The organism is Myxococcota bacterium (assembly GCA_040387835.1).
Taxonomy (GTDB): Bacteria; Myxococcota; UBA727; order UBA727; family JABDBI01; genus JAZKCZ01.
Genome location: JAZKCZ010000001.1, coordinates 263,444 through 320,079 on the forward strand (window position 1 = coordinate 263,444; position 56,636 = coordinate 320,079).

The 56,636-nt window shown below is 48.2% G+C and carries 58 protein-coding genes and 2 tRNA genes (1 of these 60 cut by a window edge); 29 read left to right on the plus strand and 31 right to left on the minus strand.

Translation table 11 applies throughout. The annotated features are described in order from the left end of the window. Nucleotides 1-88: 88 nt before the first annotated feature. On the plus strand, nt 89-265 hold the full coding sequence (locus V4534_01290; GenBank protein ID MES2503490.1) for a hypothetical protein: 177 nt from the start codon (nt 89-91) through the stop codon (nt 263-265). On the opposite strand, the gene V4534_01295 is transcribed toward V4534_01290, so the two are convergent. Further along, complete coding sequence (locus V4534_01295) at nt 262-1,827, minus strand: NAD(P)/FAD-dependent oxidoreductase (GenBank protein ID MES2503491.1); 1,566 nt, start codon at nt 1,825-1,827, stop codon at nt 262-264. The two genes, V4534_01290 and V4534_01295, sit on opposite strands and share 4 nt — an antisense overlap. A 28-nt stretch (nt 1,828-1,855) precedes the next feature. Here V4534_01295 and V4534_01300 point away from each other — a divergent pair, with 28 nt between their 5' ends. Further along, nucleotides 1,856-2,164, plus strand: a complete 309-nt coding sequence (locus V4534_01300; protein ID MES2503492.1) for a phosphoribosylpyrophosphate synthetase — start codon at nt 1,856-1,858, stop codon at nt 2,162-2,164. A 35-nt stretch (nt 2,165-2,199) separates the two neighbouring features. Further along, on the plus strand, nt 2,200-2,601 hold the full coding sequence (locus V4534_01305; protein MES2503493.1) for a hypothetical protein: 402 nt from the start codon (nt 2,200-2,202) through the stop codon (nt 2,599-2,601). On the opposite strand, the gene V4534_01310 is transcribed toward V4534_01305, so the two are convergent. Continuing rightward, nucleotides 2,560-3,960 (minus strand): lipase maturation factor family protein, encoded by a 1,401-nt coding sequence (locus tag V4534_01310; GenBank protein ID MES2503494.1) that lies wholly within the window; start codon nt 3,958-3,960, stop codon nt 2,560-2,562. The genes V4534_01305 and V4534_01310 overlap by 42 nt on opposite strands. 24 nt (nt 3,961-3,984) lie before the next feature. On the opposite strand from V4534_01310, the gene V4534_01315 reads away from it, so the two are divergent. The 3 genes from V4534_01315 to V4534_01325 all read left to right on the plus strand — a co-directional run bounded on the left by V4534_01315 (nt 3,985) and on the right by V4534_01325 (nt 6,126). Continuing rightward, nucleotides 3,985-4,356 (plus strand): DUF393 domain-containing protein, encoded by a 372-nt coding sequence (locus V4534_01315; protein MES2503495.1) that lies wholly within the window; start codon nt 3,985-3,987, stop codon nt 4,354-4,356. A 42-nt stretch (nt 4,357-4,398) separates the two neighbouring features. Next, nucleotides 4,399-5,715 (plus strand): magnesium transporter, encoded by a 1,317-nt coding sequence (gene mgtE, locus V4534_01320; protein MES2503496.1) that lies wholly within the window; start codon nt 4,399-4,401, stop codon nt 5,713-5,715. A gap of 63 nt (nt 5,716-5,778) precedes the next feature. After that, complete coding sequence (locus V4534_01325; GenBank protein ID MES2503497.1) at nt 5,779-6,126, plus strand: hypothetical protein; 348 nt, start codon at nt 5,779-5,781, stop codon at nt 6,124-6,126. Here the strand turns inward: V4534_01325 and V4534_01330 are convergent. The 3 genes from V4534_01330 to V4534_01340 are packed head-to-tail and all read right to left on the minus strand — an operon-like array spanning nt 6,103 to nt 8,119. Then, entirely contained in the window at nt 6,103-7,263 is a 1,161-nt protein-coding gene (locus V4534_01330; protein MES2503498.1) for a dicarboxylate/amino acid:cation symporter, read from the minus strand. The two genes, V4534_01325 and V4534_01330, sit on opposite strands and share 24 nt — an antisense overlap. Nucleotides 7,264-7,306: 43 nt before the next feature. After that, on the minus strand, nt 7,307-7,612 hold the full coding sequence (locus V4534_01335) for a hypothetical protein (protein MES2503499.1): 306 nt from the start codon (nt 7,610-7,612) through the stop codon (nt 7,307-7,309). Further along, entirely contained in the window at nt 7,613-8,119 is a 507-nt protein-coding gene (locus tag V4534_01340; protein MES2503500.1) for a lipocalin family protein, read from the minus strand. It lies immediately after the preceding gene. Between the two features lie 116 nt (nt 8,120-8,235). On the opposite strand from V4534_01340, the gene V4534_01345 reads away from it, so the two are divergent. After that, complete coding sequence (locus V4534_01345) at nt 8,236-8,670, plus strand: hypothetical protein (protein ID MES2503501.1); 435 nt, start codon at nt 8,236-8,238, stop codon at nt 8,668-8,670. On the opposite strand, the gene V4534_01350 is transcribed toward V4534_01345, so the two are convergent. The 5 genes from V4534_01350 to V4534_01370 all read right to left on the minus strand — a co-directional run bounded on the left by V4534_01350 (nt 8,620) and on the right by V4534_01370 (nt 12,578). Beyond that, the gene (locus tag V4534_01350; protein ID MES2503502.1) at nt 8,620-8,844 is read right to left on the minus strand and encodes a hypothetical protein; all 225 of its coding nucleotides are present in this window, start codon (nt 8,842-8,844) and stop codon (nt 8,620-8,622) included. The two genes, V4534_01345 and V4534_01350, sit on opposite strands and share 51 nt — an antisense overlap. A gap of 8 nt (nt 8,845-8,852) precedes the next feature. Then, nucleotides 8,853-10,298: an SDR family oxidoreductase gene (locus V4534_01355; GenBank protein ID MES2503503.1), complete on the minus strand. Its 1,446-nt coding sequence runs from the start codon at nt 10,296-10,298 to the stop codon at nt 8,853-8,855. Nucleotides 10,299-10,303: 5 nt separating this feature from the next. Then, nucleotides 10,304-10,825 (minus strand): hypothetical protein, encoded by a 522-nt coding sequence (locus V4534_01360; GenBank protein ID MES2503504.1) that lies wholly within the window; start codon nt 10,823-10,825, stop codon nt 10,304-10,306. 826 nt (nt 10,826-11,651) lie between these two features. Continuing rightward, the gene (locus tag V4534_01365) at nt 11,652-12,152 is read right to left on the minus strand and encodes a hypothetical protein (protein MES2503505.1); all 501 of its coding nucleotides are present in this window, start codon (nt 12,150-12,152) and stop codon (nt 11,652-11,654) included. Nucleotides 12,153-12,227: 75 nt separating this feature from the next. After that, a complete protein-coding gene (locus tag V4534_01370) occupies nt 12,228-12,578 on the minus strand; it encodes a hypothetical protein (GenBank protein ID MES2503506.1) in 351 nt (116 codons plus the stop codon). A gap of 461 nt (nt 12,579-13,039) precedes the next feature. On the opposite strand from V4534_01370, the gene V4534_01375 reads away from it, so the two are divergent. Together V4534_01375 and V4534_01380 are read left to right on the plus strand one after the other, a co-directional pair. Further along, nucleotides 13,040-13,393: a hypothetical protein gene (locus V4534_01375; protein ID MES2503507.1), complete on the plus strand. Its 354-nt coding sequence runs from the start codon at nt 13,040-13,042 to the stop codon at nt 13,391-13,393. Nucleotides 13,394-13,470: 77 nt separating this feature from the next. Further along, nucleotides 13,471-14,652, plus strand: a complete 1,182-nt coding sequence (locus V4534_01380; GenBank protein ID MES2503508.1) for an AAA family ATPase — start codon at nt 13,471-13,473, stop codon at nt 14,650-14,652. 1 nt (nt 14,653) lies between these two features. On the opposite strand, the gene V4534_01385 is transcribed toward V4534_01380, so the two are convergent. The 8 genes from V4534_01385 to V4534_01420 form a co-directional block, all read right to left on the minus strand. Further along, a tRNA-Arg gene (locus V4534_01385) sits at nt 14,654-14,730 on the minus strand. A 219-nt stretch (nt 14,731-14,949) separates the two neighbouring features. Next, nucleotides 14,950-15,684: a DUF2608 domain-containing protein gene (locus V4534_01390; GenBank protein ID MES2503509.1), complete on the minus strand. Its 735-nt coding sequence runs from the start codon at nt 15,682-15,684 to the stop codon at nt 14,950-14,952. 18 nt (nt 15,685-15,702) lie between these two features. After that, a tRNA-Pro gene (locus V4534_01395) sits at nt 15,703-15,779 on the minus strand. An 8-nt stretch (nt 15,780-15,787) separates the two neighbouring features. Next, nucleotides 15,788-16,861, minus strand: a complete 1,074-nt coding sequence (gene meaB, locus V4534_01400; GenBank protein ID MES2503510.1) for a methylmalonyl Co-A mutase-associated GTPase MeaB — start codon at nt 16,859-16,861, stop codon at nt 15,788-15,790. Then, entirely contained in the window at nt 16,854-17,456 is a 603-nt protein-coding gene (locus V4534_01405) for an RNA polymerase sigma factor (GenBank protein MES2503511.1), read from the minus strand. Before V4534_01405 ends, meaB begins: the two co-directional genes overlap by 8 nt. Nucleotides 17,457-17,491: 35 nt before the next feature. Beyond that, nucleotides 17,492-18,319, minus strand: a complete 828-nt coding sequence (locus V4534_01410) for an ATP-binding cassette domain-containing protein (GenBank protein ID MES2503512.1) — start codon at nt 18,317-18,319, stop codon at nt 17,492-17,494. Beyond that, nucleotides 18,316-20,073 carry a choline ABC transporter substrate-binding protein gene (gene choX, locus V4534_01415; GenBank protein MES2503513.1) on the minus strand — a complete coding sequence of 586 codons (1,758 nt, stop codon included), beginning with the start codon at nt 20,071-20,073 and terminating at the stop codon, nt 18,316-18,318. Before choX ends, V4534_01410 begins: the two co-directional genes overlap by 4 nt. A 1-nt stretch (nt 20,074) precedes the next feature. Continuing rightward, nucleotides 20,075-21,247 carry an alkaline phosphatase gene (locus V4534_01420; GenBank protein MES2503514.1) on the minus strand — a complete coding sequence of 391 codons (1,173 nt, stop codon included), beginning with the start codon at nt 21,245-21,247 and terminating at the stop codon, nt 20,075-20,077. 42 nt (nt 21,248-21,289) lie between these two features. On the opposite strand from V4534_01420, the gene V4534_01425 reads away from it, so the two are divergent. From V4534_01425 to V4534_01435, 3 genes are all read left to right on the plus strand, one after another. Next, a complete protein-coding gene (locus tag V4534_01425; protein ID MES2503515.1) occupies nt 21,290-22,042 on the plus strand; it encodes a TSUP family transporter in 753 nt (250 codons plus the stop codon). Between the two features lie 53 nt (nt 22,043-22,095). Then, nucleotides 22,096-22,401: a 30S ribosomal protein S14 gene (gene rpsN, locus V4534_01430; GenBank protein MES2503516.1), complete on the plus strand. Its 306-nt coding sequence runs from the start codon at nt 22,096-22,098 to the stop codon at nt 22,399-22,401. Nucleotides 22,402-22,469: 68 nt separating this feature from the next. Continuing rightward, nucleotides 22,470-23,099 carry a hypothetical protein gene (locus V4534_01435; GenBank protein MES2503517.1) on the plus strand — a complete coding sequence of 210 codons (630 nt, stop codon included), beginning with the start codon at nt 22,470-22,472 and terminating at the stop codon, nt 23,097-23,099. Here the strand turns inward: V4534_01435 and hutH are convergent. Continuing rightward, nucleotides 23,076-24,515, minus strand: a complete 1,440-nt coding sequence (gene hutH / locus V4534_01440) for a histidine ammonia-lyase (GenBank protein ID MES2503518.1) — start codon at nt 24,513-24,515, stop codon at nt 23,076-23,078. The genes V4534_01435 and hutH overlap by 24 nt on opposite strands. A gap of 78 nt (nt 24,516-24,593) precedes the next feature. Here hutH and V4534_01445 point away from each other — a divergent pair, with 78 nt between their 5' ends. From V4534_01445 to V4534_01460, 4 genes are read left to right on the plus strand one after another with little or no spacing between them, the layout of a single operon-like run. Continuing rightward, entirely contained in the window at nt 24,594-24,824 is a 231-nt protein-coding gene (locus V4534_01445) for a helix-hairpin-helix domain-containing protein (GenBank protein MES2503519.1), read from the plus strand. 22 nt (nt 24,825-24,846) lie between these two features. Then, nucleotides 24,847-25,875, plus strand: a complete 1,029-nt coding sequence (locus tag V4534_01450) for a hypothetical protein (protein ID MES2503520.1) — start codon at nt 24,847-24,849, stop codon at nt 25,873-25,875. Beyond that, on the plus strand, nt 25,872-27,119 hold the full coding sequence (gene eno / locus V4534_01455; GenBank protein MES2503521.1) for a phosphopyruvate hydratase: 1,248 nt from the start codon (nt 25,872-25,874) through the stop codon (nt 27,117-27,119). Before V4534_01450 ends, eno begins: the two co-directional genes overlap by 4 nt. After that, a complete protein-coding gene (locus tag V4534_01460) occupies nt 27,116-27,643 on the plus strand; it encodes a hypothetical protein (GenBank protein MES2503522.1) in 528 nt (175 codons plus the stop codon). The genes eno and V4534_01460 overlap by 4 nt, the downstream gene beginning before the upstream one ends. On the opposite strand, the gene rsmI is transcribed toward V4534_01460, so the two are convergent. Beyond that, entirely contained in the window at nt 27,627-28,439 is an 813-nt protein-coding gene (gene rsmI, locus V4534_01465) for a 16S rRNA (cytidine(1402)-2'-O)-methyltransferase (GenBank protein MES2503523.1), read from the minus strand. The two genes, V4534_01460 and rsmI, sit on opposite strands and share 17 nt — an antisense overlap. Before the next feature lie 20 nt (nt 28,440-28,459). Then, entirely contained in the window at nt 28,460-28,894 is a 435-nt protein-coding gene (locus tag V4534_01470; protein ID MES2503524.1) for a YraN family protein, read from the minus strand. Between V4534_01470 and V4534_01475 the strand changes: the two genes are divergently transcribed. From V4534_01475 to rnc, 4 genes are read left to right on the plus strand one after another with little or no spacing between them, the layout of a single operon-like run. Further along, on the plus strand, nt 28,859-29,608 hold the full coding sequence (locus V4534_01475) for a hypothetical protein (protein MES2503525.1): 750 nt from the start codon (nt 28,859-28,861) through the stop codon (nt 29,606-29,608). The two genes, V4534_01470 and V4534_01475, sit on opposite strands and share 36 nt — an antisense overlap. An 11-nt stretch (nt 29,609-29,619) precedes the next feature. After that, a complete protein-coding gene (gene ftsH, locus V4534_01480) occupies nt 29,620-31,503 on the plus strand; it encodes an ATP-dependent zinc metalloprotease FtsH (GenBank protein ID MES2503526.1) in 1,884 nt (627 codons plus the stop codon). After that, the gene (der, locus tag V4534_01485) at nt 31,500-32,825 is read left to right on the plus strand and encodes a ribosome biogenesis GTPase Der (GenBank protein ID MES2503527.1); all 1,326 of its coding nucleotides are present in this window, start codon (nt 31,500-31,502) and stop codon (nt 32,823-32,825) included. Before ftsH ends, der begins: the two co-directional genes overlap by 4 nt. Further along, entirely contained in the window at nt 32,812-33,453 is a 642-nt protein-coding gene (gene rnc / locus V4534_01490) for a ribonuclease III (protein ID MES2503528.1), read from the plus strand. Before der ends, rnc begins: the two co-directional genes overlap by 14 nt. On the opposite strand, the gene V4534_01495 is transcribed toward rnc, so the two are convergent. Then, nucleotides 33,446-34,597, minus strand: coding sequence for a phospholipase (locus tag V4534_01495; GenBank protein MES2503529.1), 1,152 nt, complete (start codon nt 34,595-34,597; stop codon nt 33,446-33,448). The genes rnc and V4534_01495 overlap by 8 nt on opposite strands. 28 nt (nt 34,598-34,625) lie before the next feature. Here V4534_01495 and V4534_01500 point away from each other — a divergent pair, with 28 nt between their 5' ends. Continuing rightward, a complete protein-coding gene (locus V4534_01500; GenBank protein MES2503530.1) occupies nt 34,626-36,605 on the plus strand; it encodes a hypothetical protein in 1,980 nt (659 codons plus the stop codon). A 64-nt stretch (nt 36,606-36,669) separates the two neighbouring features. Here the strand turns inward: V4534_01500 and lon are convergent, their stop codons facing one another. Continuing rightward, on the minus strand, nt 36,670-39,087 hold the full coding sequence (lon, locus tag V4534_01505; protein MES2503531.1) for an endopeptidase La: 2,418 nt from the start codon (nt 39,085-39,087) through the stop codon (nt 36,670-36,672). A gap of 129 nt (nt 39,088-39,216) precedes the next feature. On the opposite strand from lon, the gene V4534_01510 reads away from it, so the two are divergent. Beyond that, nucleotides 39,217-39,837: a matrixin family metalloprotease gene (locus tag V4534_01510; protein MES2503532.1), complete on the plus strand. Its 621-nt coding sequence runs from the start codon at nt 39,217-39,219 to the stop codon at nt 39,835-39,837. Here the strand turns inward: V4534_01510 and V4534_01515 are convergent. Then, nucleotides 39,776-40,225, minus strand: coding sequence for a peroxiredoxin (locus V4534_01515; protein MES2503533.1), 450 nt, complete (start codon nt 40,223-40,225; stop codon nt 39,776-39,778). The two genes, V4534_01510 and V4534_01515, sit on opposite strands and share 62 nt — an antisense overlap. Nucleotides 40,226-40,237: 12 nt before the next feature. Here V4534_01515 and uppP point away from each other — a divergent pair, with 12 nt between their 5' ends. Next, nucleotides 40,238-41,047 carry an undecaprenyl-diphosphatase UppP gene (uppP, locus tag V4534_01520; protein MES2503534.1) on the plus strand — a complete coding sequence of 270 codons (810 nt, stop codon included), beginning with the start codon at nt 40,238-40,240 and terminating at the stop codon, nt 41,045-41,047. 84 nt (nt 41,048-41,131) lie between these two features. Next, nucleotides 41,132-41,482, plus strand: a complete 351-nt coding sequence (locus tag V4534_01525) for a cell division protein ZapA (GenBank protein MES2503535.1) — start codon at nt 41,132-41,134, stop codon at nt 41,480-41,482. Here V4534_01525 and V4534_01530 read toward each other — a convergent pair. Both V4534_01530 and V4534_01535 read right to left on the minus strand, forming a co-directional pair. Next, nucleotides 41,479-42,660, minus strand: a complete 1,182-nt coding sequence (locus tag V4534_01530) for a hypothetical protein (protein MES2503536.1) — start codon at nt 42,658-42,660, stop codon at nt 41,479-41,481. The genes V4534_01525 and V4534_01530 overlap by 4 nt on opposite strands. 8 nt (nt 42,661-42,668) lie before the next feature. Beyond that, nucleotides 42,669-44,399 (minus strand): hypothetical protein, encoded by a 1,731-nt coding sequence (locus tag V4534_01535; protein MES2503537.1) that lies wholly within the window; start codon nt 44,397-44,399, stop codon nt 42,669-42,671. A 2,683-nt stretch (nt 44,400-47,082) separates the two neighbouring features. On the opposite strand from V4534_01535, the gene V4534_01540 reads away from it, so the two are divergent. The 5 genes from V4534_01540 (at nt 47,083) to V4534_01560 (ending at nt 50,076) form a co-directional block, all read left to right on the plus strand. Next, on the plus strand, nt 47,083-47,535 hold the full coding sequence (locus V4534_01540) for a 5-formyltetrahydrofolate cyclo-ligase (GenBank protein ID MES2503538.1): 453 nt from the start codon (nt 47,083-47,085) through the stop codon (nt 47,533-47,535). A gap of 14 nt (nt 47,536-47,549) precedes the next feature. After that, complete coding sequence (locus tag V4534_01545; GenBank protein ID MES2503539.1) at nt 47,550-48,050, plus strand: hypothetical protein; 501 nt, start codon at nt 47,550-47,552, stop codon at nt 48,048-48,050. A 131-nt stretch (nt 48,051-48,181) separates the two neighbouring features. Further along, the gene (locus tag V4534_01550; GenBank protein ID MES2503540.1) at nt 48,182-48,484 is read left to right on the plus strand and encodes a hypothetical protein; all 303 of its coding nucleotides are present in this window, start codon (nt 48,182-48,184) and stop codon (nt 48,482-48,484) included. A 33-nt stretch (nt 48,485-48,517) separates the two neighbouring features. Beyond that, nucleotides 48,518-49,666: a tyrosine--tRNA ligase gene (gene tyrS, locus V4534_01555; GenBank protein MES2503541.1), complete on the plus strand. Its 1,149-nt coding sequence runs from the start codon at nt 48,518-48,520 to the stop codon at nt 49,664-49,666. Beyond that, entirely contained in the window at nt 49,663-50,076 is a 414-nt protein-coding gene (locus V4534_01560; protein MES2503542.1) for a hotdog fold thioesterase, read from the plus strand. The genes tyrS and V4534_01560 overlap by 4 nt, the downstream gene beginning before the upstream one ends. A gap of 14 nt (nt 50,077-50,090) precedes the next feature. Here V4534_01560 and V4534_01565 read toward each other — a convergent pair whose 3' ends face one another. The 5 genes from V4534_01565 to rpoB form a co-directional block, all read right to left on the minus strand. Next, nucleotides 50,091-51,299, minus strand: a complete 1,209-nt coding sequence (locus V4534_01565; protein ID MES2503543.1) for an inorganic phosphate transporter — start codon at nt 51,297-51,299, stop codon at nt 50,091-50,093. A gap of 11 nt (nt 51,300-51,310) precedes the next feature. Continuing rightward, nucleotides 51,311-51,979, minus strand: coding sequence for a TIGR00153 family protein (locus V4534_01570; GenBank protein ID MES2503544.1), 669 nt, complete (start codon nt 51,977-51,979; stop codon nt 51,311-51,313). Nucleotides 51,980-51,981: 2 nt separating this feature from the next. After that, complete coding sequence (locus V4534_01575) at nt 51,982-52,167, minus strand: hypothetical protein (GenBank protein MES2503545.1); 186 nt, start codon at nt 52,165-52,167, stop codon at nt 51,982-51,984. A 137-nt stretch (nt 52,168-52,304) separates the two neighbouring features. Continuing rightward, a complete protein-coding gene (gene rpoC, locus V4534_01580) occupies nt 52,305-56,474 on the minus strand; it encodes a DNA-directed RNA polymerase subunit beta' (GenBank protein MES2503546.1) in 4,170 nt (1,389 codons plus the stop codon). Further along, a protein-coding gene (rpoB, locus tag V4534_01585; GenBank protein MES2503547.1) for a DNA-directed RNA polymerase subunit beta crosses the window boundary here: on the minus strand, nt 56,471-56,636 show its 3' end. It continues 3,959 nt past the right edge of the window; the window shows 166 of its 4,125 coding nt (coding positions 3,960-4,125); the start codon falls outside the window, past its right edge; it ends in the stop codon at nt 56,471-56,473. The genes rpoC and rpoB overlap by 4 nt, the downstream gene beginning before the upstream one ends.

Consider the following 56,636-nt stretch of genomic DNA (forward strand, 5'->3'; position numbering starts at 1 on the left):
AGAAATTTGACTTGTTATTTTTCCGTCGCTATCCTCTCGATTACCTAAGTCGAATTACGGAGATTTAACGTCGTCAAAGGAGTACGGTATGCCGTTTATTTTCTTGCTGATTGCTATCCTATTTGCGCCGGTTGAGATTAGAGCTCATTTGGAACATGAAATATTTCATTTGGCTGGATGCGAGAGCCTGGAAGAAGAGGAAGCTGAGGAGAAGTCGTCTAAAGGTAGGGATCGAGACTTCTTTTGGTGGGGACTTCCCGTTTAAACTTTTCCGATGGCTCTGGCCACAATCGCCCCATCCATCGCAGCGCTGACGATTCCACCCGCATAGCCGGCTCCTTCACCACATGGGTAAAGATTTCGAATGCTCGGAGACATGAAAGAGACCGCATCTCGCAAAACTCTAACTGGGCTTGAGGTTCTGGTTTCAACGCCTACCAAAACCGCTTCTTCGCAAAGATAACCTGGCATTTTCTTGCTGAAAGCGAGCAGTGCTTCACGCAGTCTCGTGGCAATCGGCAGGCCGCAGCTGTCTAAAATCGCTTCCATATCGGCAGATTTTAGGCCCGGCTCATAACTGGTCGCGGGTAGGGTGGATGAAGTGCGTCTTTTAACGAAATCGGTAGCCCTGACCGCAGGCGCACAAAGCTCGCCCCCGCCGGCGTTCCAGGCTGCTCGCTCAATGCGTCGTTGAAGCTCGATGCCTCCCAATGGCTGGCTTAGGCCCGCACGAACGGAATCTTCCACGGTGATTGCTACAACTAAGCCGGAGTTGGCGTAAGGTGAGTCTCTACGAGACAAGCTCATGCCATTAACAACCAACTCACCCGCTTCGGTAGACGCTGGTACAATCCAACCCCCTGGGCACATACAAAAAGAGAAGGCTCCCCGTCCGTCTTCAGGCGTATAGGCCAAGCGATAGGGTGCTGCAGCAAGTTTTGGGTGATCTGCGAAGCGCCCATACTGAATTTTGTTAATTATCGGCTGTGGGTGTTCAATTCTGACGCCCATCGCGAAAGGCTTAGCTTCTAGATCCGCACCAATGCGAGCCAAGATATCAATCATATCGCGTGCTGAATGACCGGTCGCAACGACTACTGATCTCCCGGAGACTTCAGTGCCATCATGCAGGCGCACACCAACCGCCAATTCCCCATCAACGCAGATATCAACAACCCGCCGCTCGAACTCAAAACGAACGCCCAATGATTCAAGATGCTCCCGAAGGGCAGTGATCACTTTAGGCAGGCGATTGGAGCCGATATGCGGACGAGCGTCCGTCAGAATATTCTCCGGTGCGCCATGCGCGACCAGAATCTCCAAGACATCTCGTACGTCACCGCGCTTGTGAGAACGTGTATAGAGCTTGCCGTCTGAGTAAGTCCCTGCGCCACCTTCGCCAAAGCAATAATTGCTATCGGAATCCACCACGCCATGCTGCGTGAGACCTTTCAAATCTCTACGCCTTGCTTGAACCATCTTGCCACGGTCAAAAATAATCGAAGCGATGCCTTGGCGTGCGAGTTCATAAGCACAAAAAAGACCTGCCGGTCCTGCGCCGATGATCAACACCGGCGCGCCTTGTACAGCCCGTGGCTTAGGCTCAGCAAGCACGACTTCACCGGTGGGCACGGTGCCGACAGTAAGCAAGAATCGTACTTTGCCGTGTCTGGCGTCGATGGCTCTTCGCTTGATTTCAAAAGGCGGCAAAATCTCTGGAGCAACGCCTAATTTCTGAGAAATATATTGGGCGATGGCCAGATTTTCGTCAGGCTCATCGAGCTCAATCAGTAAATCTATTTCGAAATCTTCGGGTAGTTGCATCATGGGTGTTTAAATATGGTATTTTGAGAAAATGTTAGAACCAGAAACCCTGTCACAAGCGATAAAACGTTTCAATGCCCGAGGATATACCGAGGATTTCAGAGCCCACGCAGGTAAGCTGAAGGCAACACCCGCTGACAAGCTGTTCCAACCAACGGAACTGAGCGTTGATGAAACTTTCCGATTGGAAGGTGACACCAATCTGGAAGACGAATTGATTTTGTTTGCTTTGTCTGATCCCAGCTCCGGCCTTAAAGGGACTTACGTCAGCGCCTATAGTACCAACATGGATCCGCTTGATGTCGATATCATGCAAAAGCTGAGCACGCCCAAAGCCTAAGGAATCTGGCTAAAGCCATCTTGGTTTATGCCTTGATGCGCATTTTCGTTTTCCTGCTGATGGTCTGTTTAACTGCCGGGGCTTATCCGGACCCCGGCAAGTGCGTATGGCTGTCCAGCAATGGCACTGAGCTTGGCTGCGTGCCGCTTGGCGCGATCGCTGATTTGGTTTTAAAAAATATCTCTCAGATGCAATCTCAAAATGGCCAACACGATGTGCCCACCTTTTGGGAATTGGTGAGTTCCTGGGGAATGTCGGTATCTGCCCTAATTCTGGTGGTTTTAGCATTTGTCATGGCGGATAAAGAGGAGCAGGTATCGACTTTTATGAAAAAGCTCACCTTCGGTTTTGGCCTTATTGGCGGCATCGCCTATGTCATTCCATCCGTCTGCGGTCTATGCCTGTACTCCGCCTGGGATTGTTGGGGATGTCAGTAAGAAGTCTTCGATAAACTCCCGATGCCAATAATTTCCACTCGATGCGCGCTCGGCAGGCGTTGTGAAGCGGTACACATATCGTTGCACCCGAATCTGGACCGGCGGCCGGTTTTTAAATGGATTGGTGCGAAATAAGCGCAAAAGCGCACGGTCATTGTGCATTAATTTGCCGATCAAATTAAAAAGCCATGGATGTTGATAAGGCGATGACATGGCCGCGAACCACATCAACCAATCTAATCTCAAATGATACGGTGCAATTTGTATGCCTGCGCGCTTTAAATCGCCCGGCTTGCCCCAGAATTCATAAGCCTGCCAATGGACACCATCCCAGCTTCCCTCAATAATCAGCTCATAACGCGGCCTGGTGATAGACCCAAAAGCACCGTAAGTTCCAACAAGGTGGAATGGATCAAAACTGGCGTTCATGATTTGGCGGCGAGAAAACATATTTCGAATGGGCTTAATGCTTAAGGCTGCGACCAGCGCCGCAACGCCATATGTCAAAGTGCTTAACACCTCGCTATGGTGCAGCATACCCCAGGAATCCCCAAATAGCCAAATCAGCTGAGCGTCACTAAAGGTGCTGATGCACAAAATCATGGTCAAAAAGCCCAAGAAAGCAAAGTTGCCGCTCATAAAAAGCCAGCCATGAAACAAGATGGTTGCTGCCCCAGCAATGCCCGCAATTGGCTGCGGCATAAAATAGAGAAAGGGCACCGCCAGCTCGACAAGATGGTTCACTAAAACGCCAAATCGATGCACCGGCTTAGGCAGATGATGGAAATACCAACTGAGTGGATTAGGAATGGGCTGCGATTCATAGTGATAATAAAGGCAGGTCAAATCCCGCCAACACTTGTCCCCTCGGATCTTAATCATGCCCGCCCCGAACATCACCCGGAACAAAAACCATCGATAAAGCCAAATAGTGACATTGCCCCCATCCAAAAAGATGGCCAAAAATCCGGCTTCCAAAAGCATGGATTCCCATCCAAATGAATAGAAAATCTGCCCAACATTAACGAATGATAAATAAAGCAGCCATAAAAGCACCCAAACGCTGAAGGACACCCAAATGCCAAATCGCTCTGGCAGTCCGAACAACACCATCAATGAAAGAGCAACGCCAAGCCACCCAAAAATTAAAATAGCCGAGTCCTGTGGCATCAAGAAGAACAGGCTGGGTCGTTCTTTGAAGTTAGATCGTTTGATATACCTATCAATTGGTAATAAACCGTTCTTTCCCAGCAGGGGCAAGTATTGATGAATCACAGCGATAAAAGCTAAAAGATACACAAGTCCGAGGCTGCGTTTAAGCAATAGACCGGTTAGGTAATAAGTTGTTTCAAACGCCATTTCAGTAGGATATTATAGCTCGTGATGAAAAAACTAACAATTTATTATGATGGCGCTTGTGGAATTTGTAGAAATGAAATGGCTAAATTAAAGGCTAGAGATCGCCTGAATTTAATGCAGCTGGTGGACGCCAGCAGACCTGACTTTAATGCTCAGGCAGAAGGCCTGGACCCAGTGGCTTTGAGGCGTTGGTTGCATTTGAAAGATGAGCGAGGCCGAGTGCTGGTTGGCGTTGATGCCTTTGCCTTGATTTGGTCAGTCACTGGCCATCCGATTTTGTCTAAGCTTTGCCAGCTGCCGGTTAGCAAACAAATCGCGCAAGTGATTTACAGGCTTATCTCTAGATATCGCTATTTACTCAGCAATGATAAAGCCTGCAAATGGACAAGCGCTTGATTACGTTTGAACGGTAGCTGCGTGCCGCCTCCCTAATCTGGCATGGCAGAGTCCGTCGAACAAATTTCTGGCGAATGGAAAACACGCTGGCGCGAGCTTGACCTGCCAGGCCGCCGGCAACACTTTTTCGCCCTGCCGCCGCCTCAAGCGGAAAATTTGTTCGAAAAGCTTTCTAAAAAAGAGCAGATGGAGCTAATTGGTGAGCTGTCGCTAGCCGATTGGGGAGTATGGATTCGGCTGCTACGCTTGGATGACGCTGCAGATTTGATTCAAAAGCTTCCGGCGGAATTAAGAAGTGATACGCTGGCGCATTTCGATGAGAATGCCAGGCGAGAAATTATCGGTCTGATGGCCTATGCGGAAGATGCTGCCGGTGGCTTGATGAACCCTCGTTATATTAGAATCCGGCCCGACATGACGGTAGGCGAAGCGGCCAGATATCTGAGCGCGCAAGCCAAAAAGAACGTTGAAATTGTCTACTACTCCTACGTGTTAGAGCGAGATCAACGTTTGATAGGCGTCTTATCTTTTCGAAACTTGTTGCTGGCCAAAGAAGACGAAGTGATTAGCGACATTATGCACCGGGATGTCGTTTCCGTTCCCGAACAAATGGATCGGGAAGAGGTTTTAAGACTTTTCTCTAAATACCACTTTATTGCCTTGCCCGTGGTGGATGCAGACGGCCATATGAAGGGCATTGTCACTCATGACGATTTGGCCAAAGCCGCTCAGCAAGTGGCCACCGAAGACATGCAAAAAGTCGGGGGTATGGAAGCGCTGGATGCACCGTATTTTCAAGTCTCGCTTTTTGACATGCTTAAAAAACGTGGCGGTTGGCTAATGGCACTATTCATCGGCGAGATGGCCACTGCCACAGCGATGGCGCATTACGAGCAAGAGATAGCGCAAGCGTTGGTGCTGGTGCTTTTTATCCCCCTCATTATTAGCTCTGGTGGAAACTCGGGTTCACAGGCAACGACACTCATTATCCGGTCGTTGGCGTTAAAAGAAATCCGCCTCAAGGATTGGTGGCGGGTAATGCATCGAGAACTCGTTGCAGGCTTGATGCTTGGTATATTGCTCGCCTCTATTGGTTTTTTGCGCGTGATTATTTGGCAATACTGGAAGCCAAGCTATGGCGAGCACTATTGGCTTGTGGCAGTTACTGTAGCCTGTAGCTTGGTAGGCGTGGTCCTATGGGGCACCCTAACCGGCTCCATGTTGCCATTTTTGCTGAGAAAATTAGGTTTCGATCCTGCGAGCGCGTCTGCACCATTTGTGGCGACGTTGGTCGATGTGACTGGTCTAATCATCTACTTCTCGGTGGCCAGCATGATTTTAAGCGGCACGCTTTTATAGCCGTAGGCCCAAAACTCGACAGATTGATTTGTGTCAGTTACAAAATCTAATGGAGGCCTGATTATGGCAAATAGATTTAATTATGCATTGTTAACTTCAATGTTATTGGTGATTTCAGCTTGTGGCGCGGATGTGTTGCCTCACGGCGGTATTGCCAATTTTACCGCGCATCCTAATTCCGTATGCAATGTCACCGGCAGTACTGACAGCTTTCAAATCGAATGCGCCAAAGACGTTGATTGGGTTCTAATGACCTCCATGGACGGTAAAGCGAGGATAACCAGAGCAGATGTCAGAAAGTTCATTGGCGCTTCCGCAAGCTCAAATCCTATTACTTTAACACTCGTTCATACAGACGGTAGCGAGTCGGGTGTCTCAATCGGCAGCTTAGCGAGCCAATCGCCCAATTAGATAGGTGGCAGCGGTATTGCCAGTCACGTTCAGTAAAGTTGCCATCGGATCAATAATGATGCTGATGGCAGCGATAATCATCAGCGCTTCAGGCGGAAAACCATAAGCGCTGATAATCAAAAGCTCCCCAAGCATCCCGCCGCTAGGAATCGCGCCCATCACGGTGCCCACTAAAAATGCAATACCGATCGCCGTCAGCCAGATGCTCAGCCCCGAAAAATCCATCTGATAAACGCCAAACAAAAATGCGATCTTAAAAACCCCTCCCATGACCGAGCCGTGCTTATGAAGCAGCGAGCCTAAGGGCAGGGTGGTCTCATATATTTCAGGTTCAACACCCATAGCACCAGCGGCCTTCAAGTTCGCTGGTATGCTGGCCGCACTGCTACAAGTAGCCAGCGAAGTACTAGCTGGCAAAAAGATATTTGCCCAAAATATTCGAAGGCCTAACGCGGAGGAAGTCAAATAGGCATAAGCCGAGTACACCACCACAAAATAAGCCGCCGCAAACAGATAATAAATAATCGTCACCCGCCCATAATTAACCGCAACCTGCGGCCCAAGCGTCATGACCAAATGCGCAAAATAAGCAAAAAAGCCGATGGGTGCGTAATACATGACGTAAGAAAACATCCGCATCATCACTTCTTCACCAGCTTCCAAAAACGAAGACAGTACCCTGCTGGAGGCAGAGGCCACCCCAAATAAGATGGCAAAAAGCATGAGCGCCAGCATATTTTTATGAGACCAAAGCTCAGAAAAATTTGAAACCGTAAGCATGGCCACCAATTGCTCGGACAAATGTGGTGCAGCAACGGATTCAGCCGCGGGCAGGCTTAAATGCACGCCTAAAGCTGGTGGGAAAATCTGCACGATAATTAAACCAAGAGTGGCCGCAACCAAACTTCCGACCGTGAACACCACCACCATCGTTCCAAATATCTTGCCAATCCGTCCGACTTGCGCAGCGCGCGAAGTTGCAGCGGAGATACTAAAAAATATCAGCGGCACCACAATCGTCAGCACCAAATTGAGAAAGATATCTCCCAGCGGCTTAATATAAGTCGCGGCGTCGCCACCAAAATAACCGAGGCCGGCGCCTGCTAAAATCGATAGACCTAAAATAAGTTGAAACATCAGCCCGCAAGGGTACTGCTTTTAGACGCTAAAGCAACCGGTGTTAAAACCGGTAAATGGTTTTGGTGAGTGGGTTGATATCGTTGGCTTTATGACAGCGCTTTCCGGGCGAGCATGTCAAATCAGTCCCTGAAAATCCAGGCCAGTCCAGCATAGGCTTATACTCAGGCTGCTTTTTAAGCCAAGGATCCATCGCCCAACGATGCCCATATTCCAAAGGCATATTGAGCAGCATTTCGTGTTTCCCAGGCTTACTAGGAACGGGCTTTATGACCTTTTTACCCGCAGAAATATCCATATGAAGCGCAAAAAACATAAGCGCTAGCTTTAATAAGATAGTTCTGTTCATTTACCTCTTATCTATAATTAGGGCTGATATGTCAAATCCCTGTGCTTTAATGTTAGCTAAGATCTCATCGTATTTCTGAGGCTTAATTGTCTGCGATCTACTTAAAATCCAGAGATACTTTTGCTCAGGCTCACTCACCACAACATATTCATAGTTATCATCCAAATCAATAATCCAGTAATTCCCCCAACCAAAACCAGTCCAGCGCAGCCAATCGGGCAGAAAACTTACCTTCAACTTGGCATTGGTCTGCGCATCAACCACTTGAGCAATACCAACCGCTTCTTTCATCGAACCATCTTCCAAATCACATCGGTTGATAACGGATACGACGCCATCTTTTAAAGCATATTCAGCGGTGGATCTCAGGCACCCCTTTTGAAACCGATTGGGCAGGCGAGCGATCTCATACCATTTGCCCATGTACCGGCTCAGATCCACGTGAGAGACTGTCTGCAGCGAAGTTTGGGGCGCATGGGAGCATCCAAGCGCAAACACGAGAACCATAAGAAGGACGCAATATTTACCTTTCATCAAAACAGCCTAACATAAGGCTTATGGCACGGCTGTGGCAGAATAATTTCGCTAAGCTAACTCTTTAACAGCTGATGCTTCCAAAAATAATGCTGATATTTTTCTGCTGCGGATTTGTGATGGCCGAATGGCACCCTCGCATTAGGGCGTGTGCCTCTTGCTTGCAACTAAGTGTTGAGCTGGAAGTCTGCGAATGTTTGAAACGCCTGGAAGCAGCGTCATTGAGCATGTTTCAAACTCAATACCACTCGAATATCTTAATGTTTAGTTGGGCACGGCATAAGATGATCACCTTCCCAGAGCTGCTCCGTACTTGCAACATTCGCATTGATCGTGCGGAAGATGATATCCCAGTGGTTTCTGATAGCACGGTGCCTGGTTATGCCGTTAGCATGCCAGGTGACATGAGTCTGTCTTCCATCACAGTGGTAGATTACTCACGCCCGCCATCGCCTAAATCGCCGATGGTTTTGTTAAATGCGGGCTCTCAAAACGCTGACCACGCGGGAGTCAGTAGGCGATAGGCCCATGACTTTAGCAATCTGCTTTAGCTCGTGGTTGACTGCTCGCATGGAGTCAGGCTGCGTCAGTTGCGTGTCCGTGCCGCGGCTTCTGGGCTGGTGGTTGGGATGCTCTGTGGCATCAGCTTGACGATATTGTTGGAAACGTTGTTGTCTAACGATTTGATTGTGGCTCATGCTGTTAACTATCGGCCATTTAGATTTTTTGGCTCAGTTAAACCTTTTGCCATTTTTCCAAAAATGAAGAAGTGAAATGGCAGCATGGCGCACCAATATAGCCTTCCCAATAGTCCTCTAGGTCTAAAGGTCGCGGTTTGAATGTAGCTTCGGTTGTCTATTTTAAACTCAAGCCACGCTTCTCCAGGAAGCTTCATTTCAGCGTAAAGTATTAGGTGGCAGGGGTCTTTATCGGCTTTTACCACCCTCCAAAAATCAATGGAATCGCCCACTTTGAATTCGGTCGCGTGTCGTCTGCCGGTATTTAGGCCCGTTCCACCCATGATTTTGTCCAATAGGCCTCGCAGTCTCCAAGCCCAATTAAGACCATACCAGCCATTTTTGCCGCCGATGGCCCAGATGCGTTTGGTGACAGCGTCATTTGGGAGTTTTAGTTCGAGCTGCTTGATATCGGTGAAACAGCCTTCTTTGGGGACTTGGATAAAATTAAGCAAATCCAGGTTATCACCTTTGATGGACCAGGCGTCCATCCAGGTAGATAGAACTTCGTTTTGAGATATCTTTGAAAATGCTCGCTCTAAAGCTTCTTCAAAAGCCAGGCAATCATGCGGTAGGATATTTTGGATCTGGTGATTTCTGCAGACGCTGTCGTACTTCATACTGTCTACTAAGTAGGAGCAGATAGAATAGCGCACTGAAGTTATCAAAACGAGCCAGTAACTTGAGAGGCGAGGGGTTAATAGCGGCACATTGACAATGAGTCGCGTGAGATTTCTAAATTTCGCGTAACGCAGCAGAACTTCTTTAAAGCTCATGACTGTAGGGCCGCCAATATCAAAAGTTTGAGCGTAAGCCTCTGGCTTAAAAAGTATGTTTGACAGGTAGAAAATGACATCCACAATCGCGATGGGCTGGCACAGGCTCCGTACCCACTTGGGTGCCAGCATGACGGGTAGCTTTTCGGTTAAATCTCGAATGATTTCAAACGAGGCGCTGCCGGCACCGATAATGATGCTAGATCTTAGGACCGTGACAGGAACTGGGCCGGTTTGAAGTACCTTTTCGACATTTCGCCGGGAAGCTAAATGTTCGGATCGCTTGATTGAATCACTGGTAATGCCGCTGAGGTATATGATTTGCTGACAAGCAGTTCCCTCTAACGCTTTTAAGAATCGCTTTGCAACTTTCTCTTCGTGGTCACCTAAGTTTTTAACATCGTGCGCCATTGAGTGAACGAGATAGTATGCGGCTTCTATGTCATCCGGAACTTCAAGCTTGCCATCCTTTTTGCTTAAGTCGCCATAGAGGGTGTGGAGATTGGGGTTGTCGGTGGCTAAAATAGGCACACCTCTAATCCTGGAAAGCCCGTAGACCTGGTGTCCGAGCTCTAGAAGTTGAACAATGAGGCGCTTGCCGATAAAGCCGGTTGCACCAGTAACCAAAATTTTTGCCATGCTTTTTATTCCGGCAGAATATACATTTTGTCCGTTTCATCACCCCACAAGTTCATTCCCAGGGTGAAGCGTTTCCGGACCATATCCTTTGATTCTTCGCCTTCATCTATACTGACAGCATTTAGTCTGGCAATTAAAATGGGCTTCATCGGTTTTGAGGCATCGTACGATAATCCGTAATATTTGAGTAATGTTTCGTCATTCATGAGCGCCACAACCAGAAAAGCGTCAAATTGAGTGATGCGGGCATCCGTTCTAAAGATGTGGTTTGAGCGGTCGCCATTTTTTTTTATGAAGTCCAATACGAGAAACATATTTTGACGGGTTAGGTCACTGGAGCTTAAGGTCCAACCGTTTTCAGTGCTTGATAAGGAGTTTTCGCCATAGGCCTGATGCTTCATCCATTCGGTAATGCAGCGCGTTGCAGTGAGATCATCGCGCACCCCTAGGCACTCCTTGGGGCTGGCCGCAACAAGCGGGAAAACGACCGAAAAAAGGAGAGAAATCTTAAATAAAGTAGTTGTCATGCTGAGAGGAAACAGCACGAAGAAGGCAGAGTATTCCGGCCTTAAATTGGCGCACCCTACACGACTCGAATTGCGCTAATCGATGGGCCTAGTGCCTTAGTGGGCACAACCTAGGTCCATGCCTTCTTCAAAACCTAGCTGGGTGAGGCTGAATAATTTCACTTCGCATTGAGTTTCTGTAAGATGATGAAAGAAATACTTTGCGCTCTATTATTGTCAATTTCCGCAAATACAGATTTATTTGCCCAACCAGACCCGGGGGACGATGAGTGCGCCGAGTGCCAGGTTTGTTTCGAAACAGAGGATCTGCGTCAGGTTTGTGATTGCTTACATCATATTTGCCCAACTTGTATTGAAGGCCTAGCCAATCATAGGCCAAGTCATACAACCAGTATTCCATGTCCCAATTGCAGAAGGCCCTGGCTGGCTACAGCTATCAACGAGCTACTGGCCCCAATAATTGCGCAAAGAGAAAGGATCAGAGATGAAGCAATTCAGTCAGAAACATTACACCACCGAGCGGACCTCAGAGACGACGCTTGGGTAGAGACACTTACAAGGCGATCGAATAGCGGAGACATTGCAGCTTTATTCATGTTGGTGGCACTCGATTTAAGAAACGCTTATTAAAGTCCGGGATTCTATCCCACAAACCCCTCAAGGCTCGCCACCCTCGATATCTTGATTGATATATTCAATCCAAAAAAACAAAGAACATAAAAAAGGCGTCTCTAATACCAAAGAATATCTCAAGCATAAGATTGGTATTCGACAGCTTGCCTAATTGGTTTAATGTTTTCCACCGGAATCACATCCCTTGAGCTATTCAGCCGCGAGGCTGCGAACTCTGACAAGTCGTTAGTTCAGCATAAATATAAACCAGCGTATCATGGAGTTGTCCACCTATCGCTAGCCACTTTCGCTGTCCTCCTGAGGTAGAAAGATCTGCTGCTGCCCTTTGCTTGTGATAGTTCATTTCAGCTTCGATGTACTTTGTCTTAAGCGCAAGACATCGAAAAAAGGTTTCGGCTTCCTGCGAACACGTTGAGTTTAGCTGGACTGACTTTTCTGAAAGAGCAATCAGTTCTTGATATCTTTTACTCAAGTGGAGCCATTTTATTTGATCTTGGGAATTATTTAAATCGAGCTGTGTCCTGATTTCCTTCATCTCCGATCTGAGTTTCTCAAGGGCAGACTGTTTAATATGCACTTTTTCTTCAATGTTGACTTGTGAGTCAACAGGCAAGGGAATTCCCTCAAAACAGATTTGAGCATAGCCACAAAAAGACCATAAAATGTATAAAACAGAGACGATCTGATTTCTCATAACCAAAGATAGCCTCCAATAAACATTTTTGGCGGCCGTATTTGTCCCGATTTGAATGCGACATCTACACTTAACTTATTTTGTTGAAGCTGAGTCTGTTCCAAGTCGTCTTAAAACGGTGACTATAAAGTCCTGAGGGATGGTTTTATCTGCTTCCAGCAATCGTCTAAATTCTTGTTCGAGAGCAACAGCAGGAATATTTTGAGCTCGCACCGTTTCAGGTGTTCTAAATCCTACTATCAATTGAACCATGTCATCTGCTAGACCTGTAAATTGATAATAAGCAACGTCAGTGTCATGATCGTAATTTGTAATCTTAAACGTTCTGGTTTCTGGTGCGCCAAAAAGGTAAGCATCTTCTACCCAAGTCACCGCAAGAACATTCTGACCAAACATCAAGACAGATAGCATACAAATAAATTTCATGACGACACCTCGGATGCCAGGATCGATTTCCTGTTCTCAACACCAGCAATTGTCTCCGTAGTAAAAGTCCCGCTTCTAGATCGATTCAGCGCTACTTCCTCGGGCAGTAGCACCTGGTTTTGTAAGTAAATCGCATCGATGTCAGGCTGAGTCTCACGCAGAGCTGCCAGCGGTTATTCCAACGATATTTTTGGGACCACTCACCAAGAGTTGAGCGCCCTTTGCCCATTATTTCCGCGAACCGTTTGATGCTTCGCGGGGAAGCCATATACGAAACAAGAGGAACGCTTCAAACGCAAAACTGGTTTCTTTCAGCTGGCGCTGCCACGCTTTCTTCGAGATGACGCATTATTTGCTGACGTGTGGCCCATTATAGTAACTCTCCAAATGGCCAATCTTAGGTGCTCCTGCCCAAGATTTCCTGGTTCGACATGATAAATAAAGCATAATAAAAGAACAAAATGTCTATTTTTAATATATTGCTATTTTTTGTTGTAATTATGGCAAATCTAGATTCCTCCGTGGCCGCTCAGAATATCGCAAGTCTCGACTGCTCCAAATTTTCTTCCATCAACTTTAAAACAACGCTTGAAGCAGATGACGTTGAACGTTTTGCAGAGTGGGCAGAAAGAAATTCGAACGATCTGAATACCTTTGAATCAAGAAAACTTGAATTTGAAAGACTGCAACAATACTATTGCACGGGTAGAAGGGACTTTTACAAAATAGCAAGAGACTTGAGTTGGCAAGGCCTTACGTTGTCGGTGACCACTGGCCTCACAGCTCTGGGTTCAAAGTTCTTGGCTCCGCGGTAGGTTCTACATTAATAGCGTTGGGAGCTGCGTTCCAGCAATTCGGATCGAGCGTTATTAATTCGGTTCGTGAATCAATTATGGACCAAAATGAAGGGCTCAAATATGTGCATACTGAGTTAATTGAAAAATCGGCAGGTAGAATCAAAGAATTGCCGGAAGATATCGTACAAAAAATTCAGTCTTTTGACCGTACAATTACGGCCCTGCTCGCGCAGAAACAAACTGATGCTGCCTTCAGATATTTGAAACGAAGAGAACAGGTTTATTTGGCCTTTCCAACCAAAATTCTAAATATTTCGCACCGAGATAGAAATGGCGATAAAGAGATAAAAAAAATTCTGGATCATCGAGCGAGAGATTTGATTAGTCGATATCCTGAGGAACAACAGCCTGCCTTGGAGCTTCTCGTCTCGGCCATTAGAGACAATTCTGTGACCTCCAAGGGAAGTCGAGTCCAGGCGTATCTCTATGGACCTCCGGGAACAGGGAAAACAACATTTGTTAAGCAATTAGGTGAGGCTCTTAATGTCCCAATTTGTTATGTCAGCATGAGCTCGCTCGAACCTTCTCAACTCTTAGGTTTTGAACACGAAGATTATGGTTTTTCAAAATCTGATAGCGAGGTAGTGGGAAAAATAGCATCTTGTTATATTTCAAGTGGCTACAAAAACCCCATCATCTTTTTTGACGAAGCAGGCGAATATCTCAGCGATTCGACGTCGCAAAGCGCTGGCTTCGATTTGAACCAAATGAAACGGCAACAAATCCAGGCGGAATTTAAAAAAATAACTGACCCTTCATCAAGTACTCTAAATCATGTAGGCCTGGGCATAAAAATTGATACTTCGCGTTCAACATTTTTATTTGCCAGTAATTATCCCCTGACAAATACAGCTTTGTTAAGTCGAATTACCCAGCTCTCTCTTTCTAAACTTACTCGTTCAGAAAAAGAAGTAGCGGCTACGGGGTCTTTGGAACAGTCACTTTGTGAGAAATCAGAATTTCTTGCAGACGATGAGATCGAAGAAATCCGAAAAGTATGTACGGAATATTTGCCATTTATAATCGACGAAGATGCAAAGAGAAATCCTGGTGCCAGAACGATTCAATCCGTTATAGGAGAGTTTGTGGGTCAGGTTGAGGCTCTTCAAGAGCAGGAGAGGGTGTCCGGCACATCTCGCATAACAGAAGAACTTCTAAAAAAACGAATTTTAGGCAGCTTTGAACGCCGCGAACCTTTGCCTGCGACTGGAAATTAGTTGGTGCGCCCTACAAGACTCGAACTTGTGACCCCCGGCTTAGAAGGCCGGTGCTCTATCCAGCTGAGCTAAGGGCGCTGGAGATGCGAATCTATACGATGAGGGTAAAAACTCAAGTAGATTTTTTAGCTGGATTGGTCTGCGAAGCTGACCCTGAATAAAGCCCCGGTTGGAGCGTCAGCGGAAACCGTGGGTTACATAGAAAATTCAAATGAGAGAGCTGAAAGCTCGGCTGACGGATGAGTAATTCAGTCGCACCTTCGGTGCTATCCTAGGTGGGGCATGGTTTACCCCGGGTTACGCGCTTTGCGCTACACCCGGGGCTTTACTTGGAGCCCGCTTTGCGGGCCGTTTTGAGCGTTTATCTATTAGAGGATAATAGAGGCCGATGAATTTGATGTTTTGCGCTTGTGCTACGGCTTGCATGCTTTCTAGGTTTGTTTTTAAATCATCTACCAAGATAATGGTTTTTGGCATCTGTTTGACCAAGTTCAATTTGAAATACGAGCCGAATAATTCGCCTTTGGGTCTGTCGCCGCTTAGAAAGACGCCATGTTGAAAGTTTGATTTTTCGAAAGTGGGTTCAACGATTTCTACTTTTGGCCAGGCCGTTTTGCTGAAATCGACGTTTACGGATTTTAGTTGTTTCAGGGTGCTTTCGAGGGACAGAGTCGAACGTGCGGTTAGGGCCATGACGGTTAGGCCTTTGTTTTGTAATTTGCGGATTTCGGCGGCGGTGATCGCCTCAATGGCTTTAACTTGGCAGTGGCTTTGCTGCGCTTCCCAGTAGGGTCTTAGAAGTATGGCGGCTTCTTTGATGGGCATGCCGGTTTTTTGTGCACCTGCGGTTTGCTGATAGATCCAGTCCGCGGTGCAATGTGGGCCAACGCCATCGAAGACGGTTTTATCCAGATCAAAAAATATTACCGTGTCTGCATCTGCGAAGGATGCGACTTCGGCCATGGATTTAATTTCGTGGATTTGGGCAGAAAGAGATAGAGCAAGAAAGCTTAAGGGAAGTAGTCGTCGCATAATTTTGAAGGAAAAAAGTGGTCGGGGTGACAGGATTTGAACTTGCGACTTCCTGGTCCCAAACCAGGCGCTCTACCAAACTGAGCTACACCCCGACGAAAGCTCACCTATCTTGGTTTTCTAAAAATGTCAAAGCTTGTGCGGCAGCATTTTGTACGCTTTCATCTAAATGGCCTTTGGACAGCACATACAGCCAAGGGATGGCCCTTTTATCGTTCAGCTGTCGGATGGCCAAGATGGCTGCAATGCGATCTTCGGTGCCTTTGCGTTCTGAGTAACTAATAATGGCTTCTAAAGCCTTGGGGTCTGGCTTTCTGGTCAGAGCGACCAACGCTTGGCGTGCGATTCTTGGATTTTTTTGCTGCAGGGCCGCGATTAATTCTGAGGTTGTGGTCCCTGATTTTGCACATCCGGTAGCGATGAAGAGAAGAAGCATCATGGCTTTGGAGAGAGTTTGCCATAGGGCGTTAAAGCCTGTGCGCTCTTTGGCGCTGGCGCTTAAAACGGGTGTGGGTCTGCCCATGAGTTTCAGTGCGCCGGCGTAGCTTTGTTTACTTTGCTCAGCAGCGTTTTTCAGATCGCCGTCAGCTTTGTTGATTAAGATAACATCGGCCAATTCGAAGATACCTCGTTTGAGGGCTTGCAGTTCGTCGCCTGAAGCCGGGGGGAGCACCAGGACCAACTTGTCCACGATTTTCACGATTTCTGCTTCGGATTGGCCTACGCCGACGCTTTCTACCAAAATAATATCATAGCCTGCGGCTTCACATAGGCTGATGGCTTTACCCGTGTGCTCGGAAATCCCGCCGAGATGACTTTTGGCCGGGGAAGGGCGGATGAAAACGTTGGGTTGACGCGCCAGTTGCTGCATTCGGGTTTTATCGCCCAGCAGGCTGCCTTTGGTGACCGGGCTGCTGGGATCAATGGTTAGGACGGCCAAAGACTTGTTTTGTTCTAGGAGGTATTGGCCGAATGATTCGATCAGGGTGCTTTTTCCTGCACCGGGAGGGCCTGAGAGGCCTATTTTGAAGGCAAGTTGGGGCCTTGATGCTTGCCAAGTTGCCAGCTCATGCAAGAGCCCAGTGGTTGCGGCCATGTCAGCTGGGGCTGAACTCTCAACCAGGGTAATTGCTTTTGCTAGCGCCCTGCGGTCGCCGTTTAGTAAGTCGTTAAACACCTAGCAGTTCTTTATAGTGCGAGTTTTGATTCACTGCATCTAGAAATTCGCGGCGCGCATGGAAGAGCCTGGTGCGCACGGTTGCGTCGGGGATTTTTAGCACAGCGGCAATTTCGGGTGCGGTCATGCCTTGCATGTCGGACAGCACAAAGACGGTTTTTTTCTTTGGGGTTAAAGTTTGTAGGATTTGGTGAATGGCGATTTTGCGGTCCTTGCGGGACAATTGCTCTTCTAAGGGCATTGCTGGTTCCATCCAGACGAATTCCGTCTGCTTTTCGAAGGCTTCTGGATTTGAGCTATTGTGGGGCCTTACTTTGTTGGTGCGGCGCAGGAAGCTTAAGCAGGTATGGATGGCAATGCGGGTAATCCAAGTTGAAAAGAGTGATCGCTTTTCAAATCGATGCAAAGAACGCCAGGCTTCTAAAAATACTTGCTGCACCAGATCTTCCGGATCGCCGTGACCATGCAGCATGCGCACACAAAATGCATACACTTGATTAAAATAGCGATCGTAGAGTTTGGCGAAGGCTTTGGTGTCTCCTGCAAGCGAGAGGTCAATCCAGGCTTCTTCTTGATTGCGGTCAACTTTTTGCATTCTTTACATACTCCGATAGTTGCTAATTCGGAGCATCAGACGAAAGACTGATCGGCACATCGAGGACAGTGGCTTTTCACGTTTTGAACAAAGCGCTCTACATAGGCGTTGGCTGGCATTTGAACGATGTCTTTTGGGGTACCGATTTGAATCACGCGGCCTTCTTCTAAGATGACGATTCTATTGCCTAGCAGCAGTGCTTCGTTCAGGTCATGTGTGACAAATACAATGGTCTTTTTTAAGTCCGCTTGGAGTCTTAAAAGCTCTTGCTGTAGCTGTGAGCGGGTGAGCGGATCCAGCGCTGAGAAAGGCTCGTCCATTAACAGCACGCTGGATTCGGTTGCTAGCGCTCTGGCGATGCCGACTCGTTGTTGCATGCCTCCCGATAGCTCTTTGGGAAAGCTATTTGCCCATTGGCTTAGGCCGACACGCTCGATGTTCTCTGAGACAATTCGGGTCTGGTTTGATGTATCGAGATGCTTGATTTCAAGACCTAGGGCGATGTTTTCGCTGACGGTGCGGTTTGGTAGTAGCGAGGCTTGCTGGAAAACCATGGAAATATCGCTACGCCTAAACTGCGGGAAGTTGGTGATGGGCTGCTCTTTAAAGCAAACTTGGCCCCGAGCGGCGGGGTTTAGGCCGTTGAATGCCCTGAGAAGACTAGACTTTCCTGATCCAGAAAGACCCATGAGGACCACGATCTCGCCTTCTAAGATGCTTAATGAAATGTTCGAGACCGCAACAGTATGACCCGTTTTTTGTCTGATTTCCTGGCGGGTATGGCCGGCGTCTAAAAGCGGGTAGGTGATGGCAGGCGTTTGCCCGAAAATGACGTCTAGGTGGTGAACAGATAAAATACTCATGGCAACTTCTCCCGGGTAGGGCGGGGTTGAAGGGTTCGATCGAGGATGAGTGCGAGGATCACGATGGCCAATCCGGCTTCAAACCCTTGTTTAAGATTGACGGTGTTCAGTGCTCGGACCACGGAGGTGCCCAAGCCATCAGCGCCTACCAAAGCGGCAATCACCACCATGGACAGGGATAGCAAGATGCACTGGTTCAGCCCAGTTAAGATGGACGGCAAGGCATGTGGTAATTCGATTTTCCAAAAAGTCTGCCATCTGGAGGCGCCGAACGCTTTTCCAACTTCCAAAAGATCTTGGGGAACACCGCTGAGGCCTAAGTGGGTCATGCGAATCGGGGCAGCAATGGCGAAGATGAGTGTGGAGATAAGCCCCGGAACCACCCCGAGTCCAAACAACATTAGCGCCGGTATCAGATATAGGAACGAGGGGAGCGTCTGCATCAAGTCAAGGATGGGCCTGAGCACCATCAACGCGCGCCTGCTGCGGGCGGCTAAAACACCCAGCGGAATGCCGAGCAAGCAGGATATTAGAGTTGCTAGCAAGACCAGCACGAGGGTTTGGATGGTTTGCGTCCAAAGCCCAAGATTTAAGATAACCATGAGTCCGAGACACACACCAAAGCCAAGTCTAACTGAACGCCGCCAGCTGTAGATAACCGCAGATATAAACAAGATCAGCAGCAAGGCCGGGATGCTCAGCAAAAACCCAATCAGAGCCTGGATCTTGGCCTCGATGCTTTTGGAAAGGATCAACGATTCATTTGAATAACGTTTGGTAAAATGATTAACGACGCGTTCGGCAAAGGCGCCTAGGGGAATAGGTTCTAGCTGGAAGGAGTCTGAAAAATTGTTTATGCCAAAAAGATATTTGGCTAAAGACTCTTTATCTCCCGTCCATTGCATCGCCTTTTGAGGATGCTTTCCTAGCCATGCTTGCGCCGCTTTTTGAGGCGTTAAATTCTGTTCAAGTATCAAGGCCATGAGTTCGCTTTCTTCTTCGACAGTAAATTTGAGGTTGGTTAGAAAGTGGCCTAGGGCAGGGCACGTGGTACGCAAGTTCTTACGAGTTAAGGTTGAGACGCTGGCTGCGCCGTAATTAGCCCCGAAGAATGCATCGCCGCCATCAAGATATTTGAGATTGAGCAATAAGTTCATGGGATGTGGGGCCCAGCCTAAGAAAACCACCCAGTCTTTGCGGGCCATGCTTTGTTTGACGCTGGTGAGCATGGCTTGTTCGCTGGATTCAATCAGTTTCCATGATTGTAGGCCGAAGGCATTTTGAGACAGCATTTTTAGAATTTGCCGGTTGCCATCGTTGCCTGCTTCAATGCCATAAATATGCTGATTAAAATTCGGGGCGAATTTTTTGAGGTCGTCGAAATGCTTGACGCCTGCATTGTAGACGTATTCGGGCACTGCCAAGGTGTATCTTGCGCCTTCTAAGTTTTTACCCAAATTTTCGATGTTGCCATGCTTTAAGTAGGGTTTCAGATCCGCTTCTTGACTCGGCATCCAGTTACCCAGGAACACGTCAACTTGTCCATTGTCTAAGCTTGCGAGGGCGACTGGTAAAGATAGCAGCGAAATTTTTGGCGTGTAGCCTAAAGCCTTTAATAGCTCAGCCGTCACAGCCGTGGTGGCGCTGACATCGGTCCATCCGATGTCAGCTAAATGAACATTCTGGCAAGCTGCATCCGGCTTGCTGCTGGCAGCCCAGGAAAACGATAGCAGGATAAAGAATGCCAGTTTCATTTTATTTTCCTAGGATACGAGCAACAAATTCGGTGTTGTCCATGGGTTTGCTGAAAGCTTCTGCACCAGGGCCCATGGCATAGACGCCGACGTTCACGCCTGTGTGTTTAGAAAACTTTTCTTTAAGATCTGGATAGAGATCGGAAGTCCAATTGCCCTTCGCAGTGCATTCCAGATTGCCTACGCATTCAGTGTGTTTTTCATCGATTTTAAGACCACCGGTTTCATGATCAGCGGTGACCACGACCAGGGTGTCTGGATGCGCCTTGGCCCAATCAGCCACCAGCTGGACCATGTTGTTGGTCTCGGCCATTTCGGCAGCCAGTACGCCAATGGGGTTTTCGATTTCTTTGTTTTTATGGCCGACCCAATCAACCAGGCCGCTTTCGATCATTAGAAAGAAGCCTTTTGGGTTTTGGTTTAGGATATCGAGCGCTGCAATGGCAGTGTCACTGATTTTGGGGATGTCTTGGCCAATGAAAAAGGAGTCGCTGGTAGCGGCCATCGGCATGGCTGTTTTCCGGTCATAGCTGCCGGGTATGAGAGGGTGCTGACCGAAGCCGGCGTAGACATGGTCGATTTTTTGGCCGGCGCTGACTTCACGCCTGATCTTTTCTAAGCCGGTGGCGGAGTCCGTCATTCTATAGCTGGCGTTCGAATTTTTGACCTGTTCCCGGTAGAACATTTCATCGGCGCCGGCGATTAAGTTAGGTTGCGTTTGAGTGAGATAGACGTTTAAAATGTCTTTGGTGTTTTGCCGGGTTTTAGCGTGGCCAGCGAAGCACGCTGGGGTGGCGTCCGTGAGTAGGGTATTGGTAGCAACTCCGGTGCTTTTGCCTTCTTCTTTGAACATTTCTAAAAGCGTTTTGCCTGGGCTAATGACGCGGTTTTGCACTTTTTGTCCGGTAGCAATGGCTGTGGCTGCAGCGGCGCTGTCGGTAACTTCTCCGTCTATGTTGTGGGTGGTGACGGTGCTCTGAAATGGAAACTTCTCGAAGGCAAGTTTTTGGTTTCCCAGATAGATTCTTCCGGCTTTAACTTGCTCCGGCCCCATACCATCCACAATCACCATGACCACATTCTTGGCCCGGGGAAGGGCTAAGCGGGTATGATTGCAGGCAGAGAGCGTGAAAAGACAGCATAAGACTAATAAGCAGGGGATTTTCTTTTCCATAACTGGTTTGTATGAAAAGGCGTTTGTATTTGGAGTGAATAATTGGAAACAGAATATTTAGGCCTTCTTGCTGCGGCCGCCTTTGTAGCTGGATTAGTAGACAGCATTGCAGGGGGAGGAGGTCTTTTAAGTTTTCCGGCAATGCTTTTTGCGGGTATGCCACCGGTGCAGGCTATTGGAACCAGCAAGTTCTTCTCAACCTGTGGTCTCTGCGTCTCTACCGCTAACTACGCTAGAAAACGAATGATCTCTTGGCGCTTTATTCGTACGGGTGCCGTTTTTGCCGTTATCGGATCGCTGCTTGGATCTCTGACTGTTTTATCAATTGATAATGATTGGCTGAGAACGCTGGTCTTGATCTTCTTGCCGTTTGCGGCTTTGAGCCTGTTGATTAGACCAGATGGTAAGATGGAGCGTGTTATTCAGCATGAAAAGCCAAAAACAATCGCGCTTGCCACAGGCATGAGCTTTTATGACGGCTTTTTTGGACCAGGGACAGGTTCGTTTTTGGCGATTGGCGCTCATAAATTATTGGGCTTAAACTTGTTGCAGGCAACGGCATTGGCTAAGCCATTTAATCTGATTTCTAACGTGGTGGCGCTGATAATTTTTGGCGCTTTTGGCAAAGTGGTTTGGCCAGTGGCAATCCCTATGGCCATTTGCAATATGATAGGCAGTTGGAGCGGAAGCCATTTAGCCATGCGGCAGGGATCTGCGTTGGTGCGAAAGGCTTTGCTGTGTGTTTTCGCTGTTTTGTTTATTAGCCTGGCCCTGAAAAGCCTAAAGGCTTGCTAAATGGCTTCTTTTGATCTATTGCAATGCCTCCAAATCAGGAGTGAGTAAAAAAGATGGCACGTACTTGTCAGTTAGCTAGAGAAGTCAAACGAGAAAAATTGGTTCGTCAACAAGAAGATCGACGTACCGCACTGAAGAAAGCCCAAATCGATCCAGCTCTTTCAGATGAAGAGCGGTTGGCTGCTCGTTTGAAATTGAATAGCTTGCCGAGAGACTCCTCTCGCGTGCGCATCACCAGACGCTGCCAAGCAACTGGCGCTGCCAAAGCGGTTTACCGTAAGTTTAAACTGAACCGAATTTCTTTTAGAAATATGGCCCTTAAAGGCCTTTTGCCTGGCGTGACCAAGTCCAGCTGGTAGTCTGTCCGCCTATTGACGGATTTACCCGTTTCATTCATCGCATTAGTTTGTCCCTCCGGAGCAAATTAATGCGATTTTTTCTTTTAGCCACATGTCTTTTGACGCAGCTACTCTCTATGAATGCTCATGCATCCTATGCGGGAAAGGTAGGCGTCAGGCTTGGAAGCGGTTTTGGAGTTTATGCCAGCGCTATCACGAATACGGCGAACCGGACCGCTGCTGACTCGGCGCGAAGAGAAATTACTGATAAAGATGGCAACCAAGTGCAATCTGTCGCCGATTATACCAGATACTTTTCGGCAGGCTGGTTGGTGCCGTTACAGTTGGAAGGAACTTACGGGTTAACTAATTCGCTCGAACTGTTGCTGGGTCTGCGAACGGATTTTTCAGGGTCTGTCACTGGTGAAGATGACTATATTATGAAGATGTTTGGTGTGTCTTTGGGCTATCGCTACTATTTTAATACGACAGAGCCGATTCAAGCCTATGTTTCTGGGCAGCTCGGTGTCGATCTAACCAAGTTCGTTCGTTTAGAGAGCAAATCTGCATTCGGATTTTTATGGGCGATTACGCCGATGGTAGGCATATTTTCTGAAGGGAACCTAATGATTGCCGGGTTATATAACGGCAACAGTGACATCGGTAAAGGGTTGCAAATCGGGGTCGGGACGACTTTAGGCGTTCACTTGCGCTTTTAGGTATTGCACGCTTTTCGCCAGATCAATGCCATAGGCCCTGTCGACTTCCGCAAAAGAGACATGCTGTCTAAAGCTTTCATGCAGTGCTTCTAGCGCTGAGCTCGATTTCAGCGGCCGTCTTAAATCTAAAGCTTGAGCCGCACAGAGCAGTTCTATGGCTAACACGTGACAGACGTTATCAACGATGGTTCGAGCTTTGTTGGCGGAAGTCATGCCCATGGACACATGATCTTCCCGATTCGCTGACGTGGGGATGCTGTCCGTGCTTGCCGGATGCGATAGCACTTTGTTTTCGTTGATTAATGCTGCTGCCGTGACTTGTAACATCATCATACCGCTGTTGAGCCCCGGGTTCGGTGTCAAAAATGCGGGCAGTCCGGATGAGAGCATGGGATTTAGCATCTGCTCCATGCGCCTTTCAGAAATATTAGCGAGCTCTGCGGTAGCAATGCCCAAAAAATCTAAGGCGAAGGCAACGGGTTGGCCGTGAAAATTACCACCGGATAAAATGTCATGGTTTTCAAATACCAGCGGATTATCGGTGGCGCTGTTGATTTCTCTTTCTAAAACGGAGCGCGTATATTGTAGTACATCGCGGGTGGCACCATGAACTTGGGGCATGCAACGCAGCGAGTAAGCATCTTGCACCTTGCGACAGTAGCGGTGACTTTCGTTGAGCTCGCTGCTGCCCAGCAGTTCTTTGATGCGCTTGGCGGATTGAATTTGTCCTGGATGTGGCCTGGCTTCGTGGATTCGATTATCCATAGGTGCATCTGAACCCAGCAGCACATCTAGAGACAAGCTGCCTATTTGATCTGCAAAATCACTTAGGGATTCGGCCTCGAGTTGGGCCAAGCAACCTACGGCCGTCATCGCCTGTGTGCCGTTGATAAGGGCCAAGCCTTCCTTGGCATGGAGCTCGAAGGCTTCGACACCTTCATGATCTTTCATGAGAAACATGGCCAGATGGGCCAGTGGGGCTAAATCGCCAGATGCGCCGACGCTGCCTTTACGGGGGATTTGTGGGAGCAAATTACGGTTTAATAGCGCGGCGAGCCTTTCTAATATGAGCGGTCTGACGCCAGAGAAGCCCTTTGCCAAGGTGTTTAAGCGCAGCAGCATGAGGGCCCGGGTTTCGGCTTCGCTCAAAGGTTCACCCACGCCTACGGCATGAGACAAGATGAGATTTCTTTGCAACTTTTCTAAGTCTTCTGTTGAGATTTTTGTTTCAGACAGCGCGCCAAATCCGGTGTTGATTCCGTAATACGCTTTGGAGCCAGAGGCTTTCAAGTCGATTTCTAAGCGAATGTTTGCGATTTTATCCAAGCAGTGGGGAGCAATCTGAATGGGTGTTTTGTGGCAAGCGATTTCTTTAAGTTGCTTTAGGCTGAGAGATTGCCCGTCCAATATAATCATATGATTCGATGGCCTCAAGATAGAACGTTGTTTTTACTTAGTTGGTTTTTGTTATTAGGGATCTGTAGCCTCTTGTCGATGGAGTCGTTACCAGTTTTACCTCGGAGCATCGAAAATCCAGTCGGTTTAAATGATGCGAAATTAGAAGATTTTATGACAATCCAAAGACTACCGGTGCGGGTGGCTCGCGCGATTTTAGAAAGGCGTGAACGTATAGGCAGGTTTAAACGCTGGGAGGAAGTCGCGGAGATTCGAGGGGTGGGCCCAAAAACTTTAGACAAACTAAAGACGGCGATGAAAATCTTTTAAGCCCGTCGTTTGTTTGACAGGTATGTGGCGTCTTGGAATATTTTTGTTAATCGCGACAACTTTATGGGCAAAGGGTCCATATAAAGTTTCGGTATGCGGCATTTCTCGAAACTCTGAAGAGCTGGAAATGGCGTTAGAGCTGAACGCCAAAGTCCTGGTTCAAAAATGCGGCAGCAAAAATGTCGATGCATCGGTCAAAGTAGGCGCCCAGTCGATTGATGCTTACCGTGCACAAGAGTTGCTTTGGAGCGATAAAAATACCAAAGCTATTTTAAGCGAGAAAAAAGCTAAGCTATTGGTGGCCCGCCTTATCAACAGCTTAACTACTGCGCCAACCCCGAAAGCAATACAGGTCATGCCAGCTGCCGTAGCAAAACGTGTGCTTGTTGAGCCCGTTAAAATTGAGCCTGCCAATGAGGCGGCCATAGAGGCACCTGGGATGTTGCTGGATGAAGTGTTTAGTGAAGAAGGTGCTGACATGTATCGTGCCGAGCAACCTATGAATGCCTGGCAGCTGGAAACTGGAGCGAGTGTTGATCATTGGAATTCTGGCATTGGCACTAAGCCGTATCCAGGATTTCGTATTCGATCGGGTTTTAAAATGCTTAAGCTATGGGCAGTGGAGGGCTCCTTTGCGTTCGGCGCGTCTGCCTTTCAGGTGGATGAACGTGTGATTTGGAATCAGCAGCTTCTGGGTGCATTTTCCATCGCAAGAAATTTCGAGCTAAGCTCTAATCTGCGATTAGGCCCTAGCGCGGGGTATTTTTACTGGGTTTCGATGTCTGAATCGGCTTCGATTCCCAGGTTTAATCATCATGATTTACTCTTGGGCGGTGCGATGACTTATGAGATGCGGGCGCCACATTTGGAGTGGTTTACGACGTTGCATTTTTTACCTGTGAATTTGGGCGTCAGTGGGCAGTTGGGTCTTCGATATCATTTTGCTCCCAATTGGTACGCTAGCATCGGCGGGCAGGTGGTTGGCCTTTGGGCTAAAACAGTTGAAGGGTCTTTCCTAACGGCCTCGGTGGGTCTAGGTTGCTCTTTATGAGCGCCGAAATTAAAGATGTTAGAGCCAGAGAAATTCTGGACAGCCGGGGTCAACCCACGGTTCATGTTGACGTATGGTTGGAAGACGAGTCCCGCGGCTCTTTTTCTGTCCCTTCGGGCGCTTCTACCGGTGAGCATGAGGCCATTGAGCTGCGTGATGGCGACGCAGCGCGCTACTTTGGCAAAGGCGTTTTGAATGCTGTCTCGAATGTGAATAATATCATTCGCTCGGCCTTAATTGGAGAGCCGGCAGACGATCAGCGAAGTGTGGACGACACGCTGCTGAATCTGGATGGCACGCCCAATAAATCGCACCTTGGGGCAAACGCTATTTTAGGCGTATCGATGGCAGCGGCCCGGGCGGCAGCGGTTTCTAAAAAGATGCCTTTCTATCGCTATCTGTCTGAAGGTAGTAGCCTGAGTATGCCTATACCCATGATGAACATCCTAAACGGCGGGGCGCATGCGGACAATGGTTTAGATATTCAAGAATTCATGATGGTGCCCCATGGCTTTTCGAAATTTAGCGAGTCTTTAAGAGCAGGGGCCGAAGTTTTCCATAAGCTTAAATCCATTTTGAAAAAAGCTGATTTGGTGACCGCGGTGGGCGATGAAGGCGGTTTTGCCCCTCGTTTGAACTCAACACGGCAAGCGCTAGATTTAATCTTGGAAGCTATCGCTCAGGCGGGTTATCAAGCTGGCACACAAATTTCGCTCGCGCTTGATGTTGCTGCCAGCGAGTTTTACGATGCTTCTAAGCAAAATTACCAATTTAAAGATACTGGACTGGTCGATAGCAGCCGATTGATTCAATTTTGGAAAGAGCTGACGGAAAGCTATCCTATTCTCAGCATTGAAGATGGCCTTGACCAAAACGATTGGGCCGGTTGGCAATCGCTCACAAGCACTTTGGGCCAACAGGTTCAATTGGTCGGGGACGATCTTTTCGTCACGAATCCAGCGTTCATCCAAAAAGGCATTAGTAGCAAAGCGGCCAACGCCGTTTTAATTAAGCTAAACCAGATTGGAACTCTCAGTGAAACGATGAGCGCGATTCACATGGCGCAAAAAGCAGGCTATAAGCATGTGGTGTCACATCGTTCTGGTGAGACTGAGGATACTAGCATTGCAGATTTGGCTGTGGCCACGAGCGCGGCCTTCATCAAGACGGGCTCTTTGTGCCGTAGTGAGCGAATTGCGAAGTATAACCGCTTATTAGAAATAGAAGAGGAGCTAACCAAATGAAGAGATTTTTGATTTTAGGCCTATTGGCCACCCAGCTTTCTGCATATGAATATCAGCCAGGTGAATGGTTGATGCGCGGTGTTCTTGGGAATTCCATTTATTTTATCCAAGACTCATCCACGGGGATCGGCGATAATATTGTTGCTGGCATTGAAGTAGAAACCATGTTGGATCGCAACTGGAGCGTGGGCGGAGCGTTTAAACCTACCTTCGCAAATAATCGTCTTGCGTTAGGGCTGGGCGCTTCGGCTAAGTATCGTTTTGTCAATAAAGACAACCCGCTAATTCCATTCGTGAGTTTGGGCTTAGCGCCTTCGTTGATGATTCCGACCATCGGAGATGGTGCCAGGGTTCACTTCAACTTAGGAATCCGGCCTACTGCAGGTTTTGAGTATTTCGTGACCAGAGATTTGGCGCTTGGTCTTGAAACCGCCATGACTCCAAGTTTCTTGTTTGGTAAAGGTACTACGAACGTCATGGAAGCATCGATCGAAGTGCTCGTTGGCGCTACTTGGCGTTTATAAGTTTTTGATAGGCGTCTTTGACGCTGATCCCAAGGTCTTTAGCTAATTTTTTGGCTGAAGCTTTATGACCGATGGCAGGTGCTGCTGGTTCGGCGTTTTCGGCGACAGGGGCTCCTGCTTCTGCAGGCGCTTCTATGACGATTACCATCTCGCCTTTTTCTACTAAAGGCGGTGTTAGCGCACTTCCTAAAATGCCGCGGTGAAAGGTTTCGAACTGTTTGGTGAGCTCACGAGCGATGACCACCGGTTGTGGGCCCAAGAGTTCATACAATTCGTGAAGCGTCTCGGTAATGCGATGCGGCGATTCAAAAATTACTGGCGCGAGGCCTGTTTGATAGGATTGTTTAATCAGTCTGACTCGTTCTCGACCTTTTTTGGGCAAAAAACCTAAAAATGCGAAGCGGGTGGTCATGAGGCCTGCGCCCATCAAGGCGGCAATGACCGCGCTTGGACCGGGGATAACTTCCAGTTTATATCCCGCCCCAATCACCGCTTGGATAAGCCTGCCGCCTGGGTCGCTGACGGCTGGTGCGCCGGCGTCCGAAATTAAAGACACGTCAAGGCCTGCAGCGAGCATTTCTAGAAGAGCGGGAATGCGGTCTTTTTCTTTGGCAGGTGGGCAAGCAACCAGTTTGGTTTTGGTCAAATCGACACCGATTACTGCAAGCAACTTTCTACTGTGCAGCGTGTTCTCAGCAAAAATCACCGCCGAGTTTTTAAGGGCCGTGCCTGCTCTGGGAGATAAATCGGATAGGTTTCCGATAGGGGTTGCGATAATACTGAAAAGGCCTGCCATTTAAGCATGCGTAACATTAATCAATAACTTTGCCATGGGTTGCCGCTTCGCCTTCTGGGCTCGATCCGCATTTCAAAAGCGTTTTTGATGAGGCTCATGCGTTGATCGGGTCCGTAGCCGATGACACCAATGACATCAAAGCGACATATTGGAATATTTCGGTAGTATTTTTTTTGAAGATAAAAGGTTGATGCCCTGATTAACTTTGTTTGTTTATCTGCGCGAATGCTTGCTTTTGGATCGGAATGTTTCGCATGTTCACGACTTCGCACTTCCACAAAACAAAGTACTGGGCCGTCTTGGGCAATGATATCGATTTCACCCATTTTGCATCTGAAATTGCGGTCCAAAATTCGGTATCCCTTTGACAAAAGCAGCTGACAGGCGCTTTCTTCAGCAGCATGTCCCGCCACCAGTTTATGATTCGATTCGGCTACTTTGGTCAATTTTTCCATGGTCTTCAACCTCAACGCGATGTCCCCACCGCGGGCGGTGCGCTTTACGATCATATTAGCGAAGCTGCTGAAATGGCGCCCAAGGCTTTATGTTTTGCAGCACGAACCGATAAAGGCGTTCATGCTGAACACAATATTGCGACTTTCTGGTTTAAAGGGCCTTTTGATGGAGAGGCATTTTTAGAGAGGCTCCATGCAACGACGCCTCCAGGCTTAAAAAACATTGAGGGCTTTGCAGTAGATCAAAAAGTTCACGCACGTGGCAACTCAACAGGAAAGCACTACCGTTATACTCTGAATGGCGTAGATGCCGACACCAGTTGGCAGATTGAGCCTGAGTTAAATCTCGCCTACATGGAAGAAGCCTTAACTTATATTAAAGGAACGCATGATTTTTCATCTTTCAGAGCTTCTGGTTGTACAGCTGGTACAACGGTTAAGACGCTTTTTGATGCAAAGTTGGTTAAAAGCCAAGTGTTTCCAGGGGAAATTTATATTGAGCTTCACGGAGATGCGTTTTTGCGCCAAATGATTCGTATTTTGGTCGGCCTGCTTGCGGAAATCGGGACAGGACTTCGAAAACCTAAAGATATTCAGTCAATATTAGAAGCGAAAAACAGACAAGCTGCAGGCATTACCGCACCGCCCGGGGGGCTTACATTGGTTAGTGTGGATTTTGTGACACCAATAGACACCAAGGCGTTTTACGTGTAACTCTACCCCTTGTGAAGCAATATCAAAAAACATTGTTGATTTGGTTGGTATTTGGGCTCTTTATCGTCAGCGTCTGGAGCTTTTTTGGTCAAAAGGCGGTTCACACCGTGGAGAAGCCTTTCTCTGACATCATGGCTGCGCTTGAAAAAGGCGATGTGAAAGATGTGGTGGTGACCGGTTCCGAATTTGCTGGTGAGTTTAAAGACGGCACGCATTTTCGTTCGACCGGTGAACGCAATGACACCGTCATGAATGTGCTGAACAAAGCGAACCAGCAATTTCAGACCCAATACAAATTCGAACGTGAAGATGCCGGTGGTTTCTGGTTCTTTGTGGCTCAATGGCTTCCGATGATTTTAATCATGGGCGTGTTGTTCTTCTTTATGCGCCAAATGCAGATGGGCGGCGGCAAGGCTTTTTCCTTTGGCAAAAGTCGCGCTCGCATGTTGCCTGAAAGTGACGGCAAGATTACTTTTGATAGCGTTGCTGGCGTTGATGAATGCAAGCAAGAGCTCGAAGAAATCGTTCAGTTTTTGAAAGACCCTAAGCGCTTTACCAAACTGGGTGGCCGTATTCCTAAAGGTGTGTTGCTGATGGGTCCTCCGGGCACCGGTAAAACCCTCTTGGCTCGTGCCATTGCTGGTGAAGCAGGCGTACCGTTTTTCAGCATTGCAGGATCTGACTTCGTTGAAATGTTCGTAGGCGTGGGTGCAAGCCGCGTGCGCGATCTGTTTGAACAAGGCAAACGCAATGCGCCTTGTATCGTGTTTATTGATGAAATCGATGCCGTGGGTAGACAACGTGGCACAGGCATGGGCGGCGGTCATGATGAGCGTGAGCAAACCCTGAATCAACTTTTGGTTGAGATGGACGGATTTGCGCCAAATGAAGGCGTGATTATTATTGCTGCCACTAACAGGCCCGATGTTTTGGACCCTGCGATTTTAAGACCCGGGCGTTTCGACAGACGCGTCGTGGTGCCAAGACCTGATTTATTAGGTCGCGAAGCGATTTTCAGAGTTCACACCAAAAAAGTGCCCTTAAGCCCCGATGTGAACATCGAAGTGTTGGCGCGGTCTACGCCAGGCATGAGTGGCGCGGACATTGAAAACTTGGTGAATGAATCCGCTTTGATTGCCGCTAGAGCAAATCAAGAAGCCGTTTTGATGTACGATTTTGAAATGGCCCGTGAAAAAATCATGATGGGGCCAGAGCGACGCGCGATGGTGATGTCGTCCAAAGAAATCGAAAATACCGCTTATCATGAAGCAGGGCACGCTTTGGTATCGATTTTAATCGGCACGGAAGTTGACCCAGTTCATAAAGTGACGATCATTCCGCGCGGCAGAGCTTTGGGCGTGACCATGCAGTTGCCAATAGAAGACCGCTACTCCATGACCAAGACTTACGCAGAAAACCAAATCGCCATTTTGATGGGTGGCCGTATTGCCGAAGAGTTGACCTTCGGAGAGCTCACCAGCGGTGCTGGCAATGACTTTCAAAAGGCGAACGAGATTGCACGCAATATGGTGTGCGAGTGGGGTATGTCCACTGAAATGGGCCCATTGGTTTATGGACGCAAAGAAGGCGAAGTGTTTTTGGGCAGAGACTTCAGCCAATCGCCCGATTATTCAGAACAAACGGCTCAGGAAATTGATTCTGAAGTACGCCGCATTATTATGGCTCAGTATCACCGCGCTCGCGGCTTATTGGAAAAGCATATCGAAGCGCTCAAAAATGTTGCCCGAGGCCTTCTTGATTATGAAACTTTGGATGGCAGTGAAATCAAGCGCATTTTGGCTGGTGAAACGATGAGCCGCGAAAAGCCTTTGACGAAAATTAAGACAAGAGAAGCTTTGGATATCGAGCGTCAGGGTAGGGTGTTGCCAGCGTGACTTTGACCCTTTCCCTTATCGGTAGGCCCAATGTGGGCAAAAGCTCCCTCTTTAATCGCTTAGTAGGTCGACGGGCCAGTTTGGTTCATGATGAGCCAGGCCTGACCAGAGACCGCATTTACGGCGATGCTTCGTTTGATGAACGTGAATTCTTATTAATCGATACTGGTGGTCTTGAACTTGAATCAAGCGAAGGCTTGATGCCTTTTATCAAGCGCCAAGCTGACATTGCCATTGAAGAATCAGACATTATTTTGTTTCTGGTAGACGGTCGCGCAGGTCTATTGCCTGCCGATCGCGAAATCGCCCAGCTGCTTCGTCGAAGCAAAAAACCTGTTTACTTAGTGGTCAATAAAACTGAAACCACGGCTGCTCAGCAGTCGGCGCCTGAGTTTTATGGCTTAGGCTTCGAAAACGTGTTTCCTGTTTCGGCTGCGCATGGTCTTGGACTAAACGATCTGTTTGAAACTTTATTCGCCGCTTTCCCGCTGCCGCCTGAAGAAATAGTGGCTGAAGAAGAAGGTGCTGAACCTATTTTGCCATTGGCGATTATCGGTCGTCCTAACGCCGGTAAATCTAGTTTCATGAACAAGCTGCTCGGTGAAGAGCGTTTCTTGGTGTCTCCAGAAGCTGGTACCACCATGGATGCCGTGGATGAAGAAATCGGTTATGCCGGTCATCGATATCGCTTGATTGATACCGCTGGGATTAGGCGTAAGCGCAGCATTTCTAAAGATACGGAAAAGATGGCTGTTTCGGCAAGTCTTGGCGGCCTCGATCGCTCGCAGGTTGCTTTGATGCTGATTGACGCTACTGCCGGCCTCACTGAACAAGATTTAAAAGTCGCTTCGTTTATTCACAAGAAGGCCAAAGCCGTGGTTATTGTGGTGAATAAGTGGGATTTAGCCAAAGACAAAGAGCTCAAAGCAGAACCTTTCGCGCAACACATACGCGATAAGATGCCGTTTTTAGCGGACGCACCGATTAAGTTCGTTTCAGCGCTTACGGGCTCCAGAGTGTTCGATGTTCTGGAGACGGCATGGGAAGTTTTTGAAGCCTACACGCAGCGCGTGCCAACCTCTCAGGTGAACCGCATGTTGGAGCGCGCTGTAGCGGCTCATGCGCCTCCGATTGTGCGAGGTAAACGGCTTAAGTTCTATTACGGCACCCAAGTTTCTGTGGCGCCACCAACTTTCTTGTTCACCATGAACGAGAAAGAAGAGCTTCATTTTTCTTATGAAAGATTTTTAATCAATCGCATTCGAGAAGAGTTTGGGTTTAAGGGCTCACCCATCCGGTTGGTGTTCCGTGCTCGATCTTAAGTTTAACGACCCTGCTTTATTAGAGCAGGCGTTAACGCACCGCAGCTTTCCCGGTGCTTCAGCTCAAAATGAACGACTTGAGTTTTTGGGCGACTCTGTTTTGGGGTTTGTGGCGGCTAAAAATCTCTATGAGCGATTTCCTAAGGCTTCGGAAGGTGTATTGACCCAACTTAGGGCGCTATATGTTTGCCAAGCCAATCTAGCAGCGGCAGCTTCGAGGCTAGATTTGGGCCGTTCGCTGAGAGCTGCCAAAGCGATGAAACTTTCTGGGGCTGTGCAACAAGCGTCGGTGTTATCGGATGTTGTGGAAGCAATTATTGGCGCAGTGTATCTCGATCAAGGTTTCGAAGCCGCTGAGGCATTTGTGCTTAGAACTCTGGGGCCTTTGCCAGATAAGCTTGACGCTCCGATCAAAAGTCCAAAGACAGAGCTTCAAGAACTCATTCAAGGCAAATATTCGTTAGCGCCTATTTATGAAACCATCTCTGTTTCAGGGCCGGCTCACACGCCGGTTTTTAAAGTGCGCGTGCTCATCAACAATCTGGAAGTTGCTACCGGTGAAGGCAGCAATAAGAAAGAAGCATCCGAGCAGGCGGCTAAAAACGCACTGGCGACCTTAGTCAGTTAATCGCTACGCTTCGGATCCATGCTCTGGTGTGTACTCCGAAATTTTGCATTAACTTTGTTAGGTCTAGATTATCTGACATATCGTGTGACTGACTGGTTAAGTTATTTCGGACGTATGAATGTGTATAGCGCAATGATTCAGGTGCCTTTTGCTGCAAGGCTTGCCCCAGCGGGCTCACCCTCCCTGCAAAGATTTGCAGCATTTCTTCATGAGCTTTGTGTTCTAAAGCCAAATGTTCGTCGCTTGCTCGAGTCACTAAATGATTTTTCGGCCCTTCAATGCCGAGTTTGTCTAAGATGCCATAAGCAATTAACCTGGCGGTATTAACGCCAGGTAGCAGCGTTGCATGGTAAGGCTGCGTCAAATCTTGGATATAGTGCGCCCCCCAGCCGGCAAAACGCCAACCCCAATAAGGATGCCCCGTTTGAAATGCAAAGCGTGACAGCGTGTAATACATATGGATCCGATACTCAGGATAAGTGCGCAGAAGGCTCGGCGCAACTTGATACATCAAAGACCATTCGTGAAAAAATCCCATATGAAAAGGCGCTTGGCTTGAAAACTCCAATTTGGGATTGCCAAAAGGCTGGGGTCCAAATTGGTAGCTTTGCGCATAGGGCGTGCCGCTATCTGCCCATAGACCTAGGTCTAGGCCATAATCTGGCTCATCGACGGCCGAGATAAATACTTGAGCCGCCTTAACACCGTTTTTTTTGCTTAGCGGCGCGAAGCGGCGATTTGATTTAGATAACGAGTTAGGTACCAGTGAAATACGGTCGATGGGCACGAGCGCTTTGCTTGAAACTTCATTCGGCAAAATCTGACGATATAGCTCTAACGGGACTGAAGGATTCACCCTAATGGTCATTAAAAAGAGATTTTTGAGTGTCTGGCCGTCTGAGGCCTCGTCGGTGAATCGAAGAGGCTCTGGGCGTGCAGGGTAGCCTGAAACATGTTGCCTTGCCCATCGCTCTTCCTCGTTCAGCACGGCCAACAATCCAGAAGCTTGTGCTTTCAAAAAACTTTCTAAAGGCTCCGGCATGACGTTTGCATTTAGCTCGGGCATCTTTTGAATCGCCAGGGCTGTCGGTAACGCGTGATTTTCCCAAGCCAGCAACTCTACACATAGGAGCACAGGAATCATCGCAATGATCTTCCTGTTAATAGGGGCTATGGCATTAAAAATTTGGCACCTCGGCTGGGCAATGGTTTTGTTAAGTATCTCCTGTAGCAACGCGAAGGTTGCGCAAAAACCCGAAAATAGTTTTAGCTATAGCCTGGCATCGGTCTCAAACCACGCATTGGATCCATTGTCGGAGCAGGAGCTGCAAACCGCGGTGACTATTTTGAAGACCGCCGGTTATTTGGGCGATGGTTGGTATCTACAAACGCTTAGTAATGCCGAGCCCGAAAAGATTGATGGTGTTTATCCAGCCTACGACGCTGCTTCAAGAAAAGCCTATGCAGTTGTTTTACATCATGCGCGCAATGAACGTTATGAATTGCTGGTCGATTTGGCGTCAGGCGCGATTGCTAAAAAGACACCGATAAAAGGCCAACCTCCGGTCATGGATGTCGAATATGGCATTGTTGAGACCGCCATCAAAAACCACCCCGAGTGGCAGCAAGCTATGACCGCACGCGGTATTATAAATTGGGACGATGTCTACGTCGATACCTGGGGGCCAGGCGATTTGACTGGCGTTAATGTGGACACGGCCCATCGAATCTTGCGCTCGAGCTTTTATTTACAGGAAGATAGCAGCAATCCTTATGCTAGACCAATCGAAGGCGTCGCGACGATTTATGATGCGACCATTGGTCAAATAGTTAAAGTAATTGATATGGGAATACAGCCAATATCCAAAAATAAAAGGAGTTTTCCGTATAACAAGATGGTCGACAAGCCGCGAGCACTGGATTGCTTGCCGGATCAGTTTCCCTTTATTGTTAAAGATAATCACGAAGTACACTGGAAGAACTGGCGCTTCAAATTTCAGCTTCATCCGCGTGAAGGACTCGTTCTTTATGAAGTCGGTCTAATGGAAAACGGCCGATTTCGACCGATTTTAGATAGAGCCTCTCTGTCTGAAATGGTTGTGCCTTACTCCGATCCTGGGACCAATTGGTATTGGCGAGCTGCCTTTGACGAAGGAGATTACGGACTCGGTATTTATGCGAATCCATTAGTGCCAGACGTACATTATCCGCCAGGTGGCCAGGTTTTTGACGCGACTTTCGTGGACAACGAAGGCAACCTAGATAAACGCGCCAATGTGGTAGCGATTTACGAACGCAGCGCCGGATTGTTATGGTCTCATTGGAACGCTGACGCCAAGCATATGTATGCGCGCAGTTCTAAAGAACTGGTAGTTTCTGTCGTGTTCACCATTGGTAATTACGATTACGGTCTGAATTGGATTTTCAAAGAAAATGGCGCCATCAGTGTTCAGGCTATTTTGACCGGCATTTTGCTCACCAAAGGGCATCAACAAAATGAATGCGGTCGTTGCAAAACTTTGAACCGGGCTGACCAATTTGGCATGTTAATCGACCAAAACCTGATTGCTACCGCGCACCAGCATTTCTTCAACTTCAGATTAGATTTTGCAGTGGATGGACCAAAAAATAGCATTGCTGAAATTGCGCTCGACAGCGCTGGCGAAGATATGGCGAACCCTTACGGCAATGTGTTTCTGATTAATGAGCTGCAGCTAAAGACCGAAAAAGAAGCGCTCAGAAACCCTGATGGTCGCCGCGCAAAACATTGGTGGATTTATAACCCCAATCAAAAGAGCGAGCTTGGGCATTATGCAGGGTATATGCTTGATCCTGGCGAGGCCGGCGGCTATTTTGGCGCACCTGACTCGATGGTATTAAAAGCGGCGCCGTTTTTAAACCACGCGCTGCATGTGACAGAGTATCGCCCAGAAGAAATGCATGCCGCTGGGGATTTCCCGAGTCAGAATGAAGGCGAAGGTTTGCCGACTTGGGTAAATGCCCGCAATGAGTCGATTGTGAATAAGGATTTGGTGGTGTGGTACACCTTAGGCGTAACGCATTTGCCGGTCTTAGAAGACTGGCCAATTATGCCAAGGCATCAAGCTGGATTTACGTTGAAGCCGATGAACTTTTTAAACGAAGCGCCTTAACCCTCTCCCGATTTTGACAAGTCAAAATCTCCCTCTCCCACTTGCGTGAGAGAGGGTAGAACACCTACGCTTCGGGTTGAGCGATAATTTGGACTTTGGATTCTTTTTCTTTGTCTTTCTCTTTAGCCAGCACGAATGCCAGGACTTCTTCGACTTTCTTCACGAAAATAAACTTGATATCCGATTTAACGTTCGCAGGAATATCCACCAAGTCTTTCTCGCATCTGGCGGGCATAATGATGTTCTTAATGCCAGCACGGTGAGCCGCCAGAACTTTTTCTTTGATGCCACCCACAGGCAACACCAAACCGCGCAGAGTGACTTCCCCAGTCATGGCTGTGTCCGAGCGAGTCTTCCTGCCTGTCAGGAGGGAGATAAGCGCGGTGATAATCGTTACACCAGCTGATGGGCCATCTTTAGGAATTGCGCCAGCGGGGAAGTGCACGTGAACGTCTGTTTTCTCGAGAAAATGTTCATCGATTTTGCCAGCCAAGCCGAAATCCATGGCGTGGCTTCTGATCCAGCTGAGCGCCGTTTGAGCGGACTCTTTCATTACATCGCCCAATTGGCCGGTTAAGATGAGCGAGCCTTTACCGCCCATGCGGCTTGCTTCGATAAACAATAAATCCCCGCCAGCAGCGGTCCAGGCAAGACCTGTGGCCACACCGGGGACGGAAGTTCTTTCGGCGATTTCGTTGTAGTACTTCTCAGCGCCCAGGATCTTCTCCAGCTTTTCGCCAGTGATGACTTGTTTATCCACGTCTTTGTTGCCGACTACCTCCACAGCAACGGAGCGGCAAACAGCGGCAATTTCCCGCTCTAAGTTACGCACGCCCGCTTCACGGGTGTAATTCATGGCGATTTGTAGGATGGTCTTTTCGGGAATTTCGATCTTGTCTGTCGAAATGCCGTGCTCCAGCATTTGCTTGGGGATTAGATGCGTTCTAGCAATCGCTAGCTTTTCTTCGAAGGTATAGCCAGGTAGCTCGATGACTTCCATGCGGTCTTTTAAAGCCGCAGGAATGGGCTCGCCCTGGTTAGCCGTCGCGATGAATAGCACCTTCGATAGATCGAAGGGTACGTCTAAGTAGTGGTCGCTGAACGTATTATTCTGTTCGGGGTCTAGCACTTCGAGCAGAGCCGATGCCGGGTCACCTCTGAAGTCGTGACCTAGCTTGTCGATTTCATCGAGCAGAAATACCGGATTGTTCGTACCGGCCTTTTTCATGCCTTGGACGATGCGGCCGGGGAGGGCGCCAATGTAGGTACGGCGGTGGCCCCTGATTTCGGCCTCGTCTCTCACGCCGCCTAAGGAGATTCGGTGGAACTTGCGGCCCAAAGCTGTCGCAATGGAGCGACCCAAGGAAGTTTTACCGACGCCTGGAGGGCCGATGAAGCAAAGGATCGGGCCTTTCATGTCGTTTTTGAGCTTGCGGACGGCTAGATACTCGATAATGCGCTTTTTGATTTTATCGAGGCCGTAATGGTCCGCATCGAGCGTCGCTCTGGCGTGCTCTAAATCGAGATTGTCTTTGCTGCTTTTCTTCCAAGGAAGCTCGGCAAGCCATTCAAGATATGTTCTGGCAACGGTGTACTCAGCTTGATTGGGCTGCATGTTGCGCATGCGTTTAAGTTCGCGCTTCGAAGCTTTTTCGGCGTCTTCTGGCAGTTCAGCGGCTTTTAGGCGCTTTTCCAGCTCTTCGAGGCCAGACTCGTCATCTTCTTTGTCGCCCAATTCTTCTTTAATGGCTTTGAGCTGTTGGCGTAAATAATATTCACGCTGGGTCTTGCTCATTTCGCCTTTAACTTGGGAGTTAATCTTATTTGAAAGCTTAAGGACTTCGAATTGGCGATTGAGCAGCTCCAACACTTTGGTTAGGCGCTTAGGCAATACCACAGCTTCTAGGACTTCTTGTTTTTCTTCGATGGTGGCGTCGATGTTGGCGGTGATGAGGTCTGCTAAGTGCCCTGGCGCCGTGATAGAGTCGAGCAGTTGCTTAGCCATCACTGGGATTTCGGGAAGCAAATCAATGACTTCACGCGCGGTATTACGAAGGTTTAATGACAGCGCTTCGATTTCAACATCAGAAGTGCCTTCATCGGGCAGGGGGGTGATTTTGGCAGTGAAAAATGGCTCATGCTGGGTGTATTCTTCGATGCGAAAGCGCGCGAGACCTTCTACGACAATGTTAAAGCCATCTTTACCTGTACGCGCCAATTTGATGATGCGGGCCACAGTGCCGATGGTGTAGAGATCGTCCGAAGTCGGGTCGTCGATTTCTGGAGCGCGCTGCGTGACGATTCCCAAAAGGCTTTTTTCTTGGGTTGCTTCTTCGATCAACCGGATGGTTTTGTTGCGCCCAATGGTGAGCGGCATGACCGCCCCGGGAAAAAACACACTATTTCTTAAAGGTAAAATAGGAAGTTCAGTCGGCAAAGAGATGACTTTGGGGCCTTCAGGCCCTACTTTTGGAGACGTCATGGAGAAAGATTATAATGGCAGGTGAGAATAAGGCAAGCTCAACAATTGTTTTAGTTTTCAATGGCATTCTCAAGGCGATGGATTTTATTCCTCGTTTTACTCCAATTTAGACCCGGCTTTGCTTATCAATTGAAGCAACTGTATTGGGATATGAATGTCATTGAGCTGTCTTATACGCAGCATCAAATTGAAAAGCCTTTAAAAGAAGCCATGGCTCTTTGGAATGCGGTGCCCTGTAATGCGTTTAAGCTTCGCATTCAGCAAAATAGCCATCACCATGTCTCCATCAAAAAACGGGGCGATTGGCCGCACGAGCCCAATGCCTTAGGAATGACCATCTACACTTATATAGGCGTTCCTGCATTTATTGAAAATATTCAAATCGAGATAAACCATGCCGGCAGGCCTTGGTCGGCTACGGATTATCGAAACGTATTAGCCCACGAGTTAGGTCATGCCTTGGGTTTGGATCATTCGGCAGATGAGAACTCAATCATGAACGCTTTTGGCCGCTTAGGCCTAGGCGACCGGGAGTTAAGCGCCGATGATATCGCCGGGGTATGTGCGTTAGCGCCGCAAAAGCGTCAGGGAAAAGGCTCGGGATTGAAACAAACCCGAACCTCGCATGAAACAGGTTGTCAGCAGACCAAAGCATCCACTGACTACGCGCTATTCGCAGCACTGATGCTTATTCTGCGGGCAGTTGTTGGACGGCGCGCAAAGCCTCGTCGATATGTCGATGCGGCATAAGTTGAGATGAAAAAGCCAGTCTAATAATGCCGTCGCGGTCAATCACAAAGGTCGCTCGATCTTTTATCAGCCCAAAAAGCTTAGCCTTTAACCCATACTGTTTGGCGACAGCGCCATTCGTGTCAGCAAGCAAAGGGAAGGGCAGATTGTGCTTTGCACCGAAATCTTGATGAGATGCTTCAGAATCGCTGCTGATGCCTAAAATTTCTGCCTGGTATGCCTTAAAGCCCACATAGTTGTCCCTGAATGAGCAGGCTTCTGCCGTGCAACCAGACGTATTATCTTTTGGGTAGAAAAACAAAACGACTGTTTTTTTTCCTAGAAAGGAACTAAGCTGGACAAGATTTCCTTTGGAATCGTTTAAGGCGAAGTTAGGCGCTTTAGTCATGGGTTTAAGCATATGGATTTGATTAGGGCCTCAATTTTAGGCATTGTGCAAGGCTTAACAGAATATTTGCCAGTGTCCTCGAGCGCGCACCTTGCTTTGGTGCCAAAAATACTGGGTTGGGATATCCCAGAAAACGAAGCGGTTGTTTTTAATATTTTGGTACAGATGGGAACGCTCGTGGGCGTAGTCTCTTATTTTGCTAAAGATTTAAAAGCGATTGCCCACGCAATGATTAAAGATATGCTGGCTGGTCAGCCATTTAAAACCGCTGATTCGCGTATGGGATGGTACTTGGGCGTCGCGACAATACCGGCGGGCGTTGCCGGTCTTTTGGTGAAGCCATATATTAAGGAATGGTTTCATTCCACGCGAATGATTTTCGCATTTCTTTTGGTAACCGCCGCAATTCTCTGCGTTGGCGAGCTTTTAGCCCGGGGTAAAAGAACTCAGATTCGGCTAGTCGACGCAATCTTAATAGGCTGCGCTCAAATACTTGCTTTAATGCCAGGCATTAGCCGATCCGGCTCGACCATCTCTATGGGCGTGGCGCTACAGCTCTCGAAGGCGGCTGCAGCGCGGTTTTCTTTTTTGATGTCGATTCCAGTGATGCTCGGCGCGGGTATATTGGCTTCGCGCGATTTGGTGGCGGCACCGCAGATCCTGCACGAGATGCTGGCACCAATTCTTGTGGGTGCATTGGTGGCCGGCGTCGTCGGATATTTGGTGATTGGCTGGTTCTTGAAATTTCTTACAGAACACAGTCTGCTGTGGTTTGCCGCATATTGTGGGCTGGTGGGCATTACCGGACTGGCGTTGTGCTGATTGTCCCATAATCAATATTATGTAAACCAGATAAGTGATTTGACTACCTTGTTTTTATGCACTCGCCCGTGATAGCTTAACAGAATGAGCGTTATGAGTAATAATAGCGGCAAACGCAAAGTCGAAGTTTCATTATTGGGACAGCGTTTTCAATTGCGTTCCGACAAGTCTGACGAATACCTACAAGGCCTGGCAAATTTTGTCGCCACGAAATTGGAAGAGATCCGCAAAGCGTCTAGAATCGCTTCGTCGCATCATATTGGCATGTTGCTATCCCTTAACTTGGCCGACCAGTTGTTTGAAAAAGAACAAGAGCTGGAGCGCTTAAAAAACAGCTTGGAATCCAGAGCTGAAGAAGCTCTAAGAGAAGTTCAAAATGTTTTAGCGATGCTTCCTGAAAGCGCGCCAACCGAAGTTCGGGATGACGAAGTTTAACGTTCCTTACACACGATTCCATACTGCTGAGTGGCATCGACAGGAATCTGAACTTCGGGCTTAAATGGCTGTGTTTTTTTACTACCACAGTTATTAGAAAGACATTTAAATTCTCCGGTATAAGTACCTATAAGAAAATCGGTCCAGCACGTTATCATCCATTCAAAGCCAGTTATACTAGTAGGACGGCAGGCAGCGTTTCCGGTTGGACCATAAACATAGTTGTTCGGCTTTGGATTAGACGTCGAATCACCTGGTGCGAAAAACACTACTGACTGATACGCTTTTCCTATGCAAGGCGACAGGTCAACGGAGTCAAAATATGCGATAGCCCCCAAGCTGCTGTTACTGAGCGACGACCAAGCATTGGTATTGCTAGACGCGGCTTGGTCCCCCCGCGCTGAAGGAGTAGATGGATCATAAGAACCGTTAACCTGCCAGTTAGTTGTTGTCGTCTCGAGGTCGCAGAGGGGGTCCCCTTGCCCAGGTATCCAATAAGATGCAGCAGGCTTATCACCCTGTGTACTGCCCATGCCAGTCCACATGATGGTAGCGTTAGCATGTTTCTGGCCTGTACGGATGGATGGAATTTCCAGCGGTTTTATCTGGTTGGAGTGTTTGTCAGTAATACTACCTGCAAACCCAATCCCATTCGGTGCAATATAGTTCTTGCTTCCTGTGTCTGTAAATAAACTCAATCGATTTTGTCCCGAACTACTTAAAGTGGCAGTGTTATCCGGCATTGCAAGTATTAATGCCGTCCACGCCGCAACATTTCTCATACTTGGGATCTGTGATTGCTGCGCTTGGCTCATACACCAATCATCTAATGATGCGTAGCCTTTGGCCATGATGTTATAGATGTAATCTTGGGTATCGGTGCATACACCTGCCGAGCATAGAGCCGACACTCCTGGTCTAATCGGATCCGTGGCAAACCAATAATATTGTTTGATAGACGAAGGTTGTTTCGCACATAGGCTGTTCTGGCAGCTGTTGTAGGGCGCAGGACAATCTGCAGCAGCGTTACAGAATCCATCTAACTTGATTTGAAGGTTCTCGCCAATGCAAACGTGGGCTGCGTCACCGACGCATTTGACTGCCAATGTCTCCCTATCTTCGTTGCCAGAACAACTTATTAAGAACATGGTGAATGATGCCAGTTGCCAAGTTTTCATAGATTTTCCTAATATGTGCATACTCCAGTTGAAGGTTGATTCGCGCAGGGTATTTGGTTGGTCCAAGCTGGATTGCTCGTGTTCTTGGAACATTGGCCCGAATGAGCGGGGTCAGGGATCGCACAATAGTTCGGGAAGGCTATGGTGCTTGTAGGTGAACAGCAGTTGAATCCCCCCGGCAGGTGAGGAACTAAAGTTTGATAGGCTCCAAGAAAAGGCTTAGGCGGAAATTCGACGCCTGCAAAATCTCTTTGGTAAGTAAAAGAAGAAGCTGCTACTGAGTTGCCAGGTATGCCCATATTTGAAAAAGGTGTGCAACTAAGGAAAGCAGGTTCCTCACAATCGACAAACTCTCTCGAAGCCGCACAGAAATTCAATGCACCCGACGAATCACCGACTGCGTTTGTATTAAAAGTAATCGAACCAATAGTAGCCATTATAGGCGTTCCACATAATTCGCCCCCAGAGCAAAGGCCTTGAGGACTATTACCTGAGGTTCCCGTATTGTTCTCATACGCAATCGTTGGACAAATATCCAAGAAAGTATATTTTTCTGAATTGAAAGGCGCAAACATATTTGCGGAGCTATACTGGGCATTGGCATTTATCGTTCCTACGGGATTAAGCGGGGCTCGGTTTCCTGCCCATTCAAGTAGAGGAGCGTCGCTGGAATTGGAATTGACAGGATATAGACCGGTGTTATCTCTAAAAAGGCTATTTGCAATGATGTTGTTGCTGCCACCATCATAAATCGCACCTCCACCTTGATTGTAGGCTGCGTTTTTTCTAAAAGTTAAATTGCCAAGCGTGCTATTAGACGCACCTAGCCACACGCCTCCCCCAGCATTACTAGCCCAATTGCCTGTAAATATAGAACTAATGATATTCACGGGCATTGTCGTGTAAACTCCCCCGCCATTCGAATAGGCGTAGTTACTATTGAATTTTGAGGCGTAAATATTTAGCTGAGCAGCAGGGGTCGTATTTGCTATGGCTATGGCACCTCCGCTGGTAGATTGCCAGGGAGAGAATGTTCCGGTGCACACATTCTTCGCCGAGCAAGTTGTGTTTGGCAAACAGTCAGAGGATGATATGCAAGTAGTGGGTTGTGCAGGTGTCCCAGTGCACAGCCCTCCGCCAGTTGGGCATGTCATTCCAAAACGGCAAGTTCCGCCGGATGTACAGATAGGCGGCAGTGGACTGGTTATGCTAATTCCGTTTCCAAAGAAAATTACATTTTCAATCGTACTGGGAGACCCGGCTGCAGAAACATGGCTGATACCGCCCCCCTGCTCCGTTGCCGTATTCATAGTAAGAATGGAATGTTTCAGATTCATAACACCAGAGTTTTTGATGCCGCCACCGTCCTGCGAGGTGTTACGCGAAATATAGAGGTTTCTCAAATTTACTGTGGCATCGCTGTTAATCACTATGGCACCACCATTACAGTTTAGTACCTGGAAACCATCAAGAGTTGCTTGGGAACCAGCGGGTTGTGCAAAGACGAATGCGCTAGTTGAACCGCTGAATATTGTGCCACTAGTACCCTGCAGTCCTAATGGAGTTTGTGCAGTTAGCTTGGGATCAACCCGGTCATAAATTGATGCTTCAGTTCCAGCAAAACCACCATAAATTCCGACTGAATTTGTTACAGTAAACGCCGAGGTGACGGCAGTAAATGAACCTTCGCTGTATTTTACCCAGATTCCCAAGCCGTTGGGACACTGAGTTGGAGTCACTTTCGGTGAATCACTCCAACTATTGATTTGACAGGATGATGATGTTGGCGAGCAACTTTGGCCTACAGGGCAGAGTTCGGTGGGGGAACACGACAGCGAGGAACCTGAAACTGCTATTGTTTTAAGTTTCGCTAGAGCTGTACCTAAGCCCGATGCTGGCCAGTATGGCGTGTTATCGTTGGCCGGTAGAACGCATTGCGTTTGGCAGTCGGTGGCACAGTGACCATTATTGCCATTACCAGCACCTTCGTTATTGGGAATACAGGAGGACTTTACAGAACTATAGCTCCAGCTATTAGGGCAATTTTTCGGTGTAGAAGCTGAAATTTGACCTTCATCGCAAACTTCGCTACCAGTTTTATACCCATCACCGCATCCTTTGGCGATACAGTTCCCATTGGCGCAAATGCTGCTCGCTCCGCAACTGCCATTTGATCCGCAGGAACAACTGCCTTTAGTGCATGTTTCGCTCCCTAGACAATAATTGGCTGTATTTCCGCAAGCATTTAAACATTGTCCACTAAAACAAGCCTGTCCCGCGGCACAGGCAGTTCCACAGGTGCCATCGCCCCCGTTTGCTAAACACATGGAATCAATGCAGGCGCCTCCGCATTCAACGCCCCCGCACAAAAATGGCTTTATGCATTGACCAGATGAAGAACAAGTATCGCCGAGGGCACAAGAGACACCTGCGCATTTACAAGCGCCTGACAGGCATGGATTGCCCGTTCCGCAGGACGGACCAGATCCGCACTTACATTGAGCCGCGTCACCGGAGCCCGTACATGTTTCACCGCTATTGCAACCGGAACCATTGTTACCGCATTGGCATTGCCCAGAGGCAGAGCATGTTTGCCCGTCTGTGCAAGCCGGATTTAACCCGCACATACAGGCAGAATTCTTACAATGTTCATTGGCGCCACAAATCGTATTTCCACATGGATCCGGATCCGGAACGCAGAAACCATTGCTTGAGCACTTTGTGAATCCCGGAGAGGTACAATTCGCGTCGCCTGTACATGTGGGATAGGTGCAAAACCCATTTACAGAGCATTGTTGGCCTCCGAGGCAGCCAATATTATTCACACACGTTTTATTGCAAATGCTATTGTTACAGGAAAAGCCTGTGTCGCAGTCTGCCGTTTGGCTACATGCTTGTTCGCAATATCCTTCGCTGCCGGGATTGACGCATGTATTTCCTGCGGTGAGATATCTGGAGTTGCATTCTGCGTCGCTTATACAGGTCCTTTGACAGTTGCCTGTTATCGGACTGCATATGTTTGGCAGAGCACATTGCTTCTGTGAACCAGGAGTTGAGCAAGCCTGACCTTCTGTCAGTATGGTTTGAAACTCACTGCGCGATAAAATGTTTGTTGGAGTTTCAACATTTGAACAGGCGCCAAAGATAGATAAAATACATAGGAATGGTAAATGTTTCATCTTTTTTCTCAAAATCCACACACGCTTGCCGGGTTACAAGACGGACCGTTTGCGCACTGGGCCAGATCACACTTTTGACCACAGTATCCGCTTACAAATTTCCCTGAATTATTGGGATTAAACGCACAGTACTGGCTATTGGAGCAAGCACCTTGGAGCGGATTTTCTTTGGTCCCGTGCCCAGTACATCCTACTTCGCAAGCATTGACTTCGTTGCCATCTAGCCACGAAGTATAATTCAAGCACCCGTTTCGCTTGGTATCTTGAGAGGGGCAAGTATTGCTGCCACTGCAAGTCGCTACGCAGGTAGCGCTTACGGGACTGCAAGCAAGACCTGTGCCGCAACCCGAAGTTAAGCTATCGCATGGCAAGCCGCAGGCGCCACTGATGACGTCACAACGTGTGCGCTTACCATGACCACTGCAATCGTTATCGCTTGAGCAAGGGGTTTGACAGATACCTTCGGCGCATTGCAGGGGTAGTCTGCATGTTTGGCTACAGGGCTGCTCACAAGTGCCTGTCGTACCAGCATAGCCTAAAGAATAGCATAGAGCTCGAGTCGAATCGACGCAGGTGCCGCTCGCCATGTTGCACTTTGCCACGCAAGTATTGGTGGAAGCGCTACAGCCATATGATACGGGCGTTGCGGGCAGAGACTGCAAGCTAGCAAGCGAGCTACAGTCTGAATCTTGTCCACACCCAACTTCACAGGTTTGCGTGACGGGATCTGATTTCAATTGATATCCCGTACAACCGGATGCCATGGAAAACTTACAAAATCCATTTGAAGGGCTGAAATTTGCCGGGCATCCAGAGCTCACCGGTATGGCGCAGTAGCCTTGCGGCAGAATGCATGTTGCTGTTATCGAGTTTGGTAAATTCAGACGTTGGCATAGATTAGATGCTGGCGCACAGCTCGGCTCACAGGCGCCAGAGATTGGACTACATACTTCACCGGCCGGACACTTGCCCGTTGCAGAACATATGGTCCTACACTGGCCGGCCTGTGAACCGCTGGGAAAGGTGAAATCACATTTTTCCCCTGAGGGACATGTGTCTTGTTGATTACAAGCTACCTCAGCGGACGGACCCGCAGTCTCTGGTTCGGCTTTTTTGCTACAAGATAAAAGCAGCGCGGCCGAAATCAGAATCAACGCTCTTTGGATAAAAAGGGCCATGATGGATAGTAAAGCAGGTGCCTATCTAAATGCAAAAGTTACTGAATTTCGAGTATGTTACAAGCATGACGAAGCTTAAACTTCGGTTCGAAATCTTGTCCCGTCTGCGCGTTTTGAAGCCAGATATTTTCACTCAGGCTGGCTTTAAATTAGCCGAATATCTAAGGCCACACTCTGAAGAGCCAATCGCTATATTTAGGAGTTTTTCTGACGAAATTGATACGAAGTTGGTTGTAAGCCATTTCCCCCACGTATTGCTACCGGACAAAGATCCGTATGTTTACGCGCAAAATATTCTAGATGCAGGCGTTAAGTATGTCTATGTGCCAGGGTTAGCATTTGACGACAAATGCCACCGTTTGGGCCGCGGAAAAGGTTATTACGACCGGGTGATTTCCCTGCTCCGGCAAACGGCACATTGCCCTCAACTAATAGGTTTATGCTTGAAATTTCAGTTGGTGGCTAGTGTGCCTACAGAAGCTCATGACCAATCGGTGGACAAAGTTATCAGCTTCTGAAAGACCGTAACACCATGTCGCCAATCCAACTTTTTAGGACGTTGATAGTGTTCGCACTTCTTTCTATGCCGGCGATTGCACAGCGAGGTTGGCCAATATTAACGATGGCTCCAGCGGCAGGAGCGGTCGTTTTCTCTGCGGTTGCTTTAAATAATTATGTACAAGACGCCAAAGATCCAAAAAGTGCGAACAGTACGAATGCTCTTTACAAACCATCAGTTGTTCCGCTGCACACCGGGCTGCGTGCTGCTACTGTTGGCCTTAACAGCATGGTCGTTGCTGGTTTAGTGCCGGTAATAGCCCTCGCACGCAAGGTAGAATATGAGTGCGCTCGTAAGATTTTGCTTACGATTGAGACTAGTTTAGGTTTTTTGGGAATTCTGTTGTTCGTTCGAACTTTCGACTACAATAACCCAAATGCTGGGGATATAGGCGCGTTGACTATGGCAGGCTGCACTTTGATAGCAAATCTCGGGTACGTCGGTTCCTGTGCATTTCAATGCTGCGTGCTGTAAAAGCCGACTGAATGCAAGGCGGGCTGATGGAATAATTGTTAAAGTGGTCGTTGTTGCTTGCCTCTACGGGGAGCTGTTACATGTCATTTATCCATTTTCCCAGAATAATAGTGATATTAACGCTTATCACTATGCCGGTTATTGCGCAGGGTGGAAGGCAATTGAATGAAGAACTCCCAATGGCCTTAGTCTTCAATTTGGGCGCGGCTTATTTGACCTTCCGTATAAGACCCGCATGTTGTGCTTATTTTGTGTCGGCAGGTGTGGCAATAATAGCCGCTGCTTCAGACGACAAGCGAATTAAGACATTTGCGCCTTTGTTGGTTGTCTTGCCCACCATAGGGTTTATAACGGCCATCCAAAAGGGAGTCGATGTGGGTGTGCTTCCGACTGTGTGGGCTATGCTGTTATATTGGCGTTTGGCAGAAAAGTAGGCAAAACCCTGAATTTACGGTAAGACTCGGCTTATGTTTATTAGTCCTGAAATGGAAGCTGAGTTTAAACAAAAACTTTCTAAAAATAGACCTTTAATCATCAAGGCAGGCTTTGACCCAACAGCGCCGGACTTGCATCTAGGGCATACGGTTTTGCTGACAGCCATGAGGCGCTTTCAGGATGATGGGCACCGGGTTGTATTCCTCATCGGTGATTTTACGACGCGCATTGGTGACCCTACCGGTAAGAATGTTACGCGTCCACCCTTAAGCGAAGAAGACATCTTAGCCAACACCAAAACTTATGAACGCCAAGTTTTCAAAATCTTGGACCCGCAAAAAACGGAAGTTAGGTTTAACTCCGAATGGTTCATGGACATGCGGGTCAGTGATTTTATTAAAATCGCCGCTAAGTATTCTGTGGCTCGCATGATTGAACGCGATGATTTCAGCAAACGCCTCGAAGAAGGCCGTCCGATTAGCATGCACGAGATATTGTATCCCCTGCTCCAGGGTTATGATTCGGTTGCCTTAAAAGCCGATGTTGAGTTGGGTGGACAAGACCAATTATTTAACTTGTTGGTAGGTAGAGATTTGATGCGTCACTACGGTCAAGAGCCGCAGGTGGTGATGACTTTCCCATTGCTGGAAGGTTTAGACGGTCATGATAAAATGTCTAAATCTTTGGGCAACTATATCGGTGTTGAAGAAGAGCCCGGCTCTCAGTTCGGCAAATTGATGAGCATTTCTGACACGCTCATGTGGCGCTATTTTGAGCTTTTGTCATTAAAGCCCAAGTCTGATATTGAGGCGCTCAAATCTGCTCACCCTAAAGACGCTAAGATTGCTTTGGCGATGGAGATCGTAACCCGCTTTCATGGCGAGCCAGCTGCCCAGGAAGCCCTACAACAATTTAACAGCTTATTTGGCAGCGGCAAACGCAGCGATATCCCCGAAGATGCGCCGACTTTTAAATTTGATGCGGCGCTCACGCTGATGCAGGCGATTGCAGGCGCAGAACTTGTGCCTTCTAATGCTGAGGCTAAACGTTTGTTGAAGCAAGGCAGTGTATCGTTAAATGGCGAGCGTGAGGAAGATGGTCAGTTATCATTGACTGCCGGCTCGTATACTCTACGAGTCGGTAAAACCAGATGGGCTAAAATTGAAGTAGGATCGTTATGACCAATATCGAGGCTTTGCGTAGTCTTTCACCGTTTAACAACTGGATGAAACTGCAGATGGAAGCTTTGGAGCCAGGATTTGCGAAGATTCGGCTGCCTTGGTCGGACTCTCTTATTGGTGATCCAACCGTCCCGCGCATTCATGGCGGCATTTTGGCGAGCTTAATTGACGCTACCGGCGGTGCGGCTTGTATGAGCAAATTGGGCCCGGAAGACAGTATTAGCACCATTGATTTGCAGGTTAATTACATTGAACCGGGTTCGCCAGGTGATTTTGTATGCGATGCGCATGTGGTGCGCGTCGGGGGACGAATCGGCGTGGCGAGAATGGAAGTGTATTCGTTGGGCAGTAATAATGAGCCTAAGTTAGTTACCGTAGGTACTGGCACTTATAATTTAATCCGACGATAATTGTCATCCCGGACTTAGATAAACAATCTCAATATCCAGCTTAGGCTGGCCGATACAATACAGGTTGCCGGAATCGTCACTGCCCAGGAGCTGATAATCTTCCTGACCACAATAAGATTTAAACCTGCAATCCCGCGCGCGAGCCCTACCCCGATGATGGCTCCGACTAACACTTGAGTGGTGGATAGGGGCAGGCCGAAATGGCTGCCAACCAATACCGTAAATGCAGCGCCGAATTCAGCTGCGAAGCCACGCGTTGGCGTAATCTCTGTGATGCTGTGACCAATCGTCTCGATGACTTTCCGCCCATAAGTCGCAAGACCGAGCACGATCCCTGCCCCACCCAATGCGAGCAGCCACCAAGGGACACTGGAGCTCAATACAATATGATGGTTTTGAACGATGCTTATCACTGCTGCCACAGGGCCGATGGCGTTTGAAACGTCATTGCTGCCATGAGCAAGAGCCATAAAGCAGGCGGTGATAACTTGAAGCCAGGCGAAAACCCTTTCAACCCTGGCAAGCGCATCATCTCGGTTCTTCGAATAGTTGGTGATTTTCTTAATGCTCTTCGCAAAAACCAGCGCGCCGATGCCTGAAAATAACGCAGCCGCCCACCAAAGACCAGGGGACAAAAACAATGAAACTAAAACGAGCACCACGACAAACAACATCCACGGCGCCCAACGTTGGGTCATGACCAAAGGCTCTTTGGAGTCGAGCACATATTTGCGAATACCGAAAAATACCACCCAGGCTAAGAGACCACCGAGAATGGGCGCGGTTATCCAGCTTAAAACAATACCGCCCAGTGCCTGCCATTGAATAGCTTCAGGACCGCGGCAAACTACGCCAAAGCCAATCAACGCACCGATTAAGCTATGTGTGGTGGATACAGGGAGACCTTTGGCGCTCGCCACCTGGAGCCAAATCCCCGTGGACAACAGCGCACCGGTCATGCCCCAGGCAAATAAGATGGGATCCCCAGCAAAGGATAGCGGGTCGATGATGCCTTGCTTAATGGTGTTGGTCACGTGACCGCCTACCAAAAAAGCGCCTGCAAATTCGAATACCGCTGCAACTAAGATTGCCTGTTTAATGGTGAGCGCATGACTACCAACGCTGGTACCCATAGCATTAGCGACATCGCTCGCTCCGATGGTCCAGGCCATGTAAAACCCGACCAGCAAAGATACGCCTAGAACAATTAGTGTTGAATCCATTTTGTCTTATTTTATGTTGAAGAAAGCATTAATCGAATATTACCGACCATACGTTCAGCGCTATTCGCCAAGTCACCTATCTTATTGGCTATTTTATTCCACATGAATAAAGCTGCAGGCTTCATCTCGTCTTCTCTCTGAAATAGAGCTTTGCCGAATTGGTCTTGCGCCTTATCCGCTTCGTGTTCTAGTTCGTCAATTTCATCAATTTTCTTCAAAATTTCGATGGCATCTGGCCCGGCAAACCCGGTTTCCAAAAGCCGGTCCAAGCTTGCGACCACTTCCCCTGACTTGCGGACAACTCGACAAGATCTGTCGAGCAACTCTTTTAACGATCCTTGCATTCCATGCGGCACTTCCATCTTTCGCAAGGTTAGCAAAACACCTAAATCTTCACAAATATCGGCCAATGCATCCATATGCGAAAGCACATGAAGCAAATCACGCCTATCAACTGGCAAAAAAATGCTCTTAGAAATTTGGGAACGCAGCTCTTGCTTATAGCCATCGCAGTGATGCTCAACCTGGCTAATTTGGCGCGCTAAAACTGCGATTTGTTCTTGGTTGTTTTGCTCTAAAGCTACAAAAAGCTCTTCGGTTTTGCTGACGCAAACCAGCACTTCCTTCATCAAGTCCTGAAGGGTCCGGAACGGATTTTTAGCGAATAAACTCCAAAGCATATTTAATGTAGCACCAACGCTGAAATAATAATGGCAAAAATAAAGGCAAAAACGCCAGCCCAGATAACCTTGGGGTCTGTTTTGATGCGATTCATCAAATCAGCTGCTTCTGGTGTAGGATTTTGTTTAGCTAGCCGCCGCACTAGGGCGTAGTTACCAGCTTCAAAAGCATTTTGGATATCGGACATGTTGCATACCTTGGATCAGGCCGAAGAAAGATACAATAGGGAGAACGGCTGAGCTGCACAATATAAAAAACCCTGGCGATTGAGCCAGGGTTAGGTTGTGCATGAGCTGGATCCCGGCTCGGAGGCCGGGATGACGGTTAAGCCGACTCTAGTAGTTCTAGTGGCACGCTTTCCATCAAGCCACCTTCTTCGATAACGCCTGCGTCTTGAACTTCCATGTTCAAGTAGCGATAGTTTGGAAGACCGGTACCTGCTGGAATCAAACGACCCATGATCACGTTTTCTTTGAGACCGCGTAGATAATCGACTTTGCCTGCTACTGCAGCTTCCGTCAAAACCTTGGTGGTTTCTTGGAAAGACGCGCCGGAGATGAACGACTCAGTCGACAGCGAAGCTTTGGTAATACCGAGCAACAATGGCTCAGAAATTGCCGGCCTGCCATCTTGGCCGAGGATTCTTTCGTTTTCGGTTTCGAATAGTTGTTTTTCAACTTGTTCATCGCCTAGGAACGAGGTGTCTCCTGGATCTTTGATTCGTACACGTCTTAGCATCTGACGAACGATGGTTTCCACATGCTTATCATTGATACGCACGCCTTGAAGTCTGTAAACTTCTTGGATTTCTTCCACCATGTATTTTGCCAGAGCTTTCTCGCCCAAGACGCGCAAAATATCATGAGGGTTGACGGAACCGTCCATCAAAGGCTCACCAGCACGAACGAAGTCGCCTTCGCGCACGCGGATGTGCTTACCTTTAGGAATCAAGTATTCACGAACATCACCGACTTCTGGTGTTACCAAAACTTTACGTTTGCCTTTGGTATCTTTACCAAAAGAAACAGTTCCGGTGATTTCAGAAATCACAGCATGGTCTTTCGGACGTCTGGCTTCGAAAAGCTCAACAACGCGGGGCAGACCACCGGTAATATCCTTGGTACGGGAAGCTTCGCGGTTAAGCTTAGCGATGATATCACCGGACTGAACCGTGTCACCGTCTGCAACCACCAAAATGGCGCCCACTGGCAACATGTAGCGTGCTTCCGCAGCACCGGTCATCACAGAACCCTTCACCTTGCCGGAAGTATCCTTCACGGTGATGCGTGGTCTTGCGCTGGCATCTCTGCCTTCGGTGACGACTTTGTGTGATAGACCGGTGGTTTCATCGGTTTTCTCGGAGAGGGTTACGCCTTCTACCAAGTCGCCAAAGTGAACCACACCAGTGGCTTCGGTCAAGATTGGTGCTGAGTACGGATCCCATTCGACCAAAATCGTTCCTGGCTTCACTTGCATGCCTTCGGTTACCCGAACGACAGAGCCGTAAGCTGCAGGATAGATTTCGCGTTCACGACCGCTTTCATCCACAATCTTAATGGAGCCTTGACGGTTCATAGCGACAAATGCGCCATCTCGCCTTTCGACCACATGAAGATTGTCAAACACAACCTTGCCCTCGCCTCTTGAGCTATGGCTAGATTCTTGTCTGGATGCCGATGCAATACCCCCGATATGGAAGGTTCTCATGGTTAACTGAGTTCCAGGCTCACCGATGGACTGCGCTGCAATCACACCGACGGCTTCACCCACGTTCACCAAGTGGCCTCTTGCCAAATCTCGGCCATAGCAGCGCACGCAGATGCCGCGACGTGTCTGACAGGTCAGCACGGAGCGAATGCGTACACGGGAGATACCCGCATCTTCCACCATCGAAACCAAAGCTTCGTCGATTTCGGTGCCAGCCTCAATCAAGACTTCGCCTGACAGAGAGTCAACAACGTCTTCTAAGGTTACGCGGCCAAGAATACGGTCACCGATATTTTCGATAATATCGTTACCTTCAACCAGCGGGGTGATTTCGATACCGTCGATGGTACCGCAATCGTATTCCGTGATGATTGAATCTTGAGCAACGTCAACCAAACGACGTGTCAAATAACCGGAGTTAGCGGTTTTAAGCGCCGTATCTGCCAAACCTTTACGCGCACCGTGAGTGGAGATGAAGTACTGAAGTACGGTCAATCCTTCACGGAAGTTTGCAGTAATTGGGGTTTCGATAATCTCGCCGGAAGGCTTAGACATCAGACCACGCATACCTGCCAACTGTTTAAGCTGCTGGGTTGAGCCTCGGGCACCGGAGTCAGCCATAATGTATAGCGGATTGAAAGAAGGCGTTACGCGCTTTTCTTTGCCGTCTGGTGAAGTCATGACTTCAGTAGACACCACGCTCATCATTTCTGCTGCGATTTCTTCAGCCGCTTTAGACCAGATATCAATAACTTTATTTTTACGCTCGCCGTCTGTAATCAACCCTTCAACGTATTGATCGGTGATTTCTTCGACTTCTAAGCGGCAGCGCTCAACAATCTCTTCCTTCTTAGCAGGAATCAACATGTTGTGCATGGCCACAGAGATACCGGAGCGAGTTGCTTCGGTGTAACCCAAAGTTCGCAAGCGATCCGCCAAGATGACAGTCTCTTTTTGACCGGTGAGTCTGTAGCAACGGTCAATCAAGTCCATGAGCTCTTTTTTGCCCATCACTTTGTTAATCGCTGTAAACGGCACGGCTTCTGGAATGATTTCGTACATCAGAACGCGACCAATGGTCGTTTCGTACATACGGCCTTCAATCCGAACGTTCACCGAAGCATGCAAGCTCGCTTCACCGGAATCATAAGCCATTCTAACTTCATCTGGACCGGAAAGGGTCATCCCCTCGCCTTTCGCAAATGGTCTGGAACGGGTCATGTAGTAGCAACCAAGCACGATATCTTGAGACGGCACAATAATCGGCTTACCAGAAGCTGGTGAGAGAATATTGTTGGTACTCATCATCAAAACACGAGCTTCAAGCTGTGCTTCAATAGATAACGGCACGTGAACAGCCATCTGATCGCCGTCGAAATCCGCGTTGAATGCCGTACAAACGAGTGGGTGAAGCTGAATGGCTTTACCTTCGATAAGCACTGGCTCAAATGCCTGCATACCCAATCTATGCAAAGTAGGCGCACGGTTTAAGATCACCGGATGCTCTTTGATAACTTCTTCTAAAACGTCCCAAACTTCTGGCTTTTCTTGTTCAACCATGCGTTTAGCCGACTTAATGGTCGTAACATAACCGCGTTGTTCAAGCTTATTATAGATGAATGGTTTGAAGAGTTCCAAAGCCATGGTCTTAGGCAAACCGCACTGATGCAATTTGAGTTCAGGTCCCACGACGATTACGGAACGACCGGAGTAATCCACACGCTTACCGAGCAAGTTCTGTCTGAAACGACCGTACTTACCTTTGAGCATGTCGCTCAAGCTCTTCAATGGGCGCTTGTTAGGACCAGTGATGAGCTTACCGCGGCGACCGTTGTCAAACAACGCATCCACAGCTTCTTGAAGCATGCGCTTTTCATTACGAATAATGATTTCAGGCGCATTCAATTCTTGAAGACGTTTCAGACGGTTGTTTCGGTTAATCACTCGACGATACAAATCGTTCAAATCGGAAGTCGCAAAACGCCCGCCTTCCAGTGGAACCAATGGACGAAGGTCTGGTGGAATGACTGGAATGACTTCCAGAAGCATCCACTCTGGCTTGTTGGCTGAGCCTTTGAAAGCTTCCAAAACTTTAAGACGCTTGGAAATCTTCTTACGCTTAGCATCCGAAGTGGTTTCACCCAGCTCACCGCGGAGCTGTCTGACCATGTCTTCAATGCCTTTGCTATCGCCGTTCATGCCGCGTTCTAGTTGACGCAGCAATTCACGGATAGATTCAGCACCCATACCAACCAAGAAGCTATCATCACCGTATTCATCCAAGGCTTTTTGATATTGCTCTTCCGTCAAAAGCTCGCCGAGCTTCATCGGGGTCGCACCTGGATCAACAACAATATAGGACTCGCAGTACAAGACCTTTTCGAGGTCTTTCTGGGTCATGTCGAGCAACGCGCCGATACGGCTAGGCAAGCTCTTCAAAAACCAGATGTGTGCCACAGGCGTTGCAAGCACAATGTGCCCCAAACGCTCACGACGTACTTTAGACTGAATCACTTCAACGCCGCATTTTTCGCAAACGACGCCTCTGTGCTTCATTCTCTTGTACTTACCGCAAAGGCATTCGTAATCTTTGATAGGTCCAAAGATTTTAGCGCAGAATAGACCATCGCGTTCGGGCTTGAATGTCCGATAGTTGATGGTTTCTGGCTTCTTGACTTCACCGTATGACCAGTCCCGAATTTTGTCGGGGCTAGCCAATTGGATACGAATCGCATTGAAGCTTAAGGGATCTTTTGGCTTTTCGAAAAAGTTAAAAATGTCTTTCATGTTTTTGTCGGATCCATTTCATCGAGTAGCTGAACGTCTAGCGCCAAGCTCTGCAACTCTTTAATCAATACGTTAAAGGATTCAGGCACACCGGATTCTAAGACGTGTTCGCCCTTCACAATCGCTTCGTACATACGTGTTCTTCCGACCACGTCATCTGAT

What these genes read in the sequence shown, in the direction of transcription:
- V4534_01290 (MES2503490.1), top strand. Translation starts at nt 89, where the DNA reads ATGCCGTTTATTTTCTTGCTGATTGCTATCCTATTTGCGCCGGTTGAG.
- V4534_01295 (MES2503491.1), bottom strand. Translation starts at nt 1,827, where the DNA reads ATGATGCAACTACCCGAAGATTTCGAAATAGATTTACTGATTGAGCTC.
- V4534_01300 (MES2503492.1), top strand. Translation starts at nt 1,856, where the DNA reads ATGTTAGAACCAGAAACCCTGTCACAAGCGATAAAACGTTTCAATGCC.
- V4534_01305 (MES2503493.1), top strand. Translation starts at nt 2,200, where the DNA reads ATGCGCATTTTCGTTTTCCTGCTGATGGTCTGTTTAACTGCCGGGGCT.
- V4534_01310 (MES2503494.1), bottom strand. Translation starts at nt 3,960, where the DNA reads ATGGCGTTTGAAACAACTTATTACCTAACCGGTCTATTGCTTAAACGC.
- V4534_01315 (MES2503495.1), top strand. Translation starts at nt 3,985, where the DNA reads ATGAAAAAACTAACAATTTATTATGATGGCGCTTGTGGAATTTGTAGA.
- mgtE (MES2503496.1), top strand. Translation starts at nt 4,399, where the DNA reads ATGGCAGAGTCCGTCGAACAAATTTCTGGCGAATGGAAAACACGCTGG.
- V4534_01325 (MES2503497.1), top strand. Translation starts at nt 5,779, where the DNA reads ATGGCAAATAGATTTAATTATGCATTGTTAACTTCAATGTTATTGGTG.
- V4534_01330 (MES2503498.1), bottom strand. Translation starts at nt 7,263, where the DNA reads ATGTTTCAACTTATTTTAGGTCTATCGATTTTAGCAGGCGCCGGCCTC.
- V4534_01335 (MES2503499.1), bottom strand. Translation starts at nt 7,612, where the DNA reads ATGAACAGAACTATCTTATTAAAGCTAGCGCTTATGTTTTTTGCGCTT.
- V4534_01340 (MES2503500.1), bottom strand. Translation starts at nt 8,119, where the DNA reads ATGGTTCTCGTGTTTGCGCTTGGATGCTCCCATGCGCCCCAAACTTCG.
- V4534_01345 (MES2503501.1), top strand. Translation starts at nt 8,236, where the DNA reads ATGCTGATATTTTTCTGCTGCGGATTTGTGATGGCCGAATGGCACCCT.
- V4534_01350 (MES2503502.1), bottom strand. Translation starts at nt 8,844, where the DNA reads ATGAGCCACAATCAAATCGTTAGACAACAACGTTTCCAACAATATCGT.
- V4534_01355 (MES2503503.1), bottom strand. Translation starts at nt 10,298, where the DNA reads ATGGCAAAAATTTTGGTTACTGGTGCAACCGGCTTTATCGGCAAGCGC.
- V4534_01360 (MES2503504.1), bottom strand. Translation starts at nt 10,825, where the DNA reads ATGACAACTACTTTATTTAAGATTTCTCTCCTTTTTTCGGTCGTTTTC.
- V4534_01365 (MES2503505.1), bottom strand. Translation starts at nt 12,152, where the DNA reads ATGAGAAATCAGATCGTCTCTGTTTTATACATTTTATGGTCTTTTTGT.
- V4534_01370 (MES2503506.1), bottom strand. Translation starts at nt 12,578, where the DNA reads ATGAAATTTATTTGTATGCTATCTGTCTTGATGTTTGGTCAGAATGTT.
- V4534_01375 (MES2503507.1), top strand. Translation starts at nt 13,040, where the DNA reads ATGTCTATTTTTAATATATTGCTATTTTTTGTTGTAATTATGGCAAAT.
- V4534_01380 (MES2503508.1), top strand. Translation starts at nt 13,471, where the DNA reads ATGGACCAAAATGAAGGGCTCAAATATGTGCATACTGAGTTAATTGAA.
- V4534_01390 (MES2503509.1), bottom strand. Translation starts at nt 15,684, where the DNA reads ATGCGACGACTACTTCCCTTAAGCTTTCTTGCTCTATCTCTTTCTGCC.
- V4534_01405 (MES2503511.1), bottom strand. Translation starts at nt 17,456, where the DNA reads ATGCAAAAAGTTGACCGCAATCAAGAAGAAGCCTGGATTGACCTCTCG.
- V4534_01410 (MES2503512.1), bottom strand. Translation starts at nt 18,319, where the DNA reads ATGAGTATTTTATCTGTTCACCACCTAGACGTCATTTTCGGGCAAACG.
- choX (MES2503513.1), bottom strand. Translation starts at nt 20,073, where the DNA reads ATGAAACTGGCATTCTTTATCCTGCTATCGTTTTCCTGGGCTGCCAGC.
- V4534_01420 (MES2503514.1), bottom strand. Translation starts at nt 21,247, where the DNA reads ATGGAAAAGAAAATCCCCTGCTTATTAGTCTTATGCTGTCTTTTCACG.
- rpsN (MES2503516.1), top strand. Translation starts at nt 22,096, where the DNA reads ATGGCACGTACTTGTCAGTTAGCTAGAGAAGTCAAACGAGAAAAATTG.
- V4534_01435 (MES2503517.1), top strand. Translation starts at nt 22,470, where the DNA reads ATGCGATTTTTTCTTTTAGCCACATGTCTTTTGACGCAGCTACTCTCT.
- hutH (MES2503518.1), bottom strand. Translation starts at nt 24,515, where the DNA reads ATGATTATATTGGACGGGCAATCTCTCAGCCTAAAGCAACTTAAAGAA.
- V4534_01445 (MES2503519.1), top strand. Translation starts at nt 24,594, where the DNA reads ATGGAGTCGTTACCAGTTTTACCTCGGAGCATCGAAAATCCAGTCGGT.
- V4534_01450 (MES2503520.1), top strand. Translation starts at nt 24,847, where the DNA reads ATGTGGCGTCTTGGAATATTTTTGTTAATCGCGACAACTTTATGGGCA.
- eno (MES2503521.1), top strand. Translation starts at nt 25,872, where the DNA reads ATGAGCGCCGAAATTAAAGATGTTAGAGCCAGAGAAATTCTGGACAGC.
- V4534_01460 (MES2503522.1), top strand. Translation starts at nt 27,116, where the DNA reads ATGAAGAGATTTTTGATTTTAGGCCTATTGGCCACCCAGCTTTCTGCA.
- rsmI (MES2503523.1), bottom strand. Translation starts at nt 28,439, where the DNA reads ATGGCAGGCCTTTTCAGTATTATCGCAACCCCTATCGGAAACCTATCC.
- V4534_01475 (MES2503525.1), top strand. Translation starts at nt 28,859, where the DNA reads ATGATTCGATTCGGCTACTTTGGTCAATTTTTCCATGGTCTTCAACCT.
- V4534_01470 (MES2503524.1), bottom strand. Translation starts at nt 28,894, where the DNA reads ATGGAAAAATTGACCAAAGTAGCCGAATCGAATCATAAACTGGTGGCG.
- V4534_01495 (MES2503529.1), bottom strand. Translation starts at nt 34,597, where the DNA reads ATGATTCCTGTGCTCCTATGTGTAGAGTTGCTGGCTTGGGAAAATCAC.
- V4534_01500 (MES2503530.1), top strand. Translation starts at nt 34,626, where the DNA reads ATGGCATTAAAAATTTGGCACCTCGGCTGGGCAATGGTTTTGTTAAGT.
- lon (MES2503531.1), bottom strand. Translation starts at nt 39,087, where the DNA reads ATGACGTCTCCAAAAGTAGGGCCTGAAGGCCCCAAAGTCATCTCTTTG.
- V4534_01515 (MES2503533.1), bottom strand. Translation starts at nt 40,225, where the DNA reads ATGACTAAAGCGCCTAACTTCGCCTTAAACGATTCCAAAGGAAATCTT.
- uppP (MES2503534.1), top strand. Translation starts at nt 40,238, where the DNA reads ATGGATTTGATTAGGGCCTCAATTTTAGGCATTGTGCAAGGCTTAACA.
- V4534_01525 (MES2503535.1), top strand. Translation starts at nt 41,132, where the DNA reads ATGAGCGTTATGAGTAATAATAGCGGCAAACGCAAAGTCGAAGTTTCA.
- V4534_01530 (MES2503536.1), bottom strand. Translation starts at nt 42,660, where the DNA reads ATGAAAACTTGGCAACTGGCATCATTCACCATGTTCTTAATAAGTTGT.
- V4534_01540 (MES2503538.1), top strand. Translation starts at nt 47,083, where the DNA reads ATGACGAAGCTTAAACTTCGGTTCGAAATCTTGTCCCGTCTGCGCGTT.
- V4534_01545 (MES2503539.1), top strand. Translation starts at nt 47,550, where the DNA reads ATGTCGCCAATCCAACTTTTTAGGACGTTGATAGTGTTCGCACTTCTT.
- V4534_01550 (MES2503540.1), top strand. Translation starts at nt 48,182, where the DNA reads ATGCCGGTTATTGCGCAGGGTGGAAGGCAATTGAATGAAGAACTCCCA.
- tyrS (MES2503541.1), top strand. Translation starts at nt 48,518, where the DNA reads ATGTTTATTAGTCCTGAAATGGAAGCTGAGTTTAAACAAAAACTTTCT.
- V4534_01560 (MES2503542.1), top strand. Translation starts at nt 49,663, where the DNA reads ATGACCAATATCGAGGCTTTGCGTAGTCTTTCACCGTTTAACAACTGG.
- V4534_01565 (MES2503543.1), bottom strand. Translation starts at nt 51,299, where the DNA reads ATGGATTCAACACTAATTGTTCTAGGCGTATCTTTGCTGGTCGGGTTT.
- V4534_01570 (MES2503544.1), bottom strand. Translation starts at nt 51,979, where the DNA reads ATGCTTTGGAGTTTATTCGCTAAAAATCCGTTCCGGACCCTTCAGGAC.
- V4534_01575 (MES2503545.1), bottom strand. Translation starts at nt 52,167, where the DNA reads ATGTCCGATATCCAAAATGCTTTTGAAGCTGGTAACTACGCCCTAGTG.
- rpoC (MES2503546.1), bottom strand. Translation starts at nt 56,474, where the DNA reads ATGAAAGACATTTTTAACTTTTTCGAAAAGCCAAAAGATCCCTTAAGC.